Origin of the sequence: Paenibacillus sp. J45TS6 (assembly GCF_018403285.1) — a bacterium.
In the GTDB taxonomy this organism is placed as follows: Bacteria; Bacillota; Bacilli; order Paenibacillales; family Paenibacillaceae; genus Paenibacillus.
Window position 1 is genome coordinate 346,029 of the sequence record NZ_BOSJ01000001.1, and the last position, 57,671, is coordinate 403,699.

58 protein-coding genes, 4 tRNA genes and 1 pseudogene (2 of these 63 cut by a window edge) are annotated in these 57,671 nt (G+C 41.3%); 13 read left to right on the forward strand and 50 right to left on the reverse strand.

Features of this window, described 5'->3' with window-relative positions; translation table 11 throughout:
* Nucleotides 1-1,636 carry the 5' portion of a sensor domain-containing diguanylate cyclase gene (locus tag KJS58_RS01720; protein ID WP_213529894.1) on the reverse strand. 371 nt of this gene lie to the left of the window's left edge, so the window shows 1,636 of its 2,007 coding nt (coding positions 1-1,636); the start codon lies at nucleotides 1,634-1,636; its stop codon lies off the left edge, out of view.
* Between the two features lie 493 nt (nucleotides 1,637-2,129).
* Between KJS58_RS01720 and rpsD the strand changes: the two genes are divergently transcribed.
* On the forward strand, nucleotides 2,130-2,732 hold the full coding sequence (gene rpsD, locus KJS58_RS01725; protein ID WP_213529896.1) for a 30S ribosomal protein S4: 603 nt from the start codon (nucleotides 2,130-2,132) through the stop codon (nucleotides 2,730-2,732).
* A gap of 360 nt (nucleotides 2,733-3,092) precedes the next feature.
* Nucleotides 3,093-6,170 (forward strand): transglycosylase domain-containing protein, encoded by a 3,078-nt coding sequence (locus KJS58_RS01730; protein WP_213529898.1) that lies wholly within the window; start codon nucleotides 3,093-3,095, stop codon nucleotides 6,168-6,170.
* Nucleotides 6,171-6,324: 154 nt separating this feature from the next.
* Here KJS58_RS01730 and acsA read toward each other — a convergent pair whose 3' ends face one another.
* A complete protein-coding gene (gene acsA, locus KJS58_RS01735) occupies nucleotides 6,325-8,049 on the reverse strand; it encodes an acetate--CoA ligase (RefSeq protein WP_213529900.1) in 1,725 nt (574 codons plus the stop codon).
* Between the two features lie 234 nt (nucleotides 8,050-8,283).
* On the opposite strand from acsA, the gene KJS58_RS01740 reads away from it, so the two are divergent.
* On the forward strand, nucleotides 8,284-8,916 hold the full coding sequence (locus KJS58_RS01740) for a GNAT family N-acetyltransferase (RefSeq protein WP_213529901.1): 633 nt from the start codon (nucleotides 8,284-8,286) through the stop codon (nucleotides 8,914-8,916).
* A gap of 83 nt (nucleotides 8,917-8,999) precedes the next feature.
* Here KJS58_RS01740 and KJS58_RS01745 read toward each other — a convergent pair whose 3' ends face one another.
* The 4 genes from KJS58_RS01745 to KJS58_RS01760 form a co-directional block, all read right to left on the reverse strand.
* On the reverse strand, nucleotides 9,000-9,698 hold the full coding sequence (locus tag KJS58_RS01745) for a 5'-methylthioadenosine/adenosylhomocysteine nucleosidase (RefSeq protein WP_213529902.1): 699 nt from the start codon (nucleotides 9,696-9,698) through the stop codon (nucleotides 9,000-9,002).
* A 71-nt stretch (nucleotides 9,699-9,769) separates the two neighbouring features.
* The gene (gene ccpA, locus KJS58_RS01750) at nucleotides 9,770-10,774 is read right to left on the reverse strand and encodes a catabolite control protein A (protein ID WP_191799051.1); all 1,005 of its coding nucleotides are present in this window, start codon (nucleotides 10,772-10,774) and stop codon (nucleotides 9,770-9,772) included.
* Between the two features lie 87 nt (nucleotides 10,775-10,861).
* Nucleotides 10,862-11,209, reverse strand: a complete 348-nt coding sequence (gene ytxJ / locus KJS58_RS01755; RefSeq protein ID WP_213529903.1) for a bacillithiol system redox-active protein YtxJ — start codon at nucleotides 11,207-11,209, stop codon at nucleotides 10,862-10,864.
* A 209-nt stretch (nucleotides 11,210-11,418) separates the two neighbouring features.
* A complete protein-coding gene (locus KJS58_RS01760) occupies nucleotides 11,419-11,868 on the reverse strand; it encodes a hypothetical protein (protein ID WP_213529904.1) in 450 nt (149 codons plus the stop codon).
* A gap of 243 nt (nucleotides 11,869-12,111) precedes the next feature.
* Between KJS58_RS01760 and KJS58_RS01765 the strand changes: the two genes are divergently transcribed.
* Nucleotides 12,112-12,639, forward strand: coding sequence for a type 1 glutamine amidotransferase domain-containing protein (locus KJS58_RS01765; RefSeq protein ID WP_213529905.1), 528 nt, complete (start codon nucleotides 12,112-12,114; stop codon nucleotides 12,637-12,639).
* Nucleotides 12,640-12,773: 134 nt separating this feature from the next.
* Here the strand turns inward: KJS58_RS01765 and ptsP are convergent, their stop codons facing one another.
* The 4 genes from ptsP to aroA form a co-directional block, all read right to left on the reverse strand.
* Nucleotides 12,774-14,510, reverse strand: a complete 1,737-nt coding sequence (ptsP, locus tag KJS58_RS01770) for a phosphoenolpyruvate--protein phosphotransferase (protein WP_213529907.1) — start codon at nucleotides 14,508-14,510, stop codon at nucleotides 12,774-12,776.
* The gene (locus KJS58_RS01775) at nucleotides 14,507-16,393 is read right to left on the reverse strand and encodes a glucose PTS transporter subunit IIA (RefSeq protein ID WP_213529910.1); all 1,887 of its coding nucleotides are present in this window, start codon (nucleotides 16,391-16,393) and stop codon (nucleotides 14,507-14,509) included. Before KJS58_RS01775 ends, ptsP begins: the two co-directional genes overlap by 4 nt.
* A gap of 119 nt (nucleotides 16,394-16,512) precedes the next feature.
* Nucleotides 16,513-16,941, reverse strand: coding sequence for a CoA-binding protein (locus tag KJS58_RS01780; protein WP_213529911.1), 429 nt, complete (start codon nucleotides 16,939-16,941; stop codon nucleotides 16,513-16,515).
* Nucleotides 16,942-16,966: 25 nt separating this feature from the next.
* Nucleotides 16,967-18,256 carry a 3-phosphoshikimate 1-carboxyvinyltransferase gene (gene aroA, locus KJS58_RS01785; RefSeq protein ID WP_213529912.1) on the reverse strand — a complete coding sequence of 430 codons (1,290 nt, stop codon included), beginning with the start codon at nucleotides 18,254-18,256 and terminating at the stop codon, nucleotides 16,967-16,969.
* Between the two features lie 181 nt (nucleotides 18,257-18,437).
* Between aroA and KJS58_RS01790 the strand changes: the two genes are divergently transcribed.
* Complete coding sequence (locus KJS58_RS01790) at nucleotides 18,438-18,734, forward strand: rhodanese-like domain-containing protein (RefSeq protein ID WP_213529913.1); 297 nt, start codon at nucleotides 18,438-18,440, stop codon at nucleotides 18,732-18,734.
* A gap of 83 nt (nucleotides 18,735-18,817) precedes the next feature.
* Here KJS58_RS01790 and KJS58_RS01795 read toward each other — a convergent pair whose 3' ends face one another.
* Nucleotides 18,818-19,330, reverse strand: a complete 513-nt coding sequence (locus KJS58_RS01795) for a shikimate kinase (RefSeq protein ID WP_283771229.1) — start codon at nucleotides 19,328-19,330, stop codon at nucleotides 18,818-18,820.
* A gap of 161 nt (nucleotides 19,331-19,491) precedes the next feature.
* Here KJS58_RS01795 and KJS58_RS01800 point away from each other — a divergent pair, with 161 nt between their 5' ends.
* Nucleotides 19,492-19,836, forward strand: coding sequence for a hypothetical protein (locus KJS58_RS01800; RefSeq protein ID WP_249716843.1), 345 nt, complete (start codon nucleotides 19,492-19,494; stop codon nucleotides 19,834-19,836).
* Nucleotides 19,837-19,844: 8 nt separating this feature from the next.
* On the opposite strand, the gene gndA is transcribed toward KJS58_RS01800, so the two are convergent.
* Together gndA and KJS58_RS01810 are read right to left on the reverse strand one after the other, a co-directional pair.
* Nucleotides 19,845-21,257, reverse strand: a complete 1,413-nt coding sequence (gene gndA / locus KJS58_RS01805; protein WP_213529914.1) for an NADP-dependent phosphogluconate dehydrogenase — start codon at nucleotides 21,255-21,257, stop codon at nucleotides 19,845-19,847.
* Nucleotides 21,258-21,522: 265 nt separating this feature from the next.
* Nucleotides 21,523-22,122, reverse strand: coding sequence for a hypothetical protein (locus KJS58_RS01810; RefSeq protein ID WP_213529915.1), 600 nt, complete (start codon nucleotides 22,120-22,122; stop codon nucleotides 21,523-21,525).
* Nucleotides 22,123-22,456: 334 nt separating this feature from the next.
* Here KJS58_RS01810 and KJS58_RS01815 point away from each other — a divergent pair, with 334 nt between their 5' ends.
* The gene (locus KJS58_RS01815; RefSeq protein WP_213529916.1) at nucleotides 22,457-23,089 is read left to right on the forward strand and encodes a YktB family protein; all 633 of its coding nucleotides are present in this window, start codon (nucleotides 22,457-22,459) and stop codon (nucleotides 23,087-23,089) included.
* Nucleotides 23,090-23,191: 102 nt separating this feature from the next.
* Complete coding sequence (locus tag KJS58_RS01820) at nucleotides 23,192-24,667, forward strand: aminotransferase class I/II-fold pyridoxal phosphate-dependent enzyme (protein ID WP_213529918.1); 1,476 nt, start codon at nucleotides 23,192-23,194, stop codon at nucleotides 24,665-24,667.
* Between the two features lie 153 nt (nucleotides 24,668-24,820).
* Here KJS58_RS01820 and KJS58_RS01825 read toward each other — a convergent pair whose 3' ends face one another.
* From KJS58_RS01825 to KJS58_RS01855, 7 genes are all read right to left on the reverse strand, one after another.
* Nucleotides 24,821-25,120 (reverse strand): DUF1292 domain-containing protein, encoded by a 300-nt coding sequence (locus KJS58_RS01825; RefSeq protein ID WP_160036999.1) that lies wholly within the window; start codon nucleotides 25,118-25,120, stop codon nucleotides 24,821-24,823.
* A 106-nt stretch (nucleotides 25,121-25,226) separates the two neighbouring features.
* Complete coding sequence (locus KJS58_RS01830) at nucleotides 25,227-25,787, reverse strand: stalk domain-containing protein (protein WP_213529920.1); 561 nt, start codon at nucleotides 25,785-25,787, stop codon at nucleotides 25,227-25,229.
* A 153-nt stretch (nucleotides 25,788-25,940) separates the two neighbouring features.
* Nucleotides 25,941-26,132: a hypothetical protein gene (locus KJS58_RS01835; RefSeq protein ID WP_213529922.1), complete on the reverse strand. Its 192-nt coding sequence runs from the start codon at nucleotides 26,130-26,132 to the stop codon at nucleotides 25,941-25,943.
* Between the two features lie 222 nt (nucleotides 26,133-26,354).
* Complete coding sequence (locus KJS58_RS01840) at nucleotides 26,355-26,594, reverse strand: DUF3892 domain-containing protein (protein WP_160036996.1); 240 nt, start codon at nucleotides 26,592-26,594, stop codon at nucleotides 26,355-26,357.
* Between the two features lie 130 nt (nucleotides 26,595-26,724).
* Nucleotides 26,725-27,168, reverse strand: coding sequence for a GNAT family N-acetyltransferase (locus KJS58_RS01845; RefSeq protein ID WP_191799035.1), 444 nt, complete (start codon nucleotides 27,166-27,168; stop codon nucleotides 26,725-26,727).
* 136 nt (nucleotides 27,169-27,304) lie between these two features.
* Nucleotides 27,305-27,520, reverse strand: coding sequence for a hypothetical protein (locus tag KJS58_RS01850; protein ID WP_213529924.1), 216 nt, complete (start codon nucleotides 27,518-27,520; stop codon nucleotides 27,305-27,307).
* A 203-nt stretch (nucleotides 27,521-27,723) separates the two neighbouring features.
* A tRNA-Val gene (locus KJS58_RS01855) sits at nucleotides 27,724-27,795 on the reverse strand.
* A 426-nt stretch (nucleotides 27,796-28,221) separates the two neighbouring features.
* Here KJS58_RS01855 and KJS58_RS25585 point away from each other — a divergent pair.
* Nucleotides 28,222-29,019: pseudogene (locus tag KJS58_RS25585) on the forward strand (recombinase family protein); the annotation flags it as partial.
* A gap of 87 nt (nucleotides 29,020-29,106) precedes the next feature.
* Nucleotides 29,107-29,790: a recombinase zinc beta ribbon domain-containing protein gene (locus tag KJS58_RS25590; RefSeq protein WP_283771234.1), complete on the forward strand. Its 684-nt coding sequence runs from the start codon at nucleotides 29,107-29,109 to the stop codon at nucleotides 29,788-29,790.
* Between the two features lie 217 nt (nucleotides 29,791-30,007).
* Here the strand turns inward: KJS58_RS25590 and KJS58_RS01865 are convergent, their stop codons facing one another.
* From KJS58_RS01865 to KJS58_RS01910, 10 genes are all read right to left on the reverse strand, one after another.
* Nucleotides 30,008-30,328 carry a hypothetical protein gene (locus KJS58_RS01865; protein WP_213529928.1) on the reverse strand — a complete coding sequence of 107 codons (321 nt, stop codon included), beginning with the start codon at nucleotides 30,326-30,328 and terminating at the stop codon, nucleotides 30,008-30,010.
* A gap of 126 nt (nucleotides 30,329-30,454) precedes the next feature.
* Entirely contained in the window at nucleotides 30,455-30,589 is a 135-nt protein-coding gene (locus KJS58_RS01870) for a YjcZ family sporulation protein (RefSeq protein WP_213529930.1), read from the reverse strand.
* Nucleotides 30,590-30,700: 111 nt separating this feature from the next.
* Nucleotides 30,701-31,096 carry a WGxxGxxG family protein gene (locus KJS58_RS01875; RefSeq protein WP_249716844.1) on the reverse strand — a complete coding sequence of 132 codons (396 nt, stop codon included), beginning with the start codon at nucleotides 31,094-31,096 and terminating at the stop codon, nucleotides 30,701-30,703.
* Nucleotides 31,097-31,327: 231 nt separating this feature from the next.
* Nucleotides 31,328-31,753, reverse strand: coding sequence for an LSm family protein (locus tag KJS58_RS01880; protein ID WP_213529932.1), 426 nt, complete (start codon nucleotides 31,751-31,753; stop codon nucleotides 31,328-31,330).
* A gap of 15 nt (nucleotides 31,754-31,768) precedes the next feature.
* Nucleotides 31,769-32,437 (reverse strand): uracil-DNA glycosylase, encoded by a 669-nt coding sequence (locus KJS58_RS01885; RefSeq protein WP_213529934.1) that lies wholly within the window; start codon nucleotides 32,435-32,437, stop codon nucleotides 31,769-31,771.
* 89 nt (nucleotides 32,438-32,526) lie between these two features.
* Nucleotides 32,527-32,612 (reverse strand) — tRNA-Leu (locus KJS58_RS01890).
* Nucleotides 32,613-32,785: 173 nt separating this feature from the next.
* On the reverse strand, nucleotides 32,786-33,229 hold the full coding sequence (locus KJS58_RS01895; RefSeq protein ID WP_213529936.1) for a hypothetical protein: 444 nt from the start codon (nucleotides 33,227-33,229) through the stop codon (nucleotides 32,786-32,788).
* A gap of 47 nt (nucleotides 33,230-33,276) precedes the next feature.
* Nucleotides 33,277-34,575: a glycosyltransferase family 2 protein gene (locus KJS58_RS01900; RefSeq protein WP_213529938.1), complete on the reverse strand. Its 1,299-nt coding sequence runs from the start codon at nucleotides 34,573-34,575 to the stop codon at nucleotides 33,277-33,279.
* 168 nt (nucleotides 34,576-34,743) lie between these two features.
* The gene (locus tag KJS58_RS01905; protein ID WP_306433047.1) at nucleotides 34,744-35,619 is read right to left on the reverse strand and encodes a GGDEF domain-containing protein; all 876 of its coding nucleotides are present in this window, start codon (nucleotides 35,617-35,619) and stop codon (nucleotides 34,744-34,746) included.
* Nucleotides 35,620-35,824: 205 nt separating this feature from the next.
* Entirely contained in the window at nucleotides 35,825-36,385 is a 561-nt protein-coding gene (locus KJS58_RS01910) for a hypothetical protein (protein ID WP_213529940.1), read from the reverse strand.
* 515 nt (nucleotides 36,386-36,900) lie between these two features.
* Here KJS58_RS01910 and KJS58_RS01915 point away from each other — a divergent pair.
* Both KJS58_RS01915 and KJS58_RS01920 read left to right on the forward strand, forming a co-directional pair.
* Nucleotides 36,901-37,128 (forward strand): hypothetical protein, encoded by a 228-nt coding sequence (locus KJS58_RS01915; protein ID WP_160034287.1) that lies wholly within the window; start codon nucleotides 36,901-36,903, stop codon nucleotides 37,126-37,128.
* A gap of 189 nt (nucleotides 37,129-37,317) precedes the next feature.
* Nucleotides 37,318-37,539, forward strand: coding sequence for a DUF2905 domain-containing protein (locus KJS58_RS01920; protein ID WP_213529942.1), 222 nt, complete (start codon nucleotides 37,318-37,320; stop codon nucleotides 37,537-37,539).
* 13 nt (nucleotides 37,540-37,552) lie between these two features.
* Here KJS58_RS01920 and KJS58_RS01925 read toward each other — a convergent pair whose 3' ends face one another.
* From KJS58_RS01925 to KJS58_RS01965, 9 genes are all read right to left on the reverse strand, one after another.
* Nucleotides 37,553-37,849 (reverse strand): hypothetical protein, encoded by a 297-nt coding sequence (locus tag KJS58_RS01925; protein WP_213529944.1) that lies wholly within the window; start codon nucleotides 37,847-37,849, stop codon nucleotides 37,553-37,555.
* 13 nt (nucleotides 37,850-37,862) lie between these two features.
* A complete protein-coding gene (locus tag KJS58_RS01930) occupies nucleotides 37,863-38,066 on the reverse strand; it encodes a hypothetical protein (RefSeq protein WP_213529945.1) in 204 nt (67 codons plus the stop codon).
* A 130-nt stretch (nucleotides 38,067-38,196) separates the two neighbouring features.
* On the reverse strand, nucleotides 38,197-38,793 hold the full coding sequence (gene pilO, locus KJS58_RS01935) for a type 4a pilus biogenesis protein PilO (RefSeq protein ID WP_213529947.1): 597 nt from the start codon (nucleotides 38,791-38,793) through the stop codon (nucleotides 38,197-38,199).
* On the reverse strand, nucleotides 38,777-40,336 hold the full coding sequence (gene pilM, locus KJS58_RS01940; protein WP_213529949.1) for a pilus assembly protein PilM: 1,560 nt from the start codon (nucleotides 40,334-40,336) through the stop codon (nucleotides 38,777-38,779). The genes pilO and pilM overlap by 17 nt, the downstream gene beginning before the upstream one ends.
* Before the next feature lie 12 nt (nucleotides 40,337-40,348).
* Nucleotides 40,349-41,098 (reverse strand): prepilin peptidase, encoded by a 750-nt coding sequence (locus tag KJS58_RS01945; protein ID WP_213529951.1) that lies wholly within the window; start codon nucleotides 41,096-41,098, stop codon nucleotides 40,349-40,351.
* A 151-nt stretch (nucleotides 41,099-41,249) separates the two neighbouring features.
* Entirely contained in the window at nucleotides 41,250-41,753 is a 504-nt protein-coding gene (locus KJS58_RS01950) for a prepilin-type N-terminal cleavage/methylation domain-containing protein (protein WP_213529953.1), read from the reverse strand.
* Between the two features lie 41 nt (nucleotides 41,754-41,794).
* On the reverse strand, nucleotides 41,795-43,000 hold the full coding sequence (locus KJS58_RS01955) for a type II secretion system F family protein (RefSeq protein WP_213529955.1): 1,206 nt from the start codon (nucleotides 42,998-43,000) through the stop codon (nucleotides 41,795-41,797).
* The gene (locus KJS58_RS01960) at nucleotides 42,997-44,043 is read right to left on the reverse strand and encodes a type IV pilus twitching motility protein PilT (RefSeq protein ID WP_213529956.1); all 1,047 of its coding nucleotides are present in this window, start codon (nucleotides 44,041-44,043) and stop codon (nucleotides 42,997-42,999) included. The genes KJS58_RS01955 and KJS58_RS01960 overlap by 4 nt, the downstream gene beginning before the upstream one ends.
* 14 nt (nucleotides 44,044-44,057) lie before the next feature.
* Entirely contained in the window at nucleotides 44,058-45,725 is a 1,668-nt protein-coding gene (locus KJS58_RS01965; RefSeq protein ID WP_213529959.1) for a GspE/PulE family protein, read from the reverse strand.
* A gap of 352 nt (nucleotides 45,726-46,077) precedes the next feature.
* On the opposite strand from KJS58_RS01965, the gene KJS58_RS01970 reads away from it, so the two are divergent.
* Complete coding sequence (locus tag KJS58_RS01970) at nucleotides 46,078-50,661, forward strand: choice-of-anchor A family protein (RefSeq protein ID WP_213529961.1); 4,584 nt, start codon at nucleotides 46,078-46,080, stop codon at nucleotides 50,659-50,661.
* Between the two features lie 78 nt (nucleotides 50,662-50,739).
* Here KJS58_RS01970 and KJS58_RS01975 read toward each other — a convergent pair whose 3' ends face one another.
* From KJS58_RS01975 to KJS58_RS02025, 11 genes are all read right to left on the reverse strand, one after another.
* A complete protein-coding gene (locus KJS58_RS01975) occupies nucleotides 50,740-52,470 on the reverse strand; it encodes a hypothetical protein (protein WP_213529963.1) in 1,731 nt (576 codons plus the stop codon).
* Between the two features lie 12 nt (nucleotides 52,471-52,482).
* Complete coding sequence (locus tag KJS58_RS01980; RefSeq protein WP_213529965.1) at nucleotides 52,483-53,043, reverse strand: type II secretion system protein; 561 nt, start codon at nucleotides 53,041-53,043, stop codon at nucleotides 52,483-52,485.
* A complete protein-coding gene (locus KJS58_RS01985) occupies nucleotides 53,024-53,680 on the reverse strand; it encodes a type IV pilus modification PilV family protein (RefSeq protein WP_213529967.1) in 657 nt (218 codons plus the stop codon). Before KJS58_RS01985 ends, KJS58_RS01980 begins: the two co-directional genes overlap by 20 nt.
* Nucleotides 53,677-54,414, reverse strand: coding sequence for a restriction endonuclease (locus KJS58_RS01990; protein WP_213529969.1), 738 nt, complete (start codon nucleotides 54,412-54,414; stop codon nucleotides 53,677-53,679). The genes KJS58_RS01985 and KJS58_RS01990 overlap by 4 nt, the downstream gene beginning before the upstream one ends.
* 246 nt (nucleotides 54,415-54,660) lie before the next feature.
* On the reverse strand, nucleotides 54,661-55,134 hold the full coding sequence (tnpA, locus tag KJS58_RS01995; RefSeq protein WP_213529971.1) for an IS200/IS605 family transposase: 474 nt from the start codon (nucleotides 55,132-55,134) through the stop codon (nucleotides 54,661-54,663).
* 195 nt (nucleotides 55,135-55,329) lie between these two features.
* A tRNA-Ile gene (locus KJS58_RS02000) sits at nucleotides 55,330-55,403 on the reverse strand.
* A 59-nt stretch (nucleotides 55,404-55,462) separates the two neighbouring features.
* A tRNA-Met gene (locus KJS58_RS02005) sits at nucleotides 55,463-55,536 on the reverse strand.
* A gap of 68 nt (nucleotides 55,537-55,604) precedes the next feature.
* Nucleotides 55,605-55,769: a hypothetical protein gene (locus KJS58_RS02010; protein ID WP_191798927.1), complete on the reverse strand. Its 165-nt coding sequence runs from the start codon at nucleotides 55,767-55,769 to the stop codon at nucleotides 55,605-55,607.
* Between the two features lie 180 nt (nucleotides 55,770-55,949).
* Nucleotides 55,950-56,087: a hypothetical protein gene (locus tag KJS58_RS02015; protein WP_213529973.1), complete on the reverse strand. Its 138-nt coding sequence runs from the start codon at nucleotides 56,085-56,087 to the stop codon at nucleotides 55,950-55,952.
* A 26-nt stretch (nucleotides 56,088-56,113) separates the two neighbouring features.
* Nucleotides 56,114-57,583 (reverse strand): extracellular solute-binding protein, encoded by a 1,470-nt coding sequence (locus KJS58_RS02020; protein ID WP_213529975.1) that lies wholly within the window; start codon nucleotides 57,581-57,583, stop codon nucleotides 56,114-56,116.
* Nucleotides 57,584-57,605: 22 nt separating this feature from the next.
* Nucleotides 57,606-57,671, reverse strand: partial view of an ABC transporter ATP-binding protein gene (locus KJS58_RS02025; RefSeq protein ID WP_191798924.1) — the final stretch only. The gene runs 789 nt beyond the window's last position; the window shows 66 of its 855 coding nt (coding positions 790-855); its start codon lies off the right edge, out of view; its stop codon occupies nucleotides 57,606-57,608.

Consider the following 57,671-nt stretch of genomic DNA (forward strand, 5'->3'; position numbering starts at 1 on the left):
CATCAAGGTCAATAACGATCAGTGAACCACAAAAGTCACTGCTCTGTCTTTCTTCTATCATTCGGTCCACATAATGCCTTACGTACAAACCCGTTAACGCGTCTACTGTTGCCAGTCTCTTTACTTCGGCATGAAGAGTGGCATTCGTAACAGCAAGTCCAATATGAACACCCAGCATATCCATGAAACGAAAGTTATCGTAAGAGAAAAACTGTTTATTCTGATGTGTAACTAAAATAGCGCCTTCAACCTGTCCGCTTATGCGTAGAGGTACGGCCATCATAGACTTAGAGTTTGTTATATCCATAAAAATAGAGCTTGGACCGGTATGTTTCTCATAGTCAAAAATGATAATAGGTTCTCCTGTACGATATACCTCTCCACTGATCCCGTAGAGCGAGTACTTCTCTTGTCCTAACGAAGGCAGCGTTGAATTCAGAACACGGAACTGCTGATCTTCCGGATCAAGCTTAAGGATACAGCAAGCTTTTGCCTTAAAAATACGCATTAGCTGCTGCACAGCGTATTCATAAATGTCTGCCAGCTGCAAACTCTGATTTATTTTTTTGGTTAACTCGTCTATCATTCGAAGTTCTTGAATGAGTGTATTCGATTGCTGATGCATCTTGGCATTCTCATAAGCTGTTCCAGCCGTATCCGCCATCATGACGATTAGCTGGATATCCACATCCTCTATTATTTCTTTAGGAGTTTCAATATGAAAAACACCGTATGTCCCCTGCTTCCCTCTAAAAGGAATCCCAAATTCGTATTTTTCCAGCCCAAGCGGCTGAGAAATCATTCTTTCTTCTGTATAAGCCATAGCACATACCGGATTGTATTGCCCTTGTAAATACAGCGGTTTGATCCGCGGATCTTCTGTAATTCCATCTTGTGACATGTACAGTGTCAGACGAGCTGCCGGGAACAGAAAAGCTACGCTGTCAAACACCTCTTCCAAAACGGTCTGAACATCCATTCGATCGTGCATCCGCTGTACAATTTGAAATAGAATGGAACGTCGTCTATTTTCTTTTTCTGTTGTTTTATGAATATGCAGCAAATCGGATAGAAAGTGGTGCTCAAAATGACGATAAAAACTAGACTGAAAAAAAAGCTTTGCCGCTTCTAACACTTCAAGGATACCCTCTCTTACTTCTGCTTCTGGTACAGCGACGCACAGAACACCAAGCTGTTTTCCTTCAAGCCGCGTCTGGAGCGGTATTGTGTATAACCGGTAATGCTTATATTCTGAAATTACGGACTGCTGTGGATAAAGTCGGATATCTGTATCTACTTGCTCTAGTGCTTGGAATACAGCTTCTTTTATAGAAGAAAAGAGTTCTCCGCTTTTAGCCACACATAATTTATTACTGTTCCACAGTGAAAACACCGAATGCTTTAGAGAAGGGATACACTGAATCTGATGATTCCATTCCTTAAATGCCTCACGGAGCAAACGATCATTATACGCAGAATCAAAAGTGCTAACATCAAGATGATACAACCACTCCTCTTTTTCATTCCAATAACCTTGTTCTTCATGCAAAAGAGGAGGCGGAAAAGTCTGAATGCCCCGGTCGGAGTTCTTTACATTACGTGCATTATAGAAAGTGCTATGTAATTGTTCTGTCATATAGGCGCTCCTTTGCACCTTTGGTGACCCAGCAAGTAACGGGATCAGGGCCAAAAGGCATGGTCGATTCATATCACATGGATGTGTCTACGATCTTCTTATGTTCTTACTTTTTAATATTAAAGTATTTGATGGTTTAAATTTAAGATACAATCTATATTACTCTCTTTACTGGCACTTTGCACCTTTTTTAAAGAAATCAGCACTACTTTTTTAGGTCTAATTACCTATCGACAAAATAAGACGAAATTCTACTTTGTCATTCTCTTGACTTCGTACTCTAATTTAATATAATATATATTGTTGAACAAGACTGTTATGGTCTTAAATTTGGGCGTAACGTTGTGTCACCCTCACAGCTCTTTGTTGCTGATTGAACAGCGGCTGAACTTTTCAATCGGTTGTATACCTCAAATAACAGGTAATACGAAACAAAAAGCGGCGCAAATAGAGCCCCATCTGATAATTTATAATAAAAGGAGTTACTCTAAACATGGCACGTTACACTGGTCCTAAATTTAAATTAAGTCGCCGTCTCGGCATCTCTCTCAGCGGTACAGGTAAAGAATTGGCAAAACGCCCTTTCCCTCCTGGCCAACATGGTCCTAACCAACGGAGAAAAATCAGCAACTACGGTATGCAACTTCAAGAAAAGCAAAAATTGCGCCACATGTACGGTTTGGGTGAAAAGCAGTTCCGTACTTTGTTCGCTAAAGCACAAAAAATGCAAGGTATCGCTGGTGAGAACTTCATGTTCCTACTAGAATGCCGTCTTGACAACTTGGTTTACCGTCTTGGATTTGCTAACTCCCGTGCAGGAGCACGTCAATTGGTATCTCACGGACACATTACTGTTAACGGTAAAAAAGTAGATATCGCGTCTTACGCTGTAAACATTGGTGATGTAATTGGTCTGCGTGAAAAATCTCGCAACCTTTCTTCTGTAAAAGAAGCGATTGCAAACCGTTCACACCTTCCTGCTTACATTGAGTACAACGAAGCAGCTCTTGAAGGCAGATTTATCCGTCTTCCAGAACGTGCTGAGCTTTCTCAAGATATCGACGAGAAACAAATCGTCGAGTTCTACAACCGTTAAGATCTGAGTCAAGCTTTAAATCCCCTGCGCTTTATGCCAGGGGATTTACTATATGAGAAAAAACGACAGATGAGAACAAAAAAACACCCGAATCCGTATGAATGGTTCGGGTGTTTTTTTTCATTTTTATAAAGATCGCACTTTTGTATAGGAGCCGGCTAAGCAAGATTTCTCCTGTGTTAGGCTCGCTCATTTATGTTAATGCTATACCATAAATCAACAGATTTACCCTCAAATAGGGTCTTACAAGTACATATTCCGAGCAAGGATGTCAATTTCCGCTCCTTCCCACCATTTGCGGGGATTCAAATGGCTTAATTTATGCTATAATAATGCCTGTTAAAAGGAGGAAAGCATTTGATGGTTGATGATCAGAATAAAAAACCTGAAGAGAAGCCTTCCCGCAATCGTTTTTTCCGCAGGCTGGGTAGCTTTGTGAAGTGGGCTTTCATATTAGGCATCATGGGTGTTCTATTTGCAGGTGGTGCACTAACAGGCTACATAGCTTCTATTGTAAAAGACGAACCCGTTCGATCAAGAGCTGAAATTGAGCAAGCGATAGGGGAAAATGCACTGACGGGCTTTGCTTATTTCGCTGACGGGTCTCCCATAGGTCAGCTTCGGACCGAGGAGGATCGGCGAATCGTAGAATTTGAGGACATTCCTCAAAAGGTAATAGATGCAGTGATATCGATTGAGGACGATTCATTCTACGAGCATAAAGGTGTCGACATAACAGGAACACTTCGTGCAGTAAAGGAACGGGTACTAAACGAACCCGTACAAACGGGAGGCAGTACCCTCACTCAGCAATTAGCTAGAAGAGTATTCCTTAATCTGGACAAAACAGAGGACCGAAAAGTAAAAGAGATCTTATTGTCCCTTCGATTGGAAAGATTTCTAACGAAAGATGAAATTATAACAGCCTATCTAAATAAGGTTCCTTTCGGAAATGGCTCAAGCGGATATAATGTCTATGGCATTAAAGCCGCTGCCAAGGGGATTTTTAATATTAACGATCTCAATGATTTAAACATTGCGCAAGCTGCCTATTTAGCAGGCCTTCCGCAACTCCCCTCTTCTTATTCTGCTTTTAACGGAAAAGGGGATTTCAACGAGAAGAACTTTAATAATGCGCTCGAGCGTCAAGAACGTGTTCTTGGACGAATGCTTGCCCTTGGTAAGATTACGCAAAGTGAATATGATGAGGCAATTGCTTTTGATATCAAGTCTTCGCTTGCACCAAAAGTAGCCAAAGCGTATAATACCTATCCTTATCTGATGCTCGAAACGGAACGTCAAGCTGCGAAGGTTCTGATGGAAGTACTTTATCCAGAAGCTTCGGAAAACGGCGAGACAACCGCTGAACAATTGGAAGAGGCTCAGATTCAGCTGCGTACCGGCGGTTACCGGGTGTATACGACAATTAACAAAACGGTATACAAAACGATGCGCTCGATCGCTGAAGATGACAGTAATTTCTCTGCCTATGATGAAAACAAAGGTCTTGAACAAACGGCATCGATGATGATCGATCATAAAACCGGGAAAATCCTCGGTATGATTGAAGGCCGTGATTTTAACGTAGAGAATATGAACTATGCTACTCAGATGGTGAGACAACCCGGTTCTGCAATGAAGCCGATTGCTGCTTATCTTCCTGCCTTAGAAGAAGGTCTGATTCAGCCGGCATCCATTATCGATGACTCACCGATCATTTTGAAAGACGGCGGCAAAGGATTCCACATTCCTAAGAACAGTAACGGAAGATACAGCGGGCTTGTTACCGCAAGATATGCACTAAATCAGTCTCTCAACGTTCCTGCTCTAAAATTATTTAATGAAGAAGTCGGAATGGAGAAAGCTTGGGATTTCGCCAAAAGTCTCGGAATCACTACACTTACTGAAAATGACTATAAGAACGCAACAACAGGTGTGCTCGGAGGTCTAAGTCATGGTGTAACCGTAGAAGAGTTAACGAATGCTTATGGCGCGATTGCGAACAATGGTGTATTCCATGATGCCTACATGATTGAAAAAATCGTGGATTATAAAGGTAACATTGTATACAGCCACAAAGCAGAGCCTAAGCAAGTTTTCTCTGAACAAACGGCTTATCTTATGACCGATATGCTCCGTACTGCCATCTCAGATGGAACAGGAAAAGTCGTAAGAGATAACTTTAAGAAATATGGCGATATTGCTATCGCAGGTAAAACAGGAACAACGCAAAATTACGGCGATGTATGGTTCGAGGGATACACACCTGATGTTACACTCGGCGTATGGGTTGGTTACAAGACACAGGCGAACACGCTGGAGACGAAAGCTCAGAAAGAACGTGCTCGTAGGCTGTGGGCTAAGATCATGAACGAAGTTTCCGAACAGGAACCTGATTTGTTTACAACCAAATCGTTTACGAAGCCGGATGGTATCACAACGAAGACCGTATCCGCTTATAGCGGTAAACTTCCTACTTCGGCTACAGATAAATTCGTGACCGATCTATTCAATACCAAATATGTACCAACCGAATATGATGATGCGGTAGGCAAAGCGAAGTACATCACTTATAACGGGGTAAACTATATTCCAAGAGATGAAACACCTTCGGATATGCTTAAAGAACAAACCGTGGTGAAAAGAAAGCGTGCAATTTCCGATCTCATTAAGGATTTGCAAGCTGCATTCAAGAAAATGAGTTCACATGAGCCGCTTTCCTATTATTTGCCTACGGATGCGGATGATGACATGCCTACAGAAGTCGACCCTAGACGGGACGATGGCAGCGCTCCTGACGCCCCAGGGAACGTCAGAATAAGCGTAAGCAATGATAATGCGGTAATCACCTTTAACCCAAGTTCAGCAAGTGACGTCGTTGGTTACAGGCTGTACCGAAGCACAAACGGCGGTCCATTCCAGAATCAAGGTAAAGTTGTACTTGCAGGTAATCAAACAACCTTTACTTCCTATGCAGGCGGTGGTGCTCAGTTTTACATCGTAGCAGTGGATGTAGCAGGAAAAGAGTCCGCACCAAGTGCTGTAGTCGGCAGTACGGCCCCTGCTCCACCGCAAGAAGAAACACCAGATGAAGGCGTAATTGAAGTTCCTGGTGAAGTGGTAGATCCAGGTGACAATTCTGCAGAAGAAAATAATACAGATCCATCATCTTCTGCTGCAGTTCCATCTGCTCCTAGCGGAGTGACTGCTGCAGCTACAGATCAAGGTATTACGATTTCCTGGGCTCCACAAGAAGGAGTATCGAGCTTCCATGTATACTACAGTGAAACGGGTCAGGAACCGTTTAATGAAGTAGGTACAGCAAGCTATACTTCCTTTAAATATAACAATGCTGAAGCTACGGGAGCCTTCCGAGTAACGGCTGTCAATGAAGCGGGTGAATCAGCCCCTTCTGCTGCGGTTAGTGTAAGCCCATAGGATTCATCGATAAAAAACATAAAGCCGAGCATAGAGGGGATTTCCCCTGTATGCTCGGCTTTTGTTATAGATCTATAAATAAAGACATACTGCAATCATAAGAGCCATCTGCGATAAGGCAGATGGCTCTTATGTCCGTATTAATGACTATTGCTTAGTCTTCTATCGTTGAAAGATCACCTGTCGGCAAATCTAGTTCCCATGCTTTCAGTACCCTGCGCATGATTTTACCGGATCTTGTCTTAGGTAATTTTTCTTTAAACTCAATCTCACGAGGTGCTGCATGTGCAGATAAGCCCTCTTTTACAAATCGGTAGATGTCATCTTTCAGCTCTTGGGAAGGTTCATATCCTTCTCTCAGCGCTACAAACGCTTTAATGATTTCCCCTCTTACCAGATCCGGTTTACCGATTACACCCGCTTCTGCGACCGCATGATGCTCAAGCAGCTTGCTCTCTACTTCAAAAGGTCCGATACGCTCACCAGAAGAGTTGATTACATCATCTATTCGTCCTTGGAACCAGAAGTAACCTTCATCATCCATATAGGCAGAATCCCCTGAAATATACCAGCCCGGTATTCTGAAATACTCCTCATACTTGGCATCATTATTCCAAATCTTTCTCATCATGGATGGCCAAGGTGTTTTAATGGCTAGATTGCCCATCGAGTATGGCGGCAGTACTTCGCCCTGGTCATTAACTATAGCAGCTTCGATTCCCGGTACGGGCTTACCCATTGAACCTGGTTTGATGTTCATTCCTGGATAATTGCAGATCAACTGTCCGCCTGTTTCGGTCATCCACCATGTATCATGAATCCGCTGCTTATAAGCTTTGGTTCCCCAGCGGACCACTTCTGGATTAAGCGGTTCTCCTACCGATAACACATGGCGGAGTGTTGATAGGTCATACTGTTCAATGACATCCTCTCCTGCTCCCATGAGCATCCGGAAAGCAGTAGGCGCACTATACCATACGGTTACTTTATTCTTTACAATCGTTTGATACCAGTCCTGTGGGCTAAACCGTCCCCCGCGAATCACATTCGTAACTCCATTTAACCAGGGAGCAAAAATCCCATAAGACGTTCCTGTTACCCAGCCTGGATCGGCTGTACACCAATAAACATCTTCTTCTCTTAAATCAAGAACTACCTTACCTGTATAGTAATGCTGAAGCATGGCGTTGTGTACATGATATACCCCTTTAGGTCTACCCGTAGAACCAGAGGTGTAATGAATGAGCATTCCATCTTCTGGCGTCAGCCATTCCGGTTCAAGCGAATCTGAAGCTGCAGCCATCTCTGCATCATAGTCAACGAGCCCTTCTTCTTGCTGCGTGCCTCCGCCTACAACAAAGATATGTTTTAAAAGCGGCAATTCATCACGTTTAATTCGCAGCAGCAGTTCTGGGGTTGTGACTAATGCGACAGCTCCGCTATCTTCCAAACGGTCTTTTACCGCTGTTTCCATAAATGCTTCAAAAAGCGGGCCTGCAATTCCTCCCACCTTGAGTATACCGAGTAGACTAAGGTAGAGTTCTGGACTTCTCGGCATAAAAATAAATACACGATCGCCTTTCGAGATGCCGTATTTACGCAGCACATTCCCAAATCGATTCGAACCTTCGCTCAGATCTAAAAAGCTATACTTCTCATCTCGATGAGCATCACTGTACAATAGTGCGGTTTTCGCACCTCGTCCTTCTTCGACGTGACGATCAATTGCTTCATAGGCCATATTGACCTTGCCTGTCTCATTCCATGTAAAATCCTTTTTTACCTCTTCCCAACTAAACTGGGCGCAAGCCTGATCGTAATCTCCGAGATTACTTCGTTCTGCGACAGTCGCGATGACTTCATTCTGTATTTGACTCATTGTCTACTCGGCCTCCCCTAAGCTACATCTTCACAATGTACAAGTTCGTTAGCGCTTACAAAAAATCAAATTCATTACCATCTACTTTTATAACGCGGGAATAGTTACTCAATTGTGAATAAATTATGTCTGGATTATTATAGCATAAATTCCATTTTTGACACTATTCCTTTTCATTTTTTTATATATTTGCTATAAGTAGGGTATGACAAGTCAAAGGAGCACGAAAAACTGATGGAACATATCAAACAGCACAATGTCCACTCCTTTCAAAGGAACGGCAGGGAGATTGTTGTTGAAGGCCCAGTCCCTTCTTCCCTTTTACAGAGTTATCATATGCACCCGGATCTTGACGCTTTTCGAAGACCGAATGAACAGCATGAAGCCCTGGTTGAAATTTCAGCGCTGGCTGAAGGGAGAATTATTCTTGCCCGTGAAGGCCAAACGATCATTGGATATGTAACTTTTCATTATCCCGATGAAATGGAGCGCTGGTCGGAAGGAAATATGAAAGATTTGATTGAACTTGGTGCCATTGAAGTTGCAGACGAATTTCGTTCTTACGGTATTGGAAAAATGTTAATTAGTACTGCTTTTGAGCATGAACAGATGGAGAATTACATTGTATTCACTACAGAATATTACTGGCATTGGGATCTTAAAGGAAGCGGACTTTCGGTTTGGGATTACCGAAAAATGATGGAGAAACTGATGAAGACCGTTGATATGGAGTGGTATGCGACAGATGATCCCGAAATTTGTGCACACCCTGCTAACTGTCTTATGGTTCGGATCGGCAGAAATGTGCCTCTCTCTTCAAAAGAGCAATTCGATAAAGTGCGATTCAGACATCGTTATATGTATTAGTTTAAAGAAAAAGACAGGAACCCCGAAGTTAACCCGGGATTTTCCTGTCTTTTGATTATTACAGAGGAACAGAGGATTACTACTTAACCGATCTCAAGTAACATCGATTCCACAATTTTATGAGACTTATGGGAGGCCTTCACTGTAAATTCAGCAAAATTGACATGTGCGGACCCGTCTGCTTTGTCAGACATACCACGCAGAACAACAAAAGGTACATCATTCATGTAACATACTTGCGCCACTGCTGCACCTTCCATCTCCACACAAGCGCCGTCGAATTCTTCATAGAGTCCTCTTACGGTATCTTTGCTAGCGATAAACTGGTCGCCAGAAAGTACAATCCCTTTACGCAGTGGTACGGAGAGCAGTTCACATGCTTTTTCTGCCAGACGAATCAGTTCAGAATCAGCCGGAAACGCAGATACTTCCTGATAAGGAATTTCCCCGCGTTTAAATCCAAGAGGAGTTACATCCATATCATGCTGAATGCATGCCGTAGATACGACAATATCACCGATCTCAAGTTCAGGGTGAACTGCCCCAGCCACTCCAGTAAAAATAACTTTAGAGATGTTAAACTTCTCAATCAGCATTTGTGTGGTGATTGCTGCATTTACTTTGCCTACTCCAGACTTACAAACCACAACATGTTGTCCATAAATATCTCCTTCAGCATAATGAATACCTGCATAGGTATGCTGCTTTACATTCTCCATGCCTGTAAGAAGAAGTTCTATCTCTTCTTTCATAGCTCCTATGAGCCCTATTGTAGCTGTCATCGATGTGATCCCCTTTACTTGATTAATCGGCAAAAAAGCCCCGATTACCGGAGCTTTTCCTATTCCATATTTTACACGTGACTAACAGACAAACGCAAGATCGTTTCGTGCGGCAAAATAACACGTGGATTTTCTACGTTTTCTTTTTTCATCAGTTTCGTAAGCAGTCGCATAGCTACAGCACCTAGATCGTACATTGGCTGTGCTACCGTAGTGAGCTGCGGACGAACCATAGATGCCATACGAATGTTATCTACACTAATAATAGAGAAATCATCCGGCACTTTAAGTCCTTCGTCCTGAATACTATGAATCGCACCGATTGCCATTTCATCCGTTGCACAGAAAATAGCAGTTGGTTTTTTCTTAAGACCTAAGAAATATTTCATAGCTTCGACACCAGATTCATAACGATAGTTCCCGATGCGTACTAAATCTTCTTGATATTCAATACCCGCAGTTTCCAGCGCACGCTTGTACCCTTGGAATCTTGCATAACCATTCGCAGGATCTTGAAGCGTTCCACTAATCATGGCAATCTCACGATGCCCATGACGAACGAGTGTACTTACCGCATCAAAAGCTGCAGTTTCATGGTCAATATCGACCGAAGGATAGGTTCCTTTCTCGTCACTAGTTGCACAAAGGACAATAGGGACCGCAGAAGTTTGGAAGGCCTGAATATGTTCATCCGTAACCGTTCCGCCCATGAAAAGAAGCCCGTCTACTTGTTTTTCAAGCAGTGTGTTAATAACACGAATTTCTTTTTCTTTCTTCTTGTCGGCATTACACAAAATAATGTTGTAATGATACATATTAGCGATATCTTCAATTCCCCGAGCAATCTCGGCAAAAATTGAGTTTGAAATATCTGGAATTACGACTCCGACTGTCGTTGTTTTTTTACTAGCAAGTCCTCTTGCTACTGCATTCGGGCGATAGCCGAGTTGCTCAATTGCTTCATATACCTTTTTTCGTGTCTGAGGTTTAACGTTTGGATTGTTGTTGACTACTCGAGAAACCGTTGCCATTGAGACACCGGCTTCACGCGCTACGTCATAGATCGTTACCGTCACATTCCTTCTCTCCATTTGCAATAAATTTTCAGTTCATTTTCAATTCAATTATGATACGACATAAGATTGCATCATGCAATGTGGGCTTTAAGACTCGCTTAAAACCGAACTTAAGCCACTTGATGTGATTTGGGAATGGGAAGTATGCCATACGGGTGTGCCGTTTTTCACAAGGATAACCTGTGGAGACTCATGCCTTACACCCAAACGATCTGCAGCTTCTAGTGAAACACTGCGATCTTCGACGACATAAATGATACTATAGTTTACTTCATCTGCGGGACTATCTTGCAAATATGCTGATACTTCTTTATACGCATGCGCGCTAATAGGACAGCGGGTGCTATGTTTGAATAACAGAAGCGGTGCTTCCGAAGATAATGCGATACCGTCATTTAATTGCTCTATAGTATTTATTCTTGTCAACGTTTTCATAACATATACATCCCCTTTCATAAGTTCAGCAGCGAGTGGATCGTACAAAGAAAATGATGAATATGAGAATGGTAAGGGATTCCATGCAAATACATGAAAAATCGCTTCGTGTCTTGTTTTCATACTTTTCAGAAAATCTTACACTAACAATATAGTAACAAAAAATAACGAGAAATGCTAATTTTCAGTTCGTTTCAGGGTGTATTTTTTTATCCTGCTTCTGAAAGATGTTCTTCCAAGTGGAATTGTGACAGCTGCTCAAGTCTCCGCTGTGTATCACTCATCCAACCTTCATCGTTCATCTGTAGGGCACACTGATACACATCAAGAAGTAAATTAATACGCTCCTCTTTGTAAACTTCAACGACATCTCCGATTTTTTCTAAGTCCATCTCCACATTCCTCTTGTATAGGTCACAGAACAAACTAGCTACTTCATCAATATCCGAAAAAATCACAACTTGATACGGATCATGTAAGGATAGCTCTATCGTTTGAAGATACTCGGTTAAATGAGCTTTTACGGGTTTAAGTACTTCATAAGTGGAACAGGACATACACGAAAAAATAGGCACATTTTTCACTTCTATCTTTTTAGCAAAAATTACGGTATGCAGTTCAAGACTCATCGGTTGATTGCAATCGCACCATCTGGGCATAGGATCACCGCCTGTAACATTGTTTACATGCAAGTTTCGTGTTTCTTCTACAATAAATCTTCGACTTCTTTATCATAAATCCTGCTGTTACAGGCACCAGAACGATTTGCTAATTCCATCTCATATGTCTATGCTGAAAGACACCATAGAGTTATAATCCTGTTCAAAAGTGAGCACATTTGGTATCTGAGCTGCTCTCCGTTACACTAGAAGTAAGAAATAAAGAAGGAGTGAATGATTGTCATGAGATTGACTGGAAAAAAAGTAATTGCGCTCGTAGATGAAGAATTTGAAGATTTGGAGTTATGGTATCCCGTGCATCGTGTACGTGAAGAAGGGGCTGAGGTTCATCTTGCCGGTGAAGTAAAGGATAAGGTGTACGTAGGTAAATACGGGGTTCCTGCTACAGCGGAATACAGCTTTGAGGAACTAAACAGTGCAGATTATGACGGTATTCTCGTTCCTGGAGGCTGGGCGCCGGACAAGCTGCGCAGATATCCCAAAGTGATCTCTTTGATTCAGGAGATGAATGCAGAAAAGAAAGTAATCGGACAAATATGTCATGCAGGATGGGTACTCATATCCGCCAAAATTCTACAAGGGGTTACTGTTACTTCGACACCAGGTATTCGCGATGACATGGAAAATGCGGGTGCGATCTGGAAAGATGAAGCGGTTGTTACCGACGGACATATCGTATCTGCACGCCGTCCTCCCGATCTTCCCCCTTACGGAAAAGCTTTCTGTGATCTTCTGGCAGAAAGATCATAAGATATTTTCTAAGACGAGTGAGTAGATTTCTACTCGCTTCGTCTTTCTTTTTTTCATTAAAAAAATAAAAAGGACGGATCCCGCCGTAATCTGCTTACGACGATATCCATCCTTTTTATATATAAACATAAAGATCAGTTTAATCTCTCTGTATTTTCCTCAATAAACTCTTCTAACCTCGCTTCAATGTCATGACTTCTTGACATCGAAATACAAGATTTAGCCACTGCCTTCGCTTCCTCAGCACACGTATTCAGCAGTCTATGCTTCACTCGAAGTAATGATTGCGGAGACATACTAAGATTATGAATTCCAAGCTCAATCCAGATCGGTACTGCTCTCTCGTCCCCAGCCAGTTCTCCGCACACACTGATATCAATTCCTGCCGTATGAGCAGCATCAGCGGTCATCTTCAGCATGCGCAAGATCGATGGATGGAATGGATGATAGAGATGAGCGATCTGTTCATTCATCCGGTCAACAGCAAGTACATATTGTACAAGATCGTTCGTACCGATACTAAAGAAGTCCACTTCCGCTGCTAGAAGATCCGCTATAACAACAGCAGCAGGCACTTCAATCATAATACCAATCTGAATATCCTTATCATAAGCAATCCCTTGCTGATCAAGATCCCTCATTGCTTCACGCAATACCTGATTCGCTTCCCGAATTTCGTCGATTGAAGAAATCATAGGATACATAATTTTCACTTTTCCATGAACACTAGCTCTCAGAATGGCCGTCAACTGAGCTTTAAATAAATCTTTCAAATCTAAACTAATCCGAATCGCACGATACCCAAGGAAAGGATTATCCTCCTCTGCCAGCGGAAAATAGTCGAGCTGTTTATCTCCGCCGATATCAAGTGTTCGAATGACAACCGACTGACCTCCTGCTCTCTCAACAACATGACGATATACTTCATATTGTTCTTCAATTGTAGGAAAAGTTGGCCGATCCATGTAGAGGAACTCGGTGCGGAATAATCCGACCCCTTTTGCCCCGTGGCGAAGAGCCATCTCCAACTCTTTTGTTGAACTGATATTAGCAGCAAGATTCATAATAGTACCGTCTTTCGTAACCGCGTCAACTTCAGCAAGCACTTGGAGTTGTTCCTTTTTACGAAGCTGCTGGTTACGAATACGTGTGTATTTCTCCATCATTTTCTCGCTCGGATTCACATAGACAGTGCCTTCATCTCCATTGATGATAAGCGTATCTCCCGTTTGCACAGGAAGGTTCACGCTATTCTCAAGTCCTGATACCATAGGGATGCCAAGTGCTCTTGCCATAATGGCAGAATGAGACGTCTTGCCCCCGATTAGAGTCACGATCCCAAGTACATAGTTAGGATTTAGATGGGCAAGCTGCGAAGGAGATAGTTCTTTGGCAACTAGGATATAAGGCTGTGTATCTGAAGGGAGCGTAATTTCCGGGGCCCCCAGCAGATGTTTTAACAACCGATTTCCTACATCTTTTATATCTAAAGCACGCTCTTTCATATACTCATCATCAAGTAAATCAAACATCGTTACAAAATGATCGATTGCTTCTTTTACCGCAACTTCTGCCGCCTTATACTGGCGTTCAATAATCCCTTGGATTTCACTCATAAATACAGGGTCTTCCAGTATAGCCAAATGGGCATCGAAAATACTGGATTCCTCCGGACCCACCACTTCATTAAACTCTTGCTTTATTGTCTCAATCTCATTGCGAGATGTTCTTATGCCTTCATACAGCCGTTCAAATTCTTTGGCCAGGTCAACGACGTCCATTTTTTGGTCTGGTAAATCCCATTCCCAACTGGGAAGGACAAATGCCTTGCCTATAGCGACGCCTGCCGCTCCTGAGATGCCTTGTATCATGCTTCTATCCCTCCAACATTCCTATCTTCATGTAGTACAACAGACATTACCGGTGCCTGGCCTTTTCTAACATGTTTAAATGGCGCATAGCTCCATGATTTCACTCGGTCGGGATTGGTGATCACCATTGGTGTAACTAATGAAGGAGCTTCCTTCCTTAGTCTATCCAGATCAAATTTGATCAATAGTTGACCGGCCTCCACGACATCTCCTTCTTTTACTGCAGCTTCAAAACAGCCTTTAAGTTGAGATGTGTCAATCCCAATATGAAGCAATACTTCTAGTCCTTCCGGTGTTTGAATTCCAATGGCGTGCATCGTTGGATACAGATGCATAATGGTGCCGTATACGGGTGAAAGAAGCTCTCCATTCTCCGGTACAAATGCGACCCCGTCACCTACAAGCTTACCGGCAAATATTTTATCCGGTACATCCTCGATTGGCAACATTTTTCCCTGAACCGGCGCGCTGAACAGTACTTGCGGTAAATCACGCTCAAGCAGTTTGGCAATTTCTTCACGTATGAGCTCAGAATAGGTACCGAATACAACCTGTACATTTCCGCCTCCAAGCTTGATGAGACCCGCAGAACCAAGTGCCTTCATCGCACTCACATCAATTAAACGATCATTATGAACGGTAATTCTGAGCCTAGTAATACATGCTTCTACCTGAACGATATTACGTTTCCCCCCAAGTGCCTCAAGTATAAGCGGGGCTTGATATGGGATACTGCCAACCCAATCTTCGAGGACTGAACCTTCTTCACGCCCTGGTGTAGGAATACGGAACGTACGGATCGCCCATCGAAATAAGTAATAATAGATGAGGCCGTATACAATCCCTATTGGAATAAGAAGTAATCCGTTCTCGGACAAATGGAAATTCAGTATGTAATCAATCGCGCCCGCAGAATAAGAGAATCCATGGCGTATTTCAAGTAAGTAGCTGATCCATAGAGCAAGTCCTGACATAACCGCATGAACGATAAACAGGTAAGGCGCTGCAAACAAAAAGGCAAATTCAATCTGTTCTGAGACCCCTGTCAAAAAGCATACTAGAGCTGACGTAATGAACGTCTTGTAGACTTTCGGCTTCAAATCTTCTCTAGCTTCCTGGATAATCGCTAAGGCGATCGCTGGAATGGCGAACATCATAATAGGAAACAGACCTGACATGAAGTATCCTGCTGTTGGGTCTCCTGCAAAAAAGCGAGGCAAGTCTCCCGTTACTACCTGACCGCCTACAGTCTCATAGGAACCAAGCTGAAACCAGAACACATTATTCAGCAAATGATGTAGTCCGAAAGCGACCAATACCCGGTACAAAATTCCATATAAAAAGAGTCCAAATCCTCCCAGTTGATATTCCATGGAAGCAATCAGGTCTAGCAAAGATTGGATGATAGGAGCAATACCCAGCATCACACAGGAAAATAATGCTGCAATGAGTCCTACAATCAGTAATACAAAACGAGATCCTCCGAAGAATTGTAAAATCTCAGGAAGTCGTATACTTTTAAATCGATTATGTGTAATTCCGGCGATGGCGCCAAGAATAATACCGATGAGTGAAGCAGGCTGAACGCTTCCATCTCCAAAATGGCTTACTACCTGATCGTAGATAATCATCCCCGACAGAGCAGCAAGACCGGCTTGACCCGCCTGATTCGATAAACCAAGCGCCACACCCACCGCAAATAAATACGGCAAAAAATAAAACAGGCTTTGACCTGCAACTGTAGCGATTCCGCTTACACTTTCAAATCCCCAAGAATCCCATGGCAAACTGCCTACACTCAGCAATATGGCTGCTGCAGGTAAGACCATCGTCGGGAGCATCACAGCTCTGCCGAGCTGCTGTAAGGAACCGAGCCAATTCATGGCACCCTCTCCTTTCTAATCTAGATGGTAAGCGTTCCATGTCTTTTTGTCAAAATGAATCCTGTACCTCTTTTTAAAAAGTAAAAAGGCCCCTCATAAAGGGACCTTTCTTTCATCATTTACCTCTGCTCTTTGCCAAGTAAAATGGAATCTTCCACTTTAATGCATCGATCCATGATGACCGTCATGCCATGTTCTTCACCAATCTGAGCTGCTTCATCACTGACAACACCGAGTTGTAACCATAGTACTTTAGCTTTGATCTCGGCTGCCTCTTTTGCCACTTCACCGCAGTATTCACTCCGGCGGAATACATTTACGATATCAACAGGCTCAGGAATGTCCGCAAGTTTTGCATAACATTTCTCCCCTAGAATTTCATCTGCTCTAGGGTTAACTGGAATAATGCGATATCCCCTGCTTTGCATAGCTTCTGAGACCATGTAAGAAGTTCGGTCCGGTTTATCTGATAAACCGACAACAGCAATATTTCCAGCAGAACGAAGAAGTTCTTTAATCTCATCCCGTGATGGGTTTTCAAATGCCATAATGATCAGCACCTTTCTAACATTACTATACCCATTCTACGTTGGCGCCAAGCGCCTGTAAATGATCGAAATATCCAGGATAGGATTTTGCAACGTGATGAGCATCTTTAATACGCAGCGGCTCTTTGGAACGAAGACCCACCACCGTGAGTGCCATAATGACACGATGATCATAATGAGCGTTAATTTCAACGCCGCCTTCTACCCCTTCAGGTCGTCCGTGGACAATAATCTCCGCTTGTCTTTCTTCGACTTTTGCGCCAGCTTTACTGAGTTCATGTAAATAATCGGTGATTCGGTCGCATTCTTTATACCTTAAATTCTCCACATTATAAAAGCGCGAAGTACCTTCCGCAAAAACAGCTGCTGCAACCATAGCAAGTACCGCATCCGTAGCTGCATCTCCATCAAATTCGACAGCCGTAAGTTTCCCATTTCCTTGAACATGGACGATATTATCTTCATGTGTGAGCGGAACATTCATCATCTTCAGCACATCGATAATAGCACGTTCACCCTGTTTACTCTTCTCCATTAACCGCGTAACCGTTACATCTGAATTTGTCACCGCAGCCGCTGCTAAAATCGCTGCTGATCCAGGATAATCTCCTTGAACTGTATAATTCGCCGGTTGATATTTTTGAGAACCAGGAACTTGAAAAGACATATAGTCATCACTTGCATGAATAATGATACCAGCTTGTTCTAACACTTCGAGTGTTTGCCCGATCACGACTTTCGATTTCAGATCATGAAGGACTTCAATCGTACTATCCTGCGGAAGAAGCGGTGTCAGAAAGAGCAGCGCACTCAGATACTGAGAACTTACAGATCCCGATACTCGAATAACTCCGCCTTGCGGCTTACCGCCACGAATGGTGATCGGCAGTCTTCCCTCCTGATGATCTACTTCGGCGCCCAGCTGCTCGAGTGCATCAATTAAATCTTGATGAGGCCTTTTACCAAGAGATTCTGGGTATGTATTAACGAATGTAATCTCCTCACCAAGTGCGGCAATCCCCATTAGAAAACGCAGAACGGCTCCTGCATTCCCTACATTCAGTTCACCTGTGGGACGAGGTGTAGAGCCAAAACCAGTAATGGTTATTTTCTCATCGTCTTCTACAAGAACAGCACCCAAATCTTGAATACAGCGGCGCATCGCATCGCTGTCCTCACTGTGGGCAGGATAATAGATTGTACTCGTTCCTTCTGCTAATGCAGCAACAAGCAAATAACGCGTTGTGTAGTTTTTAGAAGATAAAGCGTCAATCGTTCCCGTTAAGGAAGGGGTGTTGTTTACGATAACATCCATAGTTATAACTCCTTTTTTATATATAATCAGCTGCGCTTAATACTCGGGAACAACCTTCATAATGAAATGTAATGAAATTGACAGTCTCCTCTTCCCTTCGGTATCATGGTATAGTTATCCATAAGAACTTGTCCATTCGGATTACACCAATATATAGTAACCATAGAAAAGAGGATGACTCATGAATCAAATACTCGAGATTACACCTGCTGAACTTAAGGCTCGTCTACAGTCAGGAGAAGCTATTCAAATGATTGATGTCCGTGAAGATGAGGAAGTTACTGCTGGAATGATTCCAGGAGCAAAACATATTCCACTTGGACAAATTCCTGATCGTCTTGATGAGATCGAGAAAACGCAGGAAACAATTTTGATCTGCCGCAGTGGTTATCGCAGTGAAAGAGCTTGTGAATATCTAACAGAACTCGGATATCCGAGCTGTGTGAACCTTGTTGGCGGCATGCTTGCCTGGACTTAATTAAGAGTAGCCGAACGGGCAGGCAGCGCCTGCCCGTTTTCTTTTTACGATCATACTACAATGTACCTGAAAAGCACAACAGCTTAGACGCGGTAAAGCGTTAAAATATGACGAACAACTTCTTCCGGGCTTAACTCCGAAGTATCAATGGTAACATCTGCAAAAGAATATGCATCTTTACGTTCTTCCATTATATTCTTTACCCGTTCCTCTATATTACCTGCAAGCAGCGGTCTATCATCATTCGACGATACACGTGAAATAATTGAATCTGCACTCGCTGTCAATGCGATAACCCAACCTGCTTCTTTCATTAGTTCCCGGTTCTCCGCTCGAAGTACAGATCCGCCTCCCGTAGAAACGACTTGAGAAGTCCCTTTGAGAATTCTACATAAGGTATCACTCTCTACTTGGCGAAAATAACTTTCTCCCTTTTCTTGAAATAAGACGGGGATTGGACAGCCTTCTTGTGCTTCTACATCCGTATCAATATCTATGAGCGTGTATCCAAGTTCTTGTGCCAGTATGCTGGATACTGTTGTCTTGCCTGTGCCCATCATTCCAATAAGAATGATATTATCCGCTTTGCTGCTCACTGCCTTGCCACCCCTTCATTATAAGACCCAGTTAGTTCCATCTTTTTTTATTCTACTAAACATAACACAGAAAAAAAGATCCGCCAAGAAGCATATCAGGACATCCTTTTACGTATGGATGATAGAGAAGAAAAGGATAGATACCTGTAAGGAGTGTGAACATGATGGATGATTTAGCTTATCTGCCCGTACTGAAACTACCTGTGCTTCCTAGCAGAATCACACGTATCTTTGAACCAGGTTATGTGATATGCAGAGATGACGTACTGCTCGTACTGCATTATGTACAACAAAAAGTGGCTTTGGAAGACCCACTTCTCATGGATCTACCAAAACCACGTCTTATTACTAATTTTCAATATTTTAGTGAAGCTGCGATGTTGCTGTTGGGAGAGCATACCTCTTCCTATTCAACACAAGAAAGACTAAGGACCTGTTTGCACGAGGCACTTTATGGTCTTCGCGGAGAAATGCAGCAAAGCAGCATGAATTATAGTGTATCTTAAAGCCGTTCTTATTTTTCCATCCAGTTGTGGTGGAATGTTCCTTCTTTGTCCACACGTTTGAACGTATGTGCACCGAAGTAGTCGCGCTGTGCTTGAAGCAGATTCGCTGGAAGACGTTCTGTACGATAGCTGTCATAGTAAGAAAGAGCACTGGAGAATCCAGGTACCGGAACTCCTTTTTCTACAGCAACAGAAATCACTTTACGCCATGCATCTTGGTAAGATTCCACAACATTTTTGAAGTATGGATCCAAGAGCAGGTTTTTCAGTTCTGCATCTTTATCATAAGCCTCTTTGATGTTTTGCAAGAATTGGGAACGAATGATACATCCTCCGCGGAAGATCATTGCAATGTTTCCATATTTCAAATTCCAACCATATTCGTCGGAAGCAGCGCGCATTTGAGCAAAACCTTGTGCATAAGATACGATTTTACTTGCGAACAATGCTTTACGAACGTTCTCGATGAATTCTTGTTTATCACCGGAGAATGGCTCTGTTTTTGGACCGCTGAGCACTTTACTAGCTGCAACACGCTCTTCTTTCATCGCAGATAAGAAACGGGAGAATACGGATTCAGTAATCATAGACAATGGAACGCCGAGATCCAGCGCACTTTGGCTTGTCCATTTTCCTGTACCTTTTTGTCCAGCAGCATCGAGGATCACATCTACCATTGGTTTGCCTGTTTCTTCATCATATTTAGAGAAGATATCAGCCGTAATTTCGATCAGGTAGCTGTCAAGCTCGCCCTTGTTCCACTCGGAGAAGAGTTCGTGGAATTCTTCGGCAGTAAGACCAAGTACATCTTTCATCAAATGATATGCTTCGCCGATCAGCTGCATATCACCGTATTCAATACCGTTGTGTACCATTTTTACATAATGTCCAGCACCATCAGGACCGATATATGTTGTGCAAGGCTCTCCATCTACTTGAGCCGCGATCGAAGTTAAGATTGGTTTTACAAGTTCATAAGCACTTTCCTGACCTCCAGGCATAATTGCCGGGCCTTTCAGTGCGCCTTCTTCACCACCGGATACACCAGCACCAATGAAGCGGAAACCTTGCTCTTCCAGTTCTTTGCTACGGCGAACCGTATCAGGGAAGTAAGCATTACCACCATCGATAATAATGTCGCCTTTGTCTAGATGAGGAATAAGCTGCCCAATCGTTGCATCTGTAGCTGGTCCTGCTTGTACCATAATAAGAATCTTACGCGGAGATTCAAGAGATTGTACAAACTCTTCAATAGAGAAGAAGCCTTCCAAATTTTTACCTTCTGCTTCTTTCAGAAGATCCTGTGTTTTTTCCGGAGAACGGTTAAATACAGACACCGTAAACCCCTTGCTTTCAATATTCAGGGCTAAATTCTTGCCCATTACGGCTAGACCGATAACGCCAATTTGTTGTTTAGTCAATATATTCTCCATCCTTTGCCACGTTATTTTGATGTATCTTATGTTACTAGAGCCGTCCGGGTAAGGAACTTGTCCATAAGCAGACAGTTATCATTCCTTAAAAATTATGTAAGCAAAAGAAGGACGCCCTAACAATAATCCTATTCTAACGCTTTTGCAAAAGGAAGTGAACCCCCCGCTAAAGTGTAAACAAGGATAAAACACCTCTTTTCATGAGGTGTTCATCAAATACTCATATAAATAATAGTATGGTTCATACGGCTATTTACCATTCAAGCATGAACATTCGATTCTGCATTTGCTTTAAATAGTTGCGGCAAGACTCCGCCTTAGCCTCGTCTCCATTATGGATGGCGGCATGAAGCCGTTCGAGTTCATCATCCACTTCCATCTTTAACAAGAGCAGTCTCATTTCCCCTTCTTGCGATGAGAACATTTCCTCCATCTCTTCCATCGTAGGGGTCGGCCCCTTCTGATAGATCACCCTTTGTTTAAAACCCGATACTTCCACCAGACGTATAACCTCGCCGAACAATATATTCTCTATAACGATGATGTGATCTTTAAACCTGCGGACAACCGCATGGCCTCGAGTATCTCCAATGAGTTTCTCTATGAACTCGGCAAGTTTCGCATCCTTAATAATATAATCACCAATCAACTTGTAATCGCCCGTACGCATGAGTTGAAATTTCAGTTTAACCAATTTACGACCCGTTCTCACGGAAAGAATGAACAAGCTTTCATCTTCACTCCAATACAGCGAATATCCTTCCTGAATTAAGTCTTTGATGAGCTGTTGGATATGCCGACGGTTAAACCGGAGCTCTAGATTGCAGTATTCCACTTCATAGCTCTTGTTCACGGCACTTCCTCCTCCATGCCGGATGATTGATCCGGAGTCTTATTATGTGACTTTCCGCCATGGCCCCTATGATCTACGCTTCACCATAAGTCGGCTTACCCTATTTTATACGACACGTAAGGTAAGGGTACGTAGTTATAAGTCCATTTTTTTAAGACACGAAATCTTCATTAACAATACAGATAAGGGACAGGCTTTAAGGAAGTGCGAATGGAGGTACCTGTGTTATAATGAGTCCCATATTGTTTTGTATCCTATTATATTGGCAAGTGATAAGGTTCATGCTTATATAAATAAAACTTGTCCATTTACACATAAGGAGGAAGTTAACCCGATGACTACACTAAAATACCCTTCATTTACATCCAAAGATTTTGATGTCTTTGATGTACCTGGGCTCGAACCACGAATGGAATTATTAATTGAGAGAATTCGTCCAAAACTGAACGAGATTGGTGCAGCAACTGCCCCGTTTCTAAGTGATTTAGTTGGAGAGGAAATGTTCGTTCATGTAGCTAAACATGCTAGACGTACCGTGAATCCGCCACATGATACTTGGGTAGCAATCGCTAATAACAAACGTGGTTACAAGGCATATCCTCATTTTCAAGTAGGAATGTTTGGTACTCATGTATTTGTTATTTTTGCCGTTATTTACGAAAGCAATAATAAGGAAATCTTTGCTGAAGCATTAGAAAGACAGCTTGATGATGTTATGGAACATATTCCAGGGCACTTCTACTGGTCTACAGATCATATGAATCCAGAAGGAACCCTTCATAAAGATCTCTCGAAAGCAGATTTTAAGAAAATGGCCGAACGATTAAAAACCGTGAAAAAATCAGAAATATTATGCGGACTGCGTATTGAACAGGATGATCCAGTTCTTCTAGACGGAGAAGCCTTTGGTAAAAAGGCTCAAGAAGTATTTACCCAGCTTGCGCCGCTTTATAAAATGGCTTTTTAATGAAGTGAGATTTATCACAAAAAATTCGTTACAATCTTTATCCATTTTGCTATACTCATTTAGGTTTATTATTTCAAATAGAGAAAGGTTGTGACAGAATCCATGGATCACCGTCGTACGCCGCTTTTTACAGCACTTAAAACACACGCGGCTAACAATCCGGTACAGTTTCACATCCCTGGTCACAAAAAAGGACTTGGAACAGACTCTGAATTCCGCGAATTTATAGGGGATAATGCCCTTTCCATAGATTTGATTAACATCGCGCCGCTTGATGATTTGCATCAACCGACGGGTGTTATTGAAGAAGCTCAAATGCTTGCAGCTGATGCTTTTGGTGCGGACTATACGTACTTTAGTGTGCAAGGGACAAGCAGTGCCATTATGACCATGATTCTGTCTGTATGCGGACCTGGTGAGAAGATCATCGTACCGCGTAATGTTCACAAATCGGTTATGTCTGCCATCATTTTTTCGGGAGCTAAGCCTGTGTTTGTCTCTCCCGTGAGTGATGAGAATTTAGGTATTGATCACGGTATCACCGTCGGCTCGGTGCGGCGTGCCCTAGAACGTCATCCTGATGCCAAAGCCGTGCTCGTTATTAACCCTACCTACTTTGGTGTATGTGCAAATCTGAAAGAAATCGTGGATCTTGCGCATAGTTACCAAGTACCTGTACTTGTTGATGAAGCGCACGGAGTCCTTATTCATTTTCACGAGGATCTTCCAATGTCAGCTATGGAAGCAGGCGCCGATATGGCAGCAACGAGTGTTCATAAGCTCGGCGGTTCGATGACACAGAGTTCAGTACTCAACCTAAACACCAAAAATGGATTTGTAAATCCACAGCGAGTTCAAACGATCATCAGTATGCTGACGACCACTTCAACTTCTTATATATTGCTTTCATCACTGGATACATCTAGACGCAACCTTGCGCTGAATGGACATTCCATGGCCCAAAAAGCAATTGATCTTGCGGAATATGCAAGACGTTCGATTAACGATATCGAAGGATTGTATTGTTTTGGCGAGGAAATACTTGGAGGAGAAGCAACGTATAGCTATGATCCGACCAAAGTGACCGTTCATGTACGTCATCTTGGCTTAACGGGATACGATACGGAGAACTGGCTGCGTGAACACTATAATATTGAAGTCGAGATGAGCGATATGTATAACATCCTCTGTCTCATTACACCAGGAGACAATGATGAAACAGTAAATACGCTGCTTGATGCACTTCGTGAATTGTCCAAAACTTATTATAATGTCAACACAGCTAACGATTTAATAGTCAAAATCCCAGAAATTCCTCAGCTCATGCTTACACCGCGCGAGGCATTTTACGGAGATACAGAAATCATTCCTTTTAAAGAATCCGCTGGTCGGATTATTGCTGAATTTATCTATGTATATCCCCCTGGTATTCCAATCCTGCTTCCGGGAGAGGTTATTTCTCAGGAAAACATTAATTATATTACGGAACACGTTGAGGTTGGATTACCGGTAAAAGGTCCTGAAGACCGCTATATTACGAATGTAAAAGTAATTGTAGAAGCAGATCCGATCTTCTAACACGAACGAATACACGATTTATACAGCAAGGACCTGCTCAGCTGACAAGCTGCGCGGGTCCTTTTTTTAGGCTTTTCAGGCGTTCACTTTATATATTAGCAACAAAAAAAGAAGCCTCTGATACCTAGAGACTTCCCTTGCTTCATTTCGCTCTTATTGCTGCTCTTCAACCATTTTGTTAAATGCAGCTTCTACACGATTCCACTCATCTTCATCTTCGATTTGATAAAGACTCACTTCATCGCCCTCTTCTTCAAAGCGAAGAATGAGGCCGTCTTCTTCCGGATTGTTGCGCTCAACAAATACCGCATATTCCTTATTGTCTACATCAAAAGTTTGAACCAGAATCATTTCAATCTCTTTACCGTTCTCATCTTCAAAGATAAGCACCTGAGGTTCGTGGTCGTGGTCGTGGTTGCAGTTCTCATCATGTACATGGTTATGATCGCTCATTCATCTATACCTCATTTCATTTATACTTGTATTGTATTCACACTCATAAAAGTAATCATACCGAATTATCGTAACACTATTAGAGCATAAAATCAATTGAGCCAGTTTATGAATCTAATGCTGTAATTACTTTTTCGGATACGAGAAAGAATGAATTCCCTCCCGAAGGTTTCATATAGAATCCTACTTTATACTTCCCTTTTTTCTTAAAATCATAAGTGAAATCATTCGTTTTGAACCAAAAGTTATCGTTTGAACCGCTTCCCATCTTCTCCGTTTGAATATTTTTTGTGTTTCCGGAAGGATCCGTGATAGCAACTTTGACTTCTGAAATGTTCCCATCTAGACTATCGACTTGACTAAGTACGTGAAATTTCAGCTTTCCTACGTTTACATTCCCAAAAACAGTATCACCTTTAAACAGTGTTATATGTACATTAGGCTTCGTAACTGTTACCTTCTTGCTAGTTGCATCCCAGGATGCAAGACCACTAAGTTCACGCACAGGGGCATAGGTTGTCCCATTAATATAATAACCGCCACCACTGACATCATTGCCATTGACTACGACACGAATTTTTTCTGTGATTGAATCTGCAAATAACATAGATCCACTGCCTACAAGAGAAAAGACAAGTACCAAGGCAAGTGTTCTTCTCCATTTCATCGGTCTATATTACCTCCTTTAAAAAGTTATATCTATTTATACTTCATCTAGCAAGACAAGTTGCGGAAAAAAGTCGTTTTTTTCTCTTTTTCTAAAATAAATAAGAACCGCGTTATCTCTCAGGTCTCATGAGAAAAAAAGCGGTTCTTCCTATTATCCTTTGGGTTTCGTTAAGATACAAGGTACACCTTTACCTACAGCGCCTGGCTCTCGCATACGTGCAGCATAGGCCATTCCTATGTCGCATGGCGTCTTACACACCTCACAGACTTCGGAAGTAACCACCCTCATCCCGCGAACTTTCTCCTTTTTTGCCACCACTTTTTTTCCTTTGCCTTTTGTCATGGCCCTATTCCCCGCTTCCCTTGTCATGCGAGAAGTCTCGGTCTGCCCCCGAACTCTCGCCTAGGTAATGTATTGTATGGGGATTGGCGCAAGAAGGTGCATGGGAACAAAAGAATTTATAGTCATCTGTACTTTATGCCAATTCACACGCAAAAAAGGAGCCTTCAAGGGCTCCCTCTCCATATATTACCGGATCATCCTCCGGTTTCATGCTTGTAGACGTTACTCAAATATCGGCAATTGATCTAGGTTGTTGCTCGGATCTCCGTCTGCATCTCCGCGAATCCGGAGTGAGCCCCCTTTTGCCTTAAATACGTTGGCTCCCGCAATCTTTCCCGTCTCCACCTCGTTTAATGCCTGGTTGTAATCCAGAACTCGGCCGCCCGAAGTTTTAAATGCGGTTAGATCGCCATCTCCATTTTTCTGAACAGCGACAAAGTGCTCGCGCGTGTTATTTTCCATTAGAACAACACTCCTTTTTGCACTACATTTGGTGTATTTACCTATACCGAGTACGATTAAAATAGGTATTGTGAGCCTCGGCAAATATAGTGTGTCCCAAAAAAGAATGCTCTATGTAAATAGGCTGAGGTTACAATGCTTTTTGCATCCGTACATGTAAAATGCCAGCATCATAAAACGGTTCATCCGATATCACTTCATAACCCAGTTTAGCGTAAAACCCTTCCGCTTGGCACTGTGCATCGAGGATCGAGTACGCAAGACCCAGCTCTCTTGCACGCTCTTCTAGCGCCATAATTAATACACGGCCGTAACCGTGAACACGGTAGTCTTTGAGAACAGCTACACGCTGAAGTTTTGCTGTATCCTTCTTATAATAAATGAGACGCCCTGTCGCCACCATCTGCTGTCCATCTTGAATAAGAATATGGTGCGCATCGGGAGAAATGACATCATATTGGTCAATTTCTTCTTCTAAGGGAACGTTTTGTTCCTTTACAAACACCTCTTTACGAATGTGTAGCCCCTGTTCTAACTGTTCCTCCGTTGTTACATTAATAATTTCAGCTGGCATTGATATCCCCCTCTGCTTTAGCTCTTCGATGCTCTAAACTCGTAAAACTCACGCTATTATACAACAATACAGCAGAAATAAGCCAGCCCGAAGGAACGGACTGACTTATTGTATCTTAGGCGACGGCAAGCTTCATTTAAGGTATTAGTATTTCCTCATCGGTAGAAGAATAAACATCATCCCTTATCGAAGGAGAGTACACATCATCAATGATAGGCAGCTCGGATTCAGGATCAAACCTCTCTTGTAGCATTATTGTTTCTTCTGATGGCTCTAATGTACATCCTGATAAGTTTAGCAGCAAGATTGCAATTATGCAGCTTGCCATGAACGTGTCGCGTAATTTTTTCATAGGATAGCGATCCTCCAGATGATCATTCTCCCTTTTAGGATGTGTCAATGGAGTAGAATTTAAACATACAAACTTCTAATTGTAGATTACAAGCTTGATAATTTCTCCTAATTTTGATTTATTAATAATATACTTAGGGATACAAAAAAGCTCACTTCATCTATTTATAAAAATAGATAAAGTAAGCTTTTTTACTACTCATATAGGACGGATGGGGATCGAACCCATGACCCCTACCCTGTCAAGATAGTGCTCTCCCTCTGAGCTACCGTCCTTTAGTATTTACGAATATATCATATGATAAATAAAAAGGCAACAGATTTTAATATGTCACATTCATAAATACATTAAGTGAAGATGCTAACCTTTCTAAACTATCCATATCATTCTCTAACACTCCTCTCTGATTTATACCTCTCTATATAATTTTTAGTTTCCCATCTAAGCAGAAGTTATATCTGTTTTAAGAAAGCATGAATTTGACGTATTTTTTATTGAACCCAAAGGAAATTTGTTTTATGGAAATATATTAAATATATGTATAATTTTATTTACTGTATAACTCTATCACAAGTATTATGTATGTTAAAGTAGTTAAACAAGAAGTTAAGAGGTGAACAGAAAAAAGATATGGTGATGATAAGTAAAAAAATAAAAATGGAACTTCTAAAGAAAACAAACGAGTTGCTACTTTATACAGAGTCTCAACAAAAGGTCAGTTAGATGGAAATGATATCCCTATGCAACAACGTGCTTGTAGAGGATATATTGACAGACAGGATAATTGGACACTAGTTAAAGAATATATTGAGCGTGGCGTATCGGGTTTTAAGGTGTCGATGGCTAATCGAGATGTAATACAGCAAGCTAAAGACGATGCAGAAAAAGGTTTATTCGATGTTTTATTAGTCTTTATGTTCGACAGATTGGGAAGACGTGAAGATGAAACCCCTTTTGTATTAGAATCTCTTGTTAAACAGGGAATTGAAGTATGGTCTGTTATTGAAGGACAACAAAAAATTGAACACGACTCTGACAAACTCATGAACTATCTTCGTTTTTGGCAATCCAGTGGAGAGAGCCGAAAGACATCTGAACGTGTCAATGAAAAACATATTCAGATGGTTGAAGATGGAATATTTCGAGGTGGAGGCATCCCATATGGTTATTCTGCAGTTAAATCAGGTAAGAAGAATAAACAGGGGAAACCCCTTCTGATGCTAGAGGTAAATGAAGAAGAAGCCGAGGTTGTAAAAGAAATTTATCGATTAGCGTACGAAGAGGGTTATGGTCAATTAAGAATAGCAAAGTTACTCAATGAAAAAAGCATCCCTACCCGTAAAGCTAAGAAATGGGGTGCAGCAACTGTAAATGTTATTCTGAAAAATCCTATCTATAAAGGTGTTATGCGTTATCGCAATAAATCCGTTGAAGTTTATTCCAATAGGATTGATTCTATAGTGATTATTAGTGATGAAGTGTGGAATGCTGTACAAGCCAGTAGAGAGAAAAAGAATCCGAAAAATTATGCAAATAACAACAGTAGTCTACCAATGAGTACTAAAGGGTCTCTTCTTCTAATCGGAATGGCTAGATGTGGTTGCTGTAATTCTCGTCTTACTTCAACAACATTCGTTAATAAATATAAGAATTCCAGTGGAGAAGTGGTCAAATATAGCCACAATAAAAGTTATAGATGTTCAGGTAAACTTCAAGGTAAAACCATATGTACTGGACAAGGTACCTTTTCTGCTAATAAAGTTGAAGTCTTCGTTCTTAAACAAATCAAGAACTATATCAAAGACCTTCATATGATTAATTTTACTAAGGAAATTAGTGCGATAAAAAATAAAAGTGCCAACACCGATGAAAAGATATTAAAAGTTCTACAAAATAAAATTGAAAATGAATACTCAGAGTTATCTGTTCTAAACGCTGAAGTTCCAAAATTAATAATGGGTAAAAGTTCTTTCAAACCGAATTTACTTAGCCAATTAATTGAACAGAAAGAAAAAAACATCGCAGAATTGCAAGATCAAACTTCCAAAATCGAAACATTAATAAACTCTAAAAGCATTGAAATAAATGAGATGAATTTACTTAAAGAATATATCCCTCAATGGAATGAAGTATTCGAAGAAGCTTCACCGGAGAAGAAAAAGATAATGCTTAGTCTCATTATTGATGAAATTTTGGTTTCGAAAGAGATGATTCGAATTGATCTTAAGTTACATATAAAACAATTTCTTTTAAATTCACAGTTAAACTAAACTATTTCACTATTTTTAAGGTTAGAGAGCCCACTAGAGATCACCACTTTTAATAAATGATATGTCCTCGATGATGCTGTTGTAGAATAGCATTCTTTATAAGAGGCCTTAACTTAATGATCTTAATTCAAACTGTAGACAAACTAGCCTAGACTAGTTTGTCTACAGTCTTTTCTATTTTCAATCTATGGTAAGAGTATTAAAAACACTGAACAGTTTAGTCTTCATCCTCTTTCAATACTGCATTCGCTCGTTCAATTTGCTGGAGCACCGCATTTTGAAATTTCAACTCTTTAATGATTACTTCATATTCTTCGTTCAGCGATTTTACGGTTTCATTAGATTCATTCAAATAATTGTGTTTGATAAAATCGACTTGTGCTTCATCATCAGCAAATTTGTTCATCGCACTGCTCATAATGTAGTCCTTATATTCCGCTTTTTTAATCCGCTGTTCCAGTTTTTCGGCTTCTTGTTCTAAATATTCAACGCGGCTGCTGATTTCTCTTTCCCATACCTCTAAATCTTCTTGTTCCACTATTATTCATCCCTTCCATTCATCCATCTTGCTATGTATATATAAACCAAAACGTACCGTCAAATCACGGTTTCCACAAAAAAAAAGAAAAGCACCAGTTATTAGCCGGTGCCCTCTTTCTATTGCTTAGTAAAGAATTGTTTTAGAGATGATAACCAACAGGATGAAAAGAACAAGAATTGCTCCAATTGATGTCCATCCACCGCCGTACCCACCGTAGCTTCCTCCACAGCCATAACCATATCCAGTTACTTCACTCATTGTTATCTCCTCCTCATAACTAAGGTATGAGATAATATATGATCAAAGCCGGAATGTGGCAGGGCAGAAGTCTATTTTGGTTCTAAAACTTTCTCCAGATCATATCCTTCTTTATTTTGCGTGTTGTGGTTTGCCTTCATGCTTCTCTCGGCGCATACCAGCTAAACCGAGCAGACCGAGCAATCCAAGCCATCCCCAGTTTCCACTACCGTCATTTGTAGAATTCGCATTTACATTGTTTGTACCATATGTTCCTGTACCCGTCGTGCCATAACCATTGTAGCTATTGGTGTTATACATATTGTCATTCACGCCACGGGTACGAGACATGTTGGAGTATCCACCAGGTAGAGAATCGTTATAGCTTTTCGAATCATAATGGCCTTTTGTCTCAGTAACCTGATTCGTATTCGAATTTTTCATGTGACTGCTTTCAGCCATAGCTGGGACTGCAATAACCATAGAGATACTTGCTGCTGCGAGCATGGTTGCCATTTGTTTTTTCATAACAGTCATACACCTCCATATAAGTTTTAGTTGCGATTATAGATTCCCCTTCAGCAAAAAAACTTATTCGACAATGCAACTGGAGGATAAAGGACAACAAAAAAACTCACCGTTTGCAGCCGGCGAGTTTTTCGTATATACCGTATTTAAAGGGGGATACGGTTACTATTATAAAAATCCATCCTTAAAATAAAATGATAACAACCTAAAAATAACATTAAAAGTGCACTTTTATCGATGACCACGACGGGATCGAACGACGAAGGTATATAGATCTTTTTCTAATTTCTGTCCATTTTCCAGCTCTACATAAGTTTGATCATGGGATTTAACGACTGCCCGATAAGCAATCAATTTAGGGCCTTTCCAAATGGTAACTGCGGATCGGAAATAAATGGCATTATCAAATTGGAGCGGCTGTCTCATAATATAACCTACCGAATGTAATGAAGAACGTGCTTTTCGTTTCCCACGTCCATGTGCGTCCTCAGGAAGAGCGTGAATTCTTGCAATCTGAGCAAAAGGAATCTTGATTCGTTTGGCACCCACAACCACTAATTGAGCTTCGTCATCCCATTTGAGCAGTATTCCTTGTACAGGGTCTTTATGGCCATCCATTCGATCTACGATAACCCTGCGACCAATCCAGTGTTGCATCATTCACCCTCCTTTCTAACTTTCTGGAATTACCCAATCGACGGGCTTCATTCCTTTTGATTCCAGAAATTGATTCGCTTTTGAAAAAGGTCTGCTTCCTATAAAACCATGCCGAGCGGCAAGCGGGCTAGGATGCGAAGATTCAATCACCAAATGACGAGAACGATCAATAAAGGCTCCTTTTTTCTGAGCGTGATTTCCCCAGAGCATAAACACAGCCGGCTGATTGCGCTCATTTATTTTTCCAATAACAGCATCTGTAAATCGTTCCCATCCAAGACCCTTGTGTGAATTAGGCTGACCTTCTCGTACAGTTAATACATTATTTAATAATAATACCCCTTCTTCTGCCCAATGTGTAAGTGAACCATGGGAAGGAATAGGTATCCCTAGGTCTGCATGCAGCTCTTTATATATATTCCGTAAAGAAGGAGGAATCCTAACCCCTTTTTTGACCGAGAAGCTCAGTCCTTCCGCTTGACCCTGTCCATGATAAGGATCTTGTCCAAGGATAACCACTCGGGTATCCGAATAAGAGGTTAACTTTAATGCATTAAAAACTTCCTCTTTCGGTGGAAATATATGCTCCGTTTTATATTCTACAGCAAGTGTGGTGCGAAGCTCTTGTATATATTCCTTGTTCATCTCATCATGTAAAATAGAATCCCAATCATTATTGAACATGGAGTATCTTCCTTTCGCAGTAAGAATAAATTGCAACTTGTAAAAAAATAAGCTGGTCTCCGCTAAGGAGCCAGCTTATTCATATAAGATGCCGAGGACCGGGATCGAACCGGTACGGTAGTCACCTACCGCAGGATTTTAAGTCCTGTGCGTCTGCCAATTCCGCCACCCCGGCATATATAGCGCTTATCTTGCGCATATACACCGATCTTTTGAGTTATCTAAGTGCTAATGAACTTCAAAAAATCCTGCGAAATTGATTATAACATGCTTATAAATAATATACAACACTTTTTTTAAAAATAATATTTATCGTACTAAACCTACGAATTCGCAGACCTAAAATGATTAGATTAAACGAAAAAAACTTCCTACCGTCAATAGAATCAGAAAGAGAAATGCTATTAGAGGCTGAGCCGCCATAAACAAGTATATTACTTTCCGTTTATCCTTTGTCCGATATATAAAAACATTAATAAGATAGAAGAAAAAGGCCACAATAGGCAGCATGACAAGGAATATCGCCAGCAAACCGGCTCCAGGACTCTGCACCACCGTATCGAGCCCGCTTATCATGGTAAGAACGGGGTCTAACAGAATAATTGCCATGATATATAAAAGTAAGGTTCCGAATATAAATCGTATCATTGATATTTGTTCATGCGTTCTTTTCAATATAACGTGAAGGAGCAGCATAGTGACAACGGCGTAGTATATGAACATGAGGCCAAACATCTTCATATCATCACTATTGCCGTTGCCCGAAAAATATAATTCAATGAAAATTCCCATACCACTCTCTCTTTTTATCAGATTTCAGCTTATCTCTTACGGATTGATCAACCAAACCGCTCTGTTTTATACCATTTGGATTTTCGCTTAAACACTTTATCTAGCAAAATGGAGAAGAATGCTTTAAGGGAAATAATAAGAAATAGCTGTGCATACGTAAAGTAAGAAATACAAGCAAGCACAAAATTCCGTGTGTTACTTTGCCCATAGTCTGTAGCGAGTGCCAAGTTAATTTGAAGGACATACAAATAATACATCAGTGCCCATGCAATCATTAAAAAGATATACACATCAGAGGAGAACTGAAACGGCATGACGACGTCCATCCCAAACAAAAATAAGACCTGATACACCACATTAATAACAAAAAGAACATCTGATACAAGGATCGCAAGTAAAAACCAAAAATAACTGGTTCCATAATAAAGAATCTGAACTTTAACCCGCCAGCTGGACGACGGTTTAAAAAGTTCGAGAATATGATCCATCACAACACTGTAATTTCCTTTAGCCCATCGTTCGCGCTGTTTCATGTAAACTCGTAAATCTTCAGGCTCTTGCTGATACGCTTCTGCCTGAGGTGCTAGCGCTATGAGCTGACCTCGTGACAAAATATCAAAAGATATAGCTGTGTCTTCCGTAATTGCGTCTTCATCCCAACCGCCGATTTCACGAATCAATTCTGTTTTTATAATAAAATTGGTTCCTGGAATGGTACCGAGCTTAAATAACTCCCACATTCCTGTGTGATAAATTCGCTGCGCAGTGACAAGTTCAAGATTTATACATCTGGACAAAAAATTCTGAGCTCTGTTCCGAGCCTTATTACGACCAAATACGGCTCCATAAGTTTCCGGATCCTCTAATGCTTTATCGACCAGAAACAGGAGTGCATTGCGCTCTGGAGCCGCATCTGCATCATAGATACAAATCCACTCCCCTGTAGCATGCGAAAGTGCATCGTTTAGAGCTCCCGATTTACCTCCCGTACCCTTTCTCTCCATAATCATAAAGTCCCTTGACTGATAATCGGGATGGTTTTTAAGCTCATAGAGCTTCTTAGCCGTGTTATCTGTACAGTTGTCCGCTATAACAATGACTTGTAGTTTATCATGTGGATAATTCATTCTTAGAATATGTTCAACCGTCATTTGAATAACTAACTCTTCATTATGGGCGGGAACCATGACCGTAACTTTTGGAGCCTGTTCTGATATGGAAGGTATGATGAGCTCTTTTTTACTTTGCCTAATTATAAAACGCTGTGCGCCAATCATCATAAGAATCGATATAAAGACCGAAATCCAGATACTAATGATCGCTGGAATGAGCAAAAAGTCACCCACTAATTTTCCTCCGGTTATATTTATTCGTCGTTTTTCTGCGCAAGATCAGCGTATTAATCGTAATAAAGAAAATAGCAACTCCGAAAACGATACTTATAAAGATGCACAATGGGACAAACCAACTGTTATAAGACATTTTCATCACCATTCTTTCTTAAAAATTAACAATCAGATATACTCACCTATCAAATCAGTTTCCGCATTCCGTTCCAAAGCAGCAATCACTGCTTCATAATCTTCATAATCCTTAAATTGATCTTTTGAGAAAACCAGGGCTCCGGAGCGAATAATGAGATTAAGCTCCTTATCTCTTCGGCTGAGAAGTTTAACATCCATGAGCGCATTTTTAATTCGTTCGGTTAGCGATCTTAAGTGCTCTTTCTTTGTAAGAGGGAAGATAACAATAAACCTTCCTTTATCCACATAGAACTTATAATCTTCATATCTTATATGTGTTTGAATTGTATCTGATAGTTCTAAGAGCAGTTCTGCATATCCCCCTGAACCAAGGGTTTCACGAACTAAAGGCAGGAATTCAATCTTAAAGATCGCAATACAAAAATGATATTGATCTGAATATCGATTCGCTAGATTTGTCTGTTTTATGAGCGTATCCCTGAAAGCCTCTGTATTTCCGAGCGATGTATCAAAATCCACCTCTGGATTTCGCAAACGCAGGTCTTCCATTCGCTGGGCTAAGCGTTTCTGCTGTATTAAACCCTCTCGAATAACGGATGCTACTACCATACTTCCTGGAATCCATAGAAAAGACTGCAAGGTGATCCAATTCATATCTGCTAGAGTCACGAGCCACACAAAATAAGCTACCATAAAGACGAAGACACATACCGCCGTAATGCCTCCCGGAACCAAAAAACCAAGTAACAAAGCAACCAACGACAGACTGCTAATAAGAAATTCCATTGTTGTAAACCCTTGTTCCTGAGAAACATGCATAAAAATCCCGGCCTGCTGTAATATCAAAAGAAGTGTCAGCAAGGTATATCCAAATGCTGCTTTGTAACGCACGAATAGATTCATCATTTTCCTCAACACCATTTAATATATTTTCATATTAATGCAATTATTGCAGACATAAATTTATAAAACAACAAATTTCTACAAGATTATATCATTGCCATTCGCATTTATACAATAAAAGATATTTGGAAACAAACATAAAAAAACGCCCACTACGATCGTGGACGTTACAAAATTTATCGTTTATGCACTTTTACTATTTAAGGAGTTAATTACCAATCCGAACCGCCTTATAGAGTGATCCGTTATGTTCCACAAGGACTACTTCACTTGCGTCCGCTTTTTTAAGTTGGTAAATAGCCGAACCTTTCTTCAAATAATTGCTCTCTCCATCCGCACGATCCAGCTTTTCATACGTTTGGCCTTGTTCTAAATTCCCTACTTCTTCATCTGTGAGTGTGGAAGTCACTTCACCAAGTTTTTTTCCTTTTAACTTATCAGGAAGGTTTCCTTCTGTAATAATCTTGAATGTACCTCCATCAGCCCATACAAGAAAAGGGTATGCAGAGATTTGCTCACTCGCTTCATTCTCGGATTCCGCACTAGCTAAATCTTCTTTTACAACTTCTTCTTCTACAACCTCATCTTCTACTTCCTCTGTTTCAGCTGCTTCTTCTACGGCCTTATCGTTCGTTTCTTCTACTTGATTTTCCTGAAGATTTGTCTGATTAGAACTTGAAGTATCCTGCACCTCGTTTGTTCCACAAGCAGCAATCATCAGCATAACACTCAAAACAGCAGTCATTTTACATAATTTAAAAATATTCATTCTATCTTCCCTTCATGTTGTTCGTTAGTTTAGTTCGTATTAATCGAAATTAAGGGTTCATACCATTTCATAAGTTATGTAGTTTGGACCCTTGTACTTAAGAAGATTACATTTTGGATATTATTCCTCTCTGTAACTCTTCTTCTTACTTATTAAATGAATCCACCAAGCCATCCCGCCAATACCAAGAGCTATTATAACCGCCAAGAAAATAATATACCACCCGTGTATATTCATCTTACCTTACCTCCTCTTCATTTCTTATAACCATCTATGTCCTATTCTTAAACTTTCTGCTCTTTTGTAAACGATACGTAAAACATTTGTTTAGAAACCATAAAAGCCGTTTAATTTAATTTTAAGATTCTTTTTGGATATTTGTAGAAATATTGAACTAGTTCTGTTAGACTATTTGTAGAGACGAAAATAAACTGCATGTGTACAAAGTATCTTTTTTCAGATGCACGAAGACCTGTATTATGTACTTATTACGATCTGCATAGGAGAATAGGCTTATGAATAAAGAAGCGGCGATTGCCATCAAACGAAATCAAGAAATTATAGTGAAAAGTAAAAATGGGGAAACGATCTCGGGCTTTCCGGTTGAAACCGACCACCCTTCTCGTCTTATCCTTCGTACGACATTCGGACCTGTGTGGATCCCATATGAGGAAGTAGAACAGGTCACGAGAATTCTAAGCATAAAAAGGTCTAAAAAATCCTTTCAAACTTGTACTCGCTAATCTAAATGCAATGATTTGAACGAAATTATAGGATAAAGTCGGGAGGTTACTCTTCCGGCTTTATTTATTTATATATCTTAAATAAGATAAATGACTAGGATATCTCTGCATATGCTATAGGTGCTGATGGATATGTTAAGGAGAGGACAGGCAGCAAATAAGGAAAAATTAAGGGAGGGTACGCTCGAAATGACTAATATTCCGAAACTGCTTATCATAGCAGGCATCGCACTCATTGCAGCAGGCGTCATTTGGATGTTTGTAGGTAGGTTTATTTCGATTGGACGTCTACCAGGAGATATTCATGTGGAGAAAGGGAATTTCAGCTTCTATTTTCCAGTGGTTACATGTATCGTAATCAGCGTACTTCTTAGTGTTATATCCTGGATTGTTCGTTATTTTATGAAATAATAAATATTTACCTCTAGTATAAAGTCCAGTAATCGAGTCCATTTCCACGTGTAATCGGCTGAATACTCGGCGCTAAATAGCTGCTTTCCCCTAACGGTTCCCAACCCTCGATAATAAGAATTCCACGAGCACTCGACTTATCTTTCCATACAATAAACTGTTTTCGTTCCAGTTCCGCAAGTGCCTTACGAATTTGAGACCATGATTTTCCCGTCTTTATTTCTAATTCAGCGACCTCTGGCATTCGGCCACGCTGCCCACTAAAATTAACTAAAATCCGCAATAGTTTACGCTCAAAATCAGGTAACATCCTCTTCAACTCCTTAGGCTGTTCTTGTTGCCGTTCGTACAGGCCGATAAGCCAGCACGTTCTCTTCATTAAAGGTACGAGGTCCACCCGTAAAAAGACATGTCGAATAAATATTCCCATTACGAATTTGATGAATCTCAATATTCCGCTGGGTTACCTTCCCATGGCGATCTAAATATACAATTTCCACTTGTCTGCCAATATATTTACGCGGCATATGTTTCACCTCACCAGAACACTTGTTTGCATTTATTATATAGGAACAAATGTTCCTTTGCAATCTCCTTATTTTTACAAAAAAACACCAGCCCACTCTTCCATTACTGAAGATTAGGCTGGCATTATTTTTATTCCTTATGCTTCGGGACTGATTCGTAATAGCTAGTAAATACTAAAGTAGCAGTTAATATAGGATCTGCTATACTACCTGACTCACTTCGGTGCTGAAATGCAAATGAATCCACCTTCATGAGTCTCGGAAGTGATTCTAATTCTTTCATAAAGCTTTCAATCTGTGACAGGGTTCCCTCCAGATCTGCATTCATCTTTATTTCGTGAACACGAGGATACATTGTCTCTTGTTCATTAAACATAAGATGGAGTTCATTTCCTCCAGTAAGATTGAAATCTATCGCTTTGAGTGTAGCTTCCGACCGTGCGGTAACAGCACGGATATCTAATATTAACTGATCTGCCATGTCATTTTGTGGTAATGCATCCCATTCTGGATCTATAGAATCCTGTCCCTCCACATTTCCTTTCATCTCATCCAGCTTGTTTTGCAGCAGCTGTTTCTCTCCTTCGATCTGAACTAACTCCTGACTCTGTTCATCCAACTTGTCGATGGTGGGTGAAAGACCTAACCAATAAAAAGCAAACACGAGGACAAAACCAAGAAGCAAAGCAAGTACGATGACAGATCTATACTTATTTATCCGCTCCATCACCGATCACCTCCTCCTGATTTTCCGACATCGATCCACTTGCTACTGACTCTTCTGATGGTTGTACTTCTCTATCTAAAGAAACTTGGTATACGGCAGTGTACTGTCCGTTTTCTTGAGCTGCATCTGTAAGATTCGTTTGACGTCTAGCCAGGTTAGCAATCATTGCTTCCTTAACGAAAGACATCTCTCTTAGTGAACTCAGATATTCAGAAGCCTGTTCCATCTGCGGTGTATATAACGTAATTTCCATAGCCGAACCATATGTATATCCAACATTTCTAAGTAACGCACCCTGCGGCAGATGATGCTCAAGTTCTTTTAGCATGGATACCGGACTATCTCGATACTCCCTTATCTCCTGTATAACTTCTTTACGATCTAATGGACTAAGACCCGATACATTTACTAACCGAAGTTCATCCTCTATACTTTGTCTCTGCTCTTGAAGGGCTGTGATCCGCTGCTCCTGATTACTTATTTCCCCTTTATTCACGATATAAAAACTTCCTGTAGCTGCTACCCCTATAATCCAGACCCCGACTAAAATCATAGCGACGTAAGGAAAATAGAGCGCTTCTTTATCTTCTCGCGGAAAGAGATTAATGTTATAACTTCCGATCGGTTTGAGGGCAGCGCCTGCTGCTAATCGGTACTCATTATAATCTGCATCCGCAGGTAACTGTGTATCCGTCCGAAGAAACGCTTCTTCTGTAACAAGAATCTCTGGAAGAGAAGTACTCAGTTCAAAAGTTAATTTTTGTCTTAATTGATCCTGCCCTGTTACGATAATTTCCTCAATACGCGCTTCGCCATCTTGAAGACTGTATTGATAAAAATTAAGCATACGGGCAATTTCAGCAGAAATCTCATCTGATTTTAAGGAGGATATCTCTCCTTCCTCTCCTGCTAGATCAAATAGACTCAAAGTACGCATGAATACCAAGTGACCTTTACGAAACATATATACATCTAAATAGGAAGCCTCTAGCTGAATGAGCATTGTCTCCCCAAACTCTCTAGTCGTGCCGAACGTAATCAACCGGGAGAGTGCTGTCCCCGAAATTTCTACGCCAGCCACTTTTAATCCCGCTTCCTCCACCACATCTACATACATTTGAATCACTTCACGCGGGGTTGCAAAAACAAGGATTTCCGTCTCTTCATCGACGGTACTCGTTACTATAGAATCATAGACCGGATGTTCAAAAGGCAGATGCAGCCCCGTTTCTACTTCTAACTGAATAAATTGTTCTAACTGTTTCCCATTCGTGGTTGGCACAGAGAGTTTACGAATCACCATCTGTGAAGGTGGAACAGACAAGAAAACTTCCGTCCCTTTTAGCTTCTCATTTGTGACTGCTGTTTTTAATTGTGTATATAGGGCGTCACGATCCCGAATTTGATTTTCTTCCATGACACCCGACTCTAAAGGAAGGAAAAAATGTTTCTCAATGTCCTTTGTTTTCTTCGCAAGACGGACATAGCGAATTCCGGATTGTTCAATAGAAAGACCGGTTAATTTCTGCGTTCTGCCCAGCATAGTTATATCCTCCTAAAAGATAAGTGAAAGGTATCCCTGAATGATCTCGGAACCATAGCCGTAAGAGATTAAGGTCCCGATCATCAGCCATGGACCAAAGGGTATCGGCTGCTTGCGTGATACTCGTCCGATCAGCATCATCCCTCCTCCAATGACCGTTCCTAGTAAACAGGCAATCAGAAAAGCAAGGATCATCTCGGGAACCCCGAGGACGAATCCACATATCGCAAATAATTTCACATCCCCCATCCCCATTCCGCCCCGTAGAGCGAACAGCAGAATGATGCCCCCTCCAAGCAAACCGCCAAGTACATGCTCCCACCAAGGCTGAGTAGGAAAGAGTAAAACCCCCAGTAATAGTAGCGGCGCAAAGAAAAGCAAAACTTTGTTCGGAATTCTCATATATTTGAGATCAGATAGACTAACAATGACAGTCAGACTAACAAGCAGAAGGCCGATCATTCCCTCAGGTGTAACCCCAAAACGTAAGACGATCCACAAATAAAGCAAACCCGTAAGTGCTTCTCCCGCTGGATATAAGAAAGATAAGGAATCACCGCAGTACCTGCATTTTCCGCGCGAAACGAGATAACTGAAAACAGGAATAAGATCAACCGCCCGAAGTCTTGTTCCGCAATTACCGCAGCAAGAAGGCGGATTGATAATTGATTTTCCGACAGGTACCCGGAGTGCAACTACATTAAAAAAAGAGCCTAATACGAGACCAAGAACTGACACGTATATCGCAATAAAAAGGGTCATGGGATCGGTTCACTTTCCACATTAAATTTGAAACAGGAACCAGGGATGTTGCCCGTGGTTCCTGTAGGGGTGTTGAGGTTGGTGTTGTAAATAAAGATTAATAAATATAGAAATAAGATTGGATATCCTAATTAGGTATGAAACACCTTGATTATTGAGGATCTTGATTTTCTGTACCTGGATCAATAACTTCAGTTTCTTTCACATCAGAACTTAACACTTGGTCGGCTGAATACTCACCATTTTTTGATCCTTTTGGAGGGGTTCCAGTTTTTGGTTTTAAAGTTACACTTACCAACTGTCCCTTGCTACCAAATAATACCGAACCGCTCTCAATTATTGACTTAGTACTAGGGAGACTAATCGTAGTATCCAAGTATCCTTCACTCTGAATAGTTGAAAGTGGAATACTTCCTGCTCCAGTAAAGTTTCCATCTTTTTCACCAACAATATAAAGTCTTGCAGCATCATAAACCTGTCTAGCGGTTGCAATATCACCATCTTTTTTTGAATTATCAATTACATTACCAATTAGTGGAATAGCGATAACCGCGATAATAGCCAATATAACAATAACAGCGAGCAACTCTATCAATGTAAAACCTTTCTCGTCTGCGAGTCTTGCTTTTCTTGCTTTCAGTGCTTGTGTTAACATATAAATCCCCTTCCACACTCTTATTATTTGTTATATAAAATCTACATATTTCCGTAGATGCTGAACATCGGCAGCATAATTGACGCTACAATAATACCAACAACACCCGCCAAAAAAGCGATAAGCAGGGGTTCTAGCAAAGACTTCATCCGATCGACTGTATTCTCTACATCCATCTCGTAAAAATCAGCTACCTTTTCCAGCATCTGATCCAGTGACCCTGTCTCTTCCCCAATCGCAATCATCTGCGTAACGAGCGGAGGAAATACCCAAGCTTTCTTTAATGGTTCGGATAAAGGCTTCCCCTGACGAAGTGAATCCCCTGCGCTGTGAATGTATTTTCCGATGACTTTATTCCCTGAAATATCTTCAACAATAGCCAAAGCCTGCAATACAGGCACAGAACTTGCATACAAGGAAGCAAACGTCCTTGTGAATTGAGCAATGGAACCTTTTTGATTCAACTTGCCAAATACAGGTACCTTCAGTTTGAGGTAATCCAGCAGATAAGCCCCTCGCTCGGTACGCTTACATACCTGGTAAAGTATAATCATCAGCAGAACGCCCAGTAACCAGAAGTACCACTGACGCTGTATGCTGTTACTGAGCATAAGAACCATCTGTGTAATCACCGGAAGCTCCGCATCCATGGACTCGAACATCGTGACAAACTGAGGAACAATCGCCCACAGTAAATATACAACGGCTGCAATCACCATAATCCCCACCGTAAGTGGATAGGTGAGCGCAGATTTAATCTTCTCGGTTGTACTGTGCTGTTTCTCGTAATAGATCGCAAGCCGATCAAGCGTTCCTTCCAAATCACCTGCTTCTTCACCCGCCCGAATCATACTGACAAATAAAGGCGGGAATATGCGCTTATGATCCTGCACGGCTTGAGAAAATGATATCCCTCTCAGCAGACTCGAATTCACATCAAACAATGCTTTTTTCAGTGGTTTGCTCTCCGTTTGTTCTGTAAGAATCTGATTGGCATCAACAATAGATACACCCGCCCGAATCAGAGTGGCGAACTGTCTGCAATAGATAATAAAATGAATCGGTTTTACCGGATTTCCAATGTAGATATCCATTTGTAAAATGGTTTGCTTCGTTTCCTCAAGCGAGAACACCGTCACATCTCGTTTACGAAGTTCTTCCATGGCCGTCTTTTTGTCTGCAGCACCCAGTTTGCCGCGGATCTGTTTCCCACGGTTTGTCTTAATTACATATTCAAATTGTTTCATCCAGAACTCACCTCAGCCAAATATGACTTCGCACTCGAAGCAAGTACTTGTCCCTCTTTCACAAGATCACGTACAGCCATTTCCATCGTCTGCATGCCAAATGCTTTTGACGTTTGCATCACACTTTTAATCTGATGCGTTTTGTCACTGCGAATGAGATTGGCTACGGCAGGCGTATTAATCATCACTTCAGCAGCACATACTCGGCCTTTCCCCTCCGCTTTTGGAAACAAACGCTGTGATATGACAGCAACGAGAACAGATGATAACTGGGCACGAATCTGGGCTTGCTGGTCTCCTGGAAAAGCATCCATAATCCGGTCAATCGTCTGCGGTGCATCTGTAGTATGAAGTGTAGAAAGAACCAAATGTCCTGTTTCTGCCGCGGTAACCGCTGCGGTGATTGTCTCTAAATCTCTCATTTCTCCTACTAAAATAACATCAGGATCTTGACGAAGCGCTGCTCTTAGGCCACTCGCAAAGCTCATCGTATCCGTTCCTACTTCTCTCTGTTCCACAAGACTTGATCCTTTGGTATGTATGTACTCGATCGGATCTTCCAGCGTAATAATATGCTTACGTTCATTGCGATTAATATGATCGATAATGGAAGCGAGCGTAGAAGATTTACCGCTTCCAGCTCTCCCTGTTACTAGAATAAGACCTTGTGATTTCTCAGCCAACGTGCGTACCACCGAGGGTAAACCGAGTTCATCCAGCCCTTTTACTTGTGAAGAAATGAGGCGAGCGGCAATACTAACTTCACCACGCTGTTTATAAACATTGATGCGAAACCGGTGTCCATCTTCGAGAGAATAAGCAAAATCTAGTTCTCCCCGTTCTTGAAATTCTTCATATCCTTTCGTGCCAAGAAGGAATTCTGCCATTCCCCATGCCTCTTCTGAAGAAATAAACTCACCTTCCACGGGTTTCAGCAATCCATCAATACGCAGGATAGGCGGGGAATCAAGAGAAATATGAAGATCAGAGGCCCCTGATTCATAAGCAAGTCTGAGCAGATGGATGATACTATGATTGTGCATTTCCCTTGTTCCTCCTAGCTATGTGAAACAGACTCTCGCATAATCTCCTGAATGGTCGTTATTCCGCTTCCTACTTTCATAAGGCCGTCCGTCATCAAGTGAACAAGCCCTTTCTGCTGAGCCATGTACCGCACTTCTTCTACCGATGCGGAGGAAGCAATCAGGGAAGCAAGCGCATCATCAATTTTCAGAACTTCATGTATCGCCACACGCCCACGATAACCGGTGTTATTACAGTATCCACAACCTTTACCGGCATATAATTGATCTGTCTTAATCCCGTGTTTTTGCAAAATAATCGATTCTTGCACAGAAGGAACATACACTTCTTTACATTCCGTACAGATCTTTCGAACAAGGCGCTGAGCGACGACCCCTAGTAAGGAAGAAGCAATAAGATAAGGTTCAGTTCCCATATCTCGAAGCCGCATGATGGTACTTATCGCATCGTTTGTATGAAGCGTTGATAATACAAGATGCCCGGTTAACGAGGCCCTAACTGCAATTTCTGCTGTTTCCGTATCCCGAATTTCACCGACCATAACGACATTTGGATCTTGTCTCAGAATGGAACGAAGACCCGCAGCAAAAGTAAGTCCAACCCCTGAATTCACATTCACCTGATTAATCCCTTCAAGCTGATATTCCACGGGGTCCTCAATAGTAATGATGTTGACGTCTTCTTTGTTCAGATGATTCAAAGCGGAATAAAGAGTCGTTGTCTTCCCGCTGCCTGTCGGTCCCGTAATAAGAAGTATTCCGTATGGACGTTCAATCATCTGCCTGAATAACTGACTATTCATCTCACTAAACCCCAGTTGATCAAGGGATTCTACACCTGATGATTGGTCCAAAAGACGAAGCACAATCTTCTCGCCATGCATCGTCGGAAGTGTGGAAACCCGAATATCGATCATTCGATAATCCAGCTGTATTTTCATCCGCCCGTCTTGGGGTAATCTTCGCTCCGCTATATTAAGCTCTGCCATGATTTTAATTCTTGCCGTAATATATCCTTGCATCTGCTTTGGAACCTGACGTTCTGTTCGCAGTGTCCCATCAATACGGTATCGGATTGCTAAATAATCTTCACTCGGGTCCATATGAATATCCGAGGCTTTTAACTGCACAGCTTGCTGTATCATTTGATTGACGAGTCTGACAATGGGAGAAGCTTCGTCCGTTATCTCTGTTTCTTGAAACTCTTCCTGAGTGGGAAGTTCCACCATCATCTGAGTCATGGAGTCGCGAAGTCCATAATGCCTTGCAATCGCTCGCTGCAAATCATCCCGTGTTGATATCGCGGGTTCAATTCGAAATCCCGTCGTCATCCGCAAATCTTCAATTGCAAAATAGTCGAGTGGATCGACCATAGCCACCATGAGCTTCCCGCCTTCTTTCATAAAAGGCAGCACTTGATGACGTTTGGCCATACTTTCCGGAATGATCTGAGTGATTGCAGGATCAATATGATATTTAAATAGACTGACATGAGGGATACCTAGCTGGAATTCCAATACTTCGATCAGCTGCTGTTCTGTAATGTAACCATGAGAGATAAGTAAATCCCCAAGTTTCATTTTTAGATCCCGCTGCTTTACAAGCGCTTCTTGTAATTGTTGCTGTGAGATAATTCCGTTCTCGACCAGCAAATCCCCCAGCCTTTTTTTAATAACGGTCATAACAGATCACCTCGAGTACCCTGGCTTTTATGCTGAATAACAATGAAAATAATCAATTTACTGTAGAAACAAGTCTAATTACTCACTCGACTCCGAATACACTTCTCTATTACACCAAAATTATAATACTTTAAACCTATTAATATATTGATAAGATATGTATTTTGTCCTAGAATGATATATATCATAGTTTGGAAATTTTTACAATGTAGGAATTCCTGAAACAATGAATTCAGAAACATCATATTTGAGTTTACAATGATCAAAAAAATATAAATGGAAATGAAGAAATATAGGTTAATCCTGTGATACATCAGTATTTTTCCAATGATTGAGGAGGGAGTATAAGATTATGAAGGAATATATTCAGAAGAATAAAATACTCGGACTATTTATATTAATATTATTTATCGCCTGTTTTCTTACCATGCAAATCAAGGACTTTTTTACTACAGCAGAAGCGAATTCATCCGCCTACAAAATCCGACTGCTCGAAATAACGGATTCTGGTACAACTGACCTATCGTCGCTTCAAAAAGAAAAAACAGGGATTACTGTGGAAACTATGAGCATGAAAAAATTCGTATCTTTACGAAATGAACTTGATGGTTTATACGATGCGATTTATATTGGCTCCGGGGTGTATAGCACCAAACCTGTGCAAGGGAATGACCATAATACAAAAACGGTGATGAACGATATAACCAAATTGAAGGCAAAGGAAATAATAGATAACTATATTAATAGAGGATTATATGTTTTTATACATACGCAGCCCTTTGATGAGCAACAAGGCGGAAAACCGGGGAATCTGTATAACTCTTTTAATACATATCGATCTACGTCCGCTCAGCCTAATGTTATATTTGTAGACAATACCTCCTCCGTACAGTTACTAACAGCACTTAATGATGGCAGTTCACCTTATTTATCAAAACTTAAACAGAGACCCCGGCTACATATCACGAATAAAGACTCCATTATTGATTACACAGTGAACCCGGGTCACATTTATAACATTGGTGATGAACTGAGTTTTGAGTTTGAAGTGTCAAATCGGCAAGATTTTGCAAAGCGGCCCATAACTGCAAATCTATATTTAACGGTTGATAAATCTTCAAAGCTAAGCAAAGAACAGATCGTAGCAACCACCACATTAAAAACAGGTCCAACCGGGAAAATCACTTACAAACTTCCTAAGACTTATTCTGGTTTGCTCTACTGGAAACTCGAAATTATAGATCAGCTGAATCCTAATCAACTCAAAGATTATGATACAGGTACCATCCGGTTTCGCGGTAAAAAGACCCAGGTCTCTGTTCTACAGGTCCTTCCTACCAAAGAATCTGTCCGGACGAGCAGTCTGTTATATACAGAAAATATGAATCAAAGTTTTTTGAAAAACGAAGATTATGAACTCAATATTCAAACGAAAACAATGTCCGAGTTCAACGATTATATACAAGCAAATTACAATTCCAAACAAGGGTATGGATTAAACGGAACATATGACATGCTGATCTTTGGATTTGCCGACATCTATAATACAAAAGCAAAAATCAGTTCTTTGGCAGCGGATGGCGTCGTAGAATTTGGTGAAAAGACGAAACAAAGCATTATGTTTACACACGACACGATCTATGCAAGTACAGCGGAGTGGGTAAGCAAATTTCAGAAGATGACGGGACAAATAGAGCCTGAGACAAATTTAGGTCTTAGGGGTCCAGAAAAATCCATTACCGTTGCTGGGGTAAACAGCGGGTTGCTAACAGATTATCCATTCCAACTGGATAAGACAAATAATATAGGTGAGTCATTATACCGCGTAGCTACTACGCATAATCAGTATTTTACACTTGATCTTGAAGATGACTCTGTTGTGCCTTGGTACAATATTTCAGGAGGCAGCCGAGATACAAGTGACAGTTGGAATCATTACTACACCTACTCCAAAGGAAATATCACATACTCAGGTACAGGACATATTTTCCAGAGTAACCTCTCTGCTCAGTTTCCAGTCTGGGAACAAAAATTGTTTGTAAATACCATGTACCGTGCTTTTGCAGGGGCAAACCATGCTCCTGAAATTACGATTCTATCACCAGAGAATAATAGCAGCAGACCATCGTATCAGAAGGATTTTACAGTTAGTTATACGGTGAACGACTGGGACTTTAAAGATCGTAATCTACTCACCAGCATCCAGTTTAAATCCGATGGCGTTGTCTTACCTAATATGTCAGTAAGTAATAAACCCGTTATTACCGGACAGACAATTACACAGACCTTCAAGAACCCGCTCCCTGAGGGAGGAAAACTGGAGATCGAAATTACAGCCGAGGATAAACAAGGAGCAAAAGCTGTTCAATCCCTTGTATTAAACTTTGAGAAAAAATCAGTGATGCTCGAAACGACACGCCATCTTTCCGATCATGTCATTAACAATGAACTTAAGAAAAATGAACCCGTGAGCATTACCTATCAAATTACACCCAAGTCCATTCCATACAGTGAGGTGGATAAAGGCTTACAAGGTATACAGAAGATGGTTCTATCCAATCTGGAGTATTCAGAAAAGTTCCCTGCTCAGCTGGACATCGATAATACACCCGAAGGTACAATAACGGTTGGGGACATTTCTTCCGGTTACGAGCTTCATTTACCGCTTGGCAGTGTGTTCTATCAACTCGAAGAGCTGAACGGAGTTATGATGTATGTTCCGCAGAACCAGGAACCTGTTAGTTATACCCTAACAGTCAGACCTCTAAGTAAAGGGGTGTATTTACTGGATCAGTCCCAGCTAGAATATGATGATCTTCGTGCAGCAGTACAGTTAGAAGAGGAAAATGGGCAACAAAAAAACAGAGAGATATCGGAGCTATTCCCAGACATGGGTCCATTATCTCCACTTGGACTTCCGTCTGATCTTTCCTTGTATGCATTAAATGATGTTCAAAACTCAGGATTTACTTTTCATGGAAGGGTTATTGCAGGTGGAAGCATCACCTTATACAGCTTTAATGTAGGTGAAAAATTGGGGACGGGAACGGATGCACCTTCCACCACCTATTCGATTGTTGCCGGAAAGGAATTAAAGTTGGGCGATGGAAAATTTCATGGGAAAGCAGCCTACGGTACTAAGCTGATTACACCTAAGTACCATCTTTCAAAAATTGCCCGTGAACCTAATTTATACGCAGATAATCTCAATCGAAGCCTTCTCTCTTTATCAGAAGAACTTTCACAGCTTCCAGCTACAGCTGAGCCTGTGATCACGAATCAAGATCCAAAAGGGTGCCAGCTCATATTAGATGGAAAAGATGAGGCAGTAAATATTTTTCATGTAACAGAGAAAGTACTAGCTGCATCCAGTTCCACTTGTATTTCTGCTCCTGCCGGCTCTACTGTGATCGTGAATGTGGACGGTGCATCAGCAACCATGAGCGGTGGACTTACCCTTAGGGATGTGGATTCAAATCACGTACTGTATAATTTTTATAACGCTTCTTCGGTTTCTACAACGGGAATTAAAATATACGGTTCAATTCTGGCCCCAAAAGCCAATTATGATCTAAAAGGTGATGTCATCGGTACCGTAATCGTTCGAAATATGGCGCCCGGCGGAGGTTTCTCGATCCAGTCTAGCCCGTTTCAAGGCGACATTGGTCTGCCGCCAACCGAACCAGAAACACCAGTAACACCAGAACTACCCGATCCATCAGTTCCACCAGATCTACCAGAACCATCAGAGCCATCCACGCCCATTTCACGTGTCACTTCTTTGTTCCCGACATTGTTACTCAAAGCTGTGGTCAAAGTAGAAAAAATCGAGGCCGAAGGTACAACGATGCTAGTCGATACGGAGCATAAGATCACGCCAATTGTACTTCCAGAAGATGCAGATAATAAAATGTTGCAGTGGAGAAGTCTCAGCCCTGATATAGCTGCAGTATCTAATGAAGGAGTGGTTCGTGGTCTGAAGGGCGGGATCGCCAAACTAGAAGTTTCTGCTATAGACGGAAGCGGGGTTACTTCATTCGTGACGATCAAGGTTATCAACCGAAGTTTAACCATTTTGGGACCTACTACAGCAAAAACACAAGAAACACTCTCCCTTGAAGCAATCTATATCACAGCTAGCGAAAATGTAACCGGGTATCGGTGGGAGGTAAAAACCGTTAACGGACAGAATCATTCCGATAAGGTTGCCTTGCATCCAAATCTAAATGATCCAAGTAAAATCGATATCTTGGCGATTAAGAAGGGAACTGCCACCGTCGTGGTCACTGCTTTGACAGATTTGTCTCCAAACGGTTCTCTATCAAGCGAACACACGATCACCATTAGCGAGCCGATCAATGAGATTTTCATGGATGGACCAAGCCAAGTCATGGTTGGAGATTCAATAACCCTCCATGCTGGTACCATTCCCTATAACCCGGATGTAACTCATTTTATATGGTCCTTAACGGGGGATGGCAAAATATACGCTACGCTAACCCCTTCAGAGAATGGAAGAAGTGCGGTACTTAGGGGAGTTAAATCAAAGGATAAGGTTGAAGTAAAACTCTCACTAAGTGATGACGAAGGATCTCCTCCATTAACTGCTGTTAAATGGGTGAGCATTAATCCGAGACTCGAAGGTCTGCATTTATCAGATACGACACTTGATATTGGAGGTTCTGAAAATTTGTTACTGCAAAAACTAACACCTTTCCCAGTTGATTTTGATCCCTACCTGCTAAAAGATAGACTCACTTGGTCCAGCAGTGCTCCTTCTGTTGTTTCGATAAATGATACAGGTATTGTCACTGGAATAAAAAAAGGCTTCGCAACGATTACGGTTACTTACAACAGTCCCCAAGCCGGACAGAGTACAGTTACAGCCAAAGGCACCGTAAAAGTTAACGCAAAAAGCAGCGAAGATCGATACTAGCCCAAAACAAATAACCCGTGTAGGGAGAGAACCACATTCACACCCTGCACGGGTTATTTTTCGCTTAATTACAAATATTTAATTCAATTTGATTGGCCCCACTTGGACACTCATCTGATTAACCCTTGGAAGGCCCTCCTGCTGCTGACGGTAGACTTCCTCATTATACCTTGCCGAGAACCGAACCAAATCGGTACCTGGCGTAATTTGAATAGCCCCATTTCCAGCAAACGTCTCCCCACGCACTGCATTGACCGTAAGATCTCCTTTGGCAAAGAAGCCGCCGCTTAAAGAAAGGATCGAACCTACCCCATAGAGCTCTGCTGTTGAATCGGTATAGAAAAAAGCCTGTATTACTTCTGTTGTACTTTTAAAAGCATCCAGCCGGTTAATAAGTACCGCACCTTCTGACATGACTACCCCAGAACCGCTGATTGCAGCATCTTCCACAAGAGTAGCATATCCCTCTCCTCCTGATGGACCTAGAACAAATATAGTAGAATCAAGCTGTACATTACCTCTAATCTGCAATTTTCCTGTAACGAGCATATTCGCCTTAATCATTATAGGCGTGTCCATATAATTATTAATTGTTAAATCCCCGTCTACAACAAACCAATTATCACTTTTAGACTTGTATTCAATTCCTGCTAGCTCTACACCATCATAGGTTAGATCACCGCGGTAAATAAAAGACTTCTCCGGTTTTGTAAAACGCTCGATTTGGCTTTTGTAATAAGCCCAGGCATGCTGATCTTCTGGTTTATCTGATTGTTCAGGAACACCGGGTTTTGTTGGGATTTGATCTGGCGCATCATAAGACATAGGATAGTTTTGTAGAAACTCGCCTAACGTACGATTGTTGATGTGTTTTCGAATAAGTGATCTGTCAATTGCTGAGTCTTTTAAAGACTCTATAACTTTATCTACAAAAGACTCCCTTACATTCAGCTGTACGAACTTGCGATGATTTCGAACGCGCAACTGCTTCTCGGGGATAATGAATTCACTACCCGATTCTTTCCCAAGCCATTCTTCGGCGCTTTTCGTAGAGTCGTTCAAAGTGTATAAGACTTGTCTAAGTGATTGAATATGCGCTTCTCCATCCAGCTGAAGAGGAGACGAGAATAGCGTATGTACATTCTCAGACTGATAATAGTATTCCGCCTTATCCCCGATCCTCAATTTATTCCCTGCATAAATATTCCCCTGAATATAAGGAGAACCATTAATAGTTAAATCGCTTTCTGAACCTAATGTGTATTTCAGAAAGTCAGGATAGGTATCAAAAATGACTTCTTGCGTGAGTTCACGCTGAACTCCATTTACCTCTGCTTCAACGGTTAACGTCACATTATAGGTCGCTGCCTGTTGTTGATAACTTATTTTTTTATAATCCAGTTGAAGCAGCTTACCCGTTGCATTTGTCAGCTCTGTACTGGTTATAAGGTCTTTATAAGATCCTTTCTCTAAACCAGATAGATAGAGGTCCACCTCGTGTTCTAATTCTTTTTGAGTACCATTTATACTTTTAGTGACAATAGATTGCAGGTTTGAGGTCATACCCGCGATGACTTCTTCCAGTGTTTTTTCGGCAAGATGCAAGCTTTGTACATCATTCTCCCGAGTCTCTGCCCGCTGAGCACCTCCGACTGCGGCACTTAATACAGCAGCCCCAAGGATGGTAAGCAAGAGGGCAATAAACATAACGAGCACAAGCGCAGAACCGTGTTCAGCAGAAGAAGCTTTTACTACCATTTTCTTTACTCGCACTGAAAAGATCCGAGCTATTTTATTAAAATTAAACATGTGCTTGTTCTCCTAAAATCCAAATTTACTCTCTAATTCAAGCGAATAATCACGGTCATTCTCCCGTCTTTGCAGTACAAGTTTGATATAGATAAGCCCAGTCTCACAGTAAGCATCGTTCTGACAAAGCCTTTCATCTGCCGTTTTTGCCACAATAATGGACTGATCAAGTGCGGCTTGTATCGAAGTAGCAGCTGTGCTAGATATGTATTCTTCCTCTTCAGCTAAAGCTATTGTAGATGTAAATTCTTCTATCACTAGAGTTCCTTCTCGGATGGCAATTTCTCGGTGTTCCGAATTACCTGCTTGTCCTCTGCTAAGAACGATACCTTCCTTACTATTTTCGATAGATTCTGGAGCAAAGGTATACAGTTCCGTCATAATGGACGACATGATGAGATCACCCTCATCCCGCAGCGCATTCTCGATAGTTATGCGGTTATACTCACGGAATCCAGAGAAAGTAATAACCGAGATCAGTCCAACAAGAATCGTGAAAATGGTAATAGACGCGATTAATTCTACAAGGGTAAAACCCGCATCTTGATGCAGGTTATCTTCTGATTTTTTCATCTGTAATATAACCCTCCACTACGGCTTCGTTTCTATGTCCCCTTGGACCACCAGGCCCAGTAACGGTAACTTTCACTGGCAGTAAATAACCCGCTAATGATTCACCGTCTTGCGCAGAATCCATACCACCGCCGAGCTCCAAACTTTTAAGTCTAGTACCATCCTTTAATTGCTGATGAAGCTTCGACTGATAAGAAATAACAAGCTCATACTGCACATTATTCACCTTCGGATTCAGTACCTCTGGTAGAGTGTGAGCATTCATGAATAAAGAATTATACTTACACTCCGTTACCTGGGTGCAGGAACTCCCTTTTATGATCGGCGATCCCTCTTTATCTGCTTTAAAGTATTCCTCCATCTTCGTAAAATCCTGCTTTTCCAAATAAACCAATGCATTACGCGCTAAATTCACCATGACTGTCTTATTCTGATTCGACTTAGCATAGGAATGTGCATTCATAAAATAGGAGACAACGACTAGAGAAACAATAGATAAAATAATAGTGGCTGCAAGCACTTCCACCAATGTGAATCCCTGCTCTTTCTGAATTTGTGCTTTCAAGGACGAATATCCCTCACGATCTTTAGCAATCTGCTTTCGACTTACAAGAAAATTATGTAGTAAATTTTTCATATTGCTTCATGTTTCTTTATGTATCGACATTTCGGAAAACTGCCGCAGCCATAAAAAGGGCCTCTAGAACTGTTTCGCAGTACTAGATGATTTCCACACCACGGGCACGTAAATTCCTTTGCTGGAACATCAATAATTACTTCACTTGGCTCAGGGATCGGTTCTCCCTTGTTCTTCATTACCAGGATCATCTCTATTAACATATCTCGGTTAATTAATTTCACTCGATTCGAATTAGCGAGGTTACGTGCAGCCTCCGTATAATCACTACTCGTTACTACCCATGCCTCTGCAGCCCCGTAATGAGCAATAGCAGCTTGAGCTTCCTGTACCGCTTTAATCCCTACATTATTACTGTAACGCTTAGCTTGGACAACAATCTTGCTTCCCACTTTCTCTAAAATCAGGTCAGCCCCATAATCCCCGGCAGCTTTCGTAACCTGAGTCTTATAGCCCTGAGCAGCAAACAGATGACTTAGATATTTCTCGAACTGAATCCCATTCATCTGATCAATATCCTCTATTCCTGAATGTTTGAGTCGTCTGATTCTCTGATACTTAATATTAATTAAAACAGCAATAAGAATACCTAGAGATATCAGGCTTACCACGATAGATAAATAAACTGATTTTGTCATCGCAAACGTACCAAAACCGGTTACTAAAATCACAAATAGAAAGGTTGACTGAATAAATTCTTCCCTCTTTTTTACTTTACTTTTGCGTCTAGCCATTAAAAATCCTCCGTCTTTCTTGAATCTAGATATATATTCGATATATAGGTCTAAATTCCTGCTACTAAAGACACATTTCAATATAATCATTTGCATCGTATAAAAATCAGGACCACCCGTAAAACGGGTGGTTTGTTCTTGGGGTATAACCCCTTGTTGCCAAACTGCGCCTAAAGACGCTAGCCTGACAGTAAATCTGTTCAGGCTCATTGTTATTTGTCACTTTCACTTACCAGTTAAACTGGTTTATTTCTTTTTGCTCCTGTTGCTGATGAATGGATCTTCATACTCTTTAACACTCAGCTTATCTACTGCTTGGTCGTGTGCTTCTTGTTCTCGGATGTATTTTCGTACCGTTGCTTCATTTAAGCCCACCGTACTCACATAATATCCTTCTGCCCAAGACTTTCGATTCCCGTATTTGTATTTTAGCTGGGCATGTTTCTCAAAGATCATTAGAGAGCTTTTACCTTTTAGATAGCCCATGAATGATGAGACTGCAATTTTGGGTGGGATTGCTACCAACATGTGCACATGGTCTGGCATCATGTGTCCTTCTATGATTTCTACTCCTTTGTACTTACATAAACGTTTGAATATTTCAATTAGATCTTTTCTTACTTGATTATAGATCTCTTTCCGTCTATACTTCGGGGTGAATACAATGTGGTATTTGCACATCCACTTTGTGTGAGCTAGGCTGTAGCTCTTGTTTGCCATCTAAGACCATTCCTTTCTTTGAGCCTGAACATCTCAATTCTATCGGAATGGTCTTAGTGGTCAAACCTTTGATTGTTCCACCCGCATAGCGGGTGGTTTTTTGTTTCGCGCGTTTCACGCACTCAACTGGCTAAAGCCATAATAAAAAAAGAAGAAATCCTCTTGCATTTCTGCAAGAGGATTTCTTCTTCATAATGGGCCCTGAGGGACTCGAACCCCCGACCAATCGGTTATGAGCCGACCGCTCTAACCAACTGAGCTAAGGGCCCTGATCATTTCAATTACACATCTAGTAATTGTTGTTAATGAAGCGCTGTAGGTACTTCAATTGCGGGGGCAGGATTTGAACCTGCGACCTTCGGGTTATGAGCCCGACGAGCTACCGAGCTGCTCCACCCCGCGTCATTAGTTAATCAAAACAGCGACCTCTAATAATATACACGATGTGCAATGGAAATGTCAAGGCCTTTTTACGGAATAAATCGAACGCCATATTTGCCTTTACGAGATTGATATACTTCAACCTGCTTAGGATCATCATGACCGTAAATCCATCCGTCTTGCTCCATCCGCTTAGCCAGGCACCCTGCCTGGAACTTTGAGACATATAGTCTAGCATAATAGATCCAGTTCAACCGAGTCATCTTCCTTTAACTCTACTCTATTTTAAAGCTGCTTTAGCAGGATACCCTTCTTTCATATGAAATAACCCCCTCTCCATAAAAAAACTCTGAGCAGCAGCCAAATCGCTGTTACTCAGAGCTATAGTTCAAATATTCAAACACCTATTTAGTAATAATACATTTCTTGCCCGTCTATGACGGTCCCTTAAAATCTGCAATGGCCATCAACACGATCGCAATCAAGGAAACGAGATAAAAAAGAAATAACACGATCAGTACAACCCACAATAGCCAAACCAGCAATTTCCGAACCCATTTCATGATAAGCATGATAAGTAATCTCTCCTAGATGCTCCCTATTGCAATTTATCTTCAAAAGATGCTTTTGGATCTTTTTGAAGTTTAAGCAACATTTCGTCCCCTTCTTTTTGCCATTCGGCCAGTGCTTCTTTTGGTGTCTTTTTGTTATCCAGTACTTGTTTAAAATATTTCTGTCCTACTTGATCAACTTGCCACAGATTCGGCATTTTTTGATACAGCTGATACTGATTCATATTAACCGGTGGAATTGGTTTTAGTGCATAGAATGCGCCGATATTATAATCCAAGCCTTCTTTAGGCTTAATATAACTCTTCCGAGACACAAGTTCGTAACTGCTTCTGGCTCTTATCTTTGCCCATTCTTCACCGTTTAGAAATTTAATAAATTCCCATGCATCATCTGAATTCTGGGCGCTGCTGTTAATAGCCATTAAATTGCTGAGATAGACATTGCCGCCTACACCAGGTTTCTCTTGATGCACGGGCGGAGTCACGACATCCCATTCAACAGGATTAAATTTTTCGTTCTTCTCTGCATACTTATTGTCATTGATCAGACGGGTTACATAACCATAATCAGCGATAACCATCGCGGCACGGCCTTCCATAAACAAGTTGCCTTGGAATGGATTAAATACCTCAGGTGCCCCTGAGTTATTGTTCATCGCATCTTGCCCCGCCAGAACTTTGTCACGAGCTAGCTTAGAAATAGTAGACCATACTTTTTCCCACGAATCATTATCCACCGTCATCTTCTCTGCCTTTTCGTCATAAGTACGCAATTGAAGAGGGGCTGCATAGGTCTGCGCATCATAGAACGCATCACTTCCCCATTGATTTAAGGATATGCCATAAATTTGGTCTTTCCCTTCTCCACTCGTAACACGGCGCGCTTTGTCAAAAATGTCATCCCACGTGGATCCATCAACCGGCGGTTCTACGCCTGCTTTTTGAAAGATTGCCTTGTTATAGAATAAAGCAGAAGAAGAGAATGTCGGAGTTAACGCATAGAGACTGTTATCACCTATGTCTTTAATTCCATCCAGTACTGTCGGTACAATATCACTTGTATCAAATTTATCTTCAGCAATGAGAGGATCTAACTGCTTGAGCATATTTTCCTGGACCAAAGATCTCATTGTACTTACATCGCCTATAATAACGTCCACTGGATTATCCCCGGTCAGCAGCTTTTTCACGGATTCAAGTTGATCCGGCTGTTCAGGTTGTTCCTTTTGGGTGTAATCATAGTACTGATACTGGTTCTGATCAATGGCAGGTACAATCTCAATCGTTATATTATCGTTTAGCACTTCAAACACGTCCGTATACTGCTGACGGAAGTAAGAATCATCATTACTTCCATATAGCGTCCCCACTCGCAATACCCGCTCTTGCTGCTGAGATGGTTCGGCTGCTGTACAGCCCGCAATTGCCGGCGCCACCAGTGTCATACAAGTAAGTAATGTCACAACAGGACGAGCTAACAAAGACCTCTTTTTCATTAGAAAATCTCCCTCTCTATGGTTACTTCGGCTGCGTAATGACGATGCGCTCCCCATCAAATTCAAGTGTAGCCCGCTCATCAATGGA

Coding starts and splice junctions, on each gene's coding strand:
- KJS58_RS01825 (WP_160036999.1), bottom strand. CDS start 25,120: ATGAGCGATCATAACCATGTACATGATGAGAACTGCAACCACGACCAC.
- KJS58_RS01985 (WP_213529967.1), bottom strand. CDS start 53,680: ATGAAAAATTTACTACATAATTTTCTTGTAAGTCGAAAGCAGATTGCT.
- KJS58_RS01945 (WP_213529951.1), bottom strand. CDS start 41,098: ATGACCCTTTTTATTGCGATATACGTGTCAGTTCTTGGTCTCGTATTA.
- KJS58_RS01875 (WP_249716844.1), bottom strand. CDS start 31,096: ATGAAAAAACAAATGGCAACCATGCTCGCAGCAGCAAGTATCTCTATG.
- KJS58_RS01950 (WP_213529953.1), bottom strand. CDS start 41,753: ATGTTAACACAAGCACTGAAAGCAAGAAAAGCAAGACTCGCAGACGAG.
- KJS58_RS01970 (WP_213529961.1), top strand. CDS start 46,078: ATGAAGGAATATATTCAGAAGAATAAAATACTCGGACTATTTATATTA.
- KJS58_RS01815 (WP_213529916.1), top strand. CDS start 22,457: ATGACTACACTAAAATACCCTTCATTTACATCCAAAGATTTTGATGTC.
- KJS58_RS01870 (WP_213529930.1), bottom strand. CDS start 30,589: ATGAGTGAAGTAACTGGATATGGTTATGGCTGTGGAGGAAGCTACGGT.
- KJS58_RS01920 (WP_213529942.1), top strand. CDS start 37,318: ATGACTAATATTCCGAAACTGCTTATCATAGCAGGCATCGCACTCATT.
- KJS58_RS01965 (WP_213529959.1), bottom strand. CDS start 45,725: ATGACCGTTATTAAAAAAAGGCTGGGGGATTTGCTGGTCGAGAACGGA.
- KJS58_RS01895 (WP_213529936.1), bottom strand. CDS start 33,229: ATGGGAATTTTCATTGAATTATATTTTTCGGGCAACGGCAATAGTGAT.
- KJS58_RS02015 (WP_213529973.1), bottom strand. CDS start 56,087: ATGCTTATCATGAAATGGGTTCGGAAATTGCTGGTTTGGCTATTGTGG.
- KJS58_RS01930 (WP_213529945.1), bottom strand. CDS start 38,066: ATGCCGCGTAAATATATTGGCAGACAAGTGGAAATTGTATATTTAGAT.
- KJS58_RS01880 (WP_213529932.1), bottom strand. CDS start 31,753: ATGCAACACTGGATTGGTCGCAGGGTTATCGTAGATCGAATGGATGGC.
- KJS58_RS01905 (WP_306433047.1), bottom strand. CDS start 35,619: ATGATGAATCTATTCGTGCGTTACAAAGCAGCATTTGGATATACCTTG.
- ptsP (WP_213529907.1), bottom strand. CDS start 14,510: ATGATACAAGGCATCTCAGGAGCGGCAGGCGTCGCTATAGGCAAGGCA.
- acsA (WP_213529900.1), bottom strand. CDS start 8,049: ATGAGTCAAATACAGAATGAAGTCATCGCGACTGTCGCAGAACGAAGT.
- aroA (WP_213529912.1), bottom strand. CDS start 18,256: ATGGATGTTATCGTAAACAACACCCCTTCCTTAACGGGAACGATTGAC.
- ytxJ (WP_213529903.1), bottom strand. CDS start 11,209: ATGAAAACGTTGACAAGAATAAATACTATAGAGCAATTAAATGACGGT.
- KJS58_RS01745 (WP_213529902.1), bottom strand. CDS start 9,698: ATGACAGCTACAATAGGGCTCATAGGAGCTATGAAAGAAGAGATAGAA.
- tnpA (WP_213529971.1), bottom strand. CDS start 55,134: ATGGCAAACAAGAGCTACAGCCTAGCTCACACAAAGTGGATGTGCAAA.
- KJS58_RS01730 (WP_213529898.1), top strand. CDS start 3,093: ATGGTTGATGATCAGAATAAAAAACCTGAAGAGAAGCCTTCCCGCAAT.
- KJS58_RS01775 (WP_213529910.1), bottom strand. CDS start 16,393: ATGAATTGGCTCGGTTCCTTACAGCAGCTCGGCAGAGCTGTGATGCTC.
- KJS58_RS01845 (WP_191799035.1), bottom strand. CDS start 27,168: ATGCCAGCTGAAATTATTAATGTAACAACGGAGGAACAGTTAGAACAG.
- KJS58_RS01925 (WP_213529944.1), bottom strand. CDS start 37,849: ATGTTACCTGATTTTGAGCGTAAACTATTGCGGATTTTAGTTAATTTT.
- pilM (WP_213529949.1), bottom strand. CDS start 40,336: ATGCTGGGCAGAACGCAGAAATTAACCGGTCTTTCTATTGAACAATCC.
- rpsD (WP_213529896.1), top strand. CDS start 2,130: ATGGCACGTTACACTGGTCCTAAATTTAAATTAAGTCGCCGTCTCGGC.
- KJS58_RS01835 (WP_213529922.1), bottom strand. CDS start 26,132: ATGACAAAAGGCAAAGGAAAAAAAGTGGTGGCAAAAAAGGAGAAAGTT.
- KJS58_RS01830 (WP_213529920.1), bottom strand. CDS start 25,787: ATGAAATGGAGAAGAACACTTGCCTTGGTACTTGTCTTTTCTCTTGTA.
- KJS58_RS25590 (WP_283771234.1), top strand. CDS start 29,107: ATGGCTAGATGTGGTTGCTGTAATTCTCGTCTTACTTCAACAACATTC.
- KJS58_RS01910 (WP_213529940.1), bottom strand. CDS start 36,385: ATGAATATTTTTAAATTATGTAAAATGACTGCTGTTTTGAGTGTTATG.
- KJS58_RS01840 (WP_160036996.1), bottom strand. CDS start 26,594: ATGGAAAATAACACGCGCGAGCACTTTGTCGCTGTTCAGAAAAATGGA.
- KJS58_RS01915 (WP_160034287.1), top strand. CDS start 36,901: ATGAATAAAGAAGCGGCGATTGCCATCAAACGAAATCAAGAAATTATA.
- KJS58_RS01780 (WP_213529911.1), bottom strand. CDS start 16,941: ATGGCATTTGAAAACCCATCACGGGATGAGATTAAAGAACTTCTTCGT.
- KJS58_RS01765 (WP_213529905.1), top strand. CDS start 12,112: ATGAGATTGACTGGAAAAAAAGTAATTGCGCTCGTAGATGAAGAATTT.
- KJS58_RS01885 (WP_213529934.1), bottom strand. CDS start 32,437: ATGTTCAATAATGATTGGGATTCTATTTTACATGATGAGATGAACAAG.
- KJS58_RS01850 (WP_213529924.1), bottom strand. CDS start 27,520: ATGAAAAAATTACGCGACACGTTCATGGCAAGCTGCATAATTGCAATC.
- KJS58_RS01980 (WP_213529965.1), bottom strand. CDS start 53,043: ATGAAAAAATCAGAAGATAACCTGCATCAAGATGCGGGTTTTACCCTT.
- KJS58_RS01960 (WP_213529956.1), bottom strand. CDS start 44,043: ATGCACAATCATAGTATCATCCATCTGCTCAGACTTGCTTATGAATCA.
- KJS58_RS01975 (WP_213529963.1), bottom strand. CDS start 52,470: ATGTTTAATTTTAATAAAATAGCTCGGATCTTTTCAGTGCGAGTAAAG.
- KJS58_RS01760 (WP_213529904.1), bottom strand. CDS start 11,868: ATGCCCAGATGGTGCGATTGCAATCAACCGATGAGTCTTGAACTGCAT.
- KJS58_RS01800 (WP_249716843.1), top strand. CDS start 19,492: ATGATGGATGATTTAGCTTATCTGCCCGTACTGAAACTACCTGTGCTT.
- KJS58_RS01740 (WP_213529901.1), top strand. CDS start 8,284: ATGGAACATATCAAACAGCACAATGTCCACTCCTTTCAAAGGAACGGC.
- KJS58_RS01955 (WP_213529955.1), bottom strand. CDS start 43,000: ATGAAACAATTTGAATATGTAATTAAGACAAACCGTGGGAAACAGATC.
- KJS58_RS02020 (WP_213529975.1), bottom strand. CDS start 57,583: ATGAAAAAGAGGTCTTTGTTAGCTCGTCCTGTTGTGACATTACTTACT.
- KJS58_RS01790 (WP_213529913.1), top strand. CDS start 18,438: ATGAATCAAATACTCGAGATTACACCTGCTGAACTTAAGGCTCGTCTA.
- pilO (WP_213529947.1), bottom strand. CDS start 38,793: ATGGAGCGGATAAATAAGTATAGATCTGTCATCGTACTTGCTTTGCTT.
- KJS58_RS01820 (WP_213529918.1), top strand. CDS start 23,192: ATGGATCACCGTCGTACGCCGCTTTTTACAGCACTTAAAACACACGCG.
- KJS58_RS01990 (WP_213529969.1), bottom strand. CDS start 54,414: ATGGCTAGACGCAAAAGTAAAGTAAAAAAGAGGGAAGAATTTATTCAG.